73 protein-coding genes and 2 other annotated features (1 of these 75 cut by a window edge) are annotated in these 56,269 nt (G+C 42.2%); of the genes, 2 read left to right on the forward strand and 71 right to left on the reverse strand.

Annotated features, from left to right (window positions below; all coding sequences use genetic code 11):
• Positions 1-187: 187 nt before the first annotated feature.
• Positions 188-412 carry a hypothetical protein gene (locus AWM68_RS04820; protein WP_231868370.1) on the reverse strand — a complete coding sequence of 75 codons (225 nt, stop codon included), beginning with the start codon at positions 410-412 and terminating at the stop codon, positions 188-190.
• A 151-nt stretch (positions 413-563) separates the two neighbouring features.
• Here AWM68_RS04820 and pdaB point away from each other — a divergent pair, with 151 nt between their 5' ends.
• On the forward strand, positions 564-1,325 hold the full coding sequence (gene pdaB / locus AWM68_RS04825; RefSeq protein WP_066237839.1) for a polysaccharide deacetylase family sporulation protein PdaB: 762 nt from the start codon (positions 564-566) through the stop codon (positions 1,323-1,325).
• Between the two features lie 26 nt (positions 1,326-1,351).
• Here pdaB and AWM68_RS04830 read toward each other — a convergent pair whose 3' ends face one another.
• Positions 1,352-1,969: a KinB-signaling pathway activation protein gene (locus AWM68_RS04830; RefSeq protein WP_066237841.1), complete on the reverse strand. Its 618-nt coding sequence runs from the start codon at positions 1,967-1,969 to the stop codon at positions 1,352-1,354.
• Positions 1,970-2,116: 147 nt separating this feature from the next.
• Between AWM68_RS04830 and gerD the strand changes: the two genes are divergently transcribed.
• On the forward strand, positions 2,117-2,725 hold the full coding sequence (gene gerD / locus AWM68_RS04835) for a spore germination lipoprotein GerD (protein ID WP_066237844.1): 609 nt from the start codon (positions 2,117-2,119) through the stop codon (positions 2,723-2,725).
• A gap of 63 nt (positions 2,726-2,788) precedes the next feature.
• Here the strand turns inward: gerD and AWM68_RS04840 are convergent, their stop codons facing one another.
• The 69 genes from AWM68_RS04840 to clpC all read right to left on the reverse strand — a co-directional run.
• Positions 2,789-3,838: an Mrp/NBP35 family ATP-binding protein gene (locus AWM68_RS04840; RefSeq protein WP_066237849.1), complete on the reverse strand. Its 1,050-nt coding sequence runs from the start codon at positions 3,836-3,838 to the stop codon at positions 2,789-2,791.
• 135 nt (positions 3,839-3,973) lie between these two features.
• The gene (gene cwlD / locus AWM68_RS04845; protein WP_066237852.1) at positions 3,974-4,699 is read right to left on the reverse strand and encodes an N-acetylmuramoyl-L-alanine amidase CwlD; all 726 of its coding nucleotides are present in this window, start codon (positions 4,697-4,699) and stop codon (positions 3,974-3,976) included.
• Between the two features lie 71 nt (positions 4,700-4,770).
• Positions 4,771-5,214, reverse strand: coding sequence for a DUF2521 family protein (locus AWM68_RS04850; protein WP_197468130.1), 444 nt, complete (start codon positions 5,212-5,214; stop codon positions 4,771-4,773).
• Positions 5,215-5,565: 351 nt separating this feature from the next.
• The gene (gene rpsI / locus AWM68_RS04855; protein ID WP_066237857.1) at positions 5,566-5,958 is read right to left on the reverse strand and encodes a 30S ribosomal protein S9; all 393 of its coding nucleotides are present in this window, start codon (positions 5,956-5,958) and stop codon (positions 5,566-5,568) included.
• A 17-nt stretch (positions 5,959-5,975) separates the two neighbouring features.
• Positions 5,976-6,413, reverse strand: a complete 438-nt coding sequence (gene rplM, locus AWM68_RS04860; RefSeq protein ID WP_066237860.1) for a 50S ribosomal protein L13 — start codon at positions 6,411-6,413, stop codon at positions 5,976-5,978.
• A 150-nt stretch (positions 6,414-6,563) separates the two neighbouring features.
• A complete protein-coding gene (gene truA, locus AWM68_RS04865) occupies positions 6,564-7,316 on the reverse strand; it encodes a tRNA pseudouridine(38-40) synthase TruA (RefSeq protein ID WP_066237863.1) in 753 nt (250 codons plus the stop codon).
• A gap of 13 nt (positions 7,317-7,329) precedes the next feature.
• Positions 7,330-8,127, reverse strand: a complete 798-nt coding sequence (locus AWM68_RS04870) for an energy-coupling factor transporter transmembrane component T family protein (RefSeq protein WP_066237868.1) — start codon at positions 8,125-8,127, stop codon at positions 7,330-7,332.
• A 1-nt stretch (position 8,128) separates the two neighbouring features.
• Positions 8,129-8,995 carry an energy-coupling factor ABC transporter ATP-binding protein gene (locus AWM68_RS04875; RefSeq protein ID WP_066237869.1) on the reverse strand — a complete coding sequence of 289 codons (867 nt, stop codon included), beginning with the start codon at positions 8,993-8,995 and terminating at the stop codon, positions 8,129-8,131.
• Positions 8,980-9,810, reverse strand: a complete 831-nt coding sequence (locus AWM68_RS04880; protein WP_066237873.1) for an energy-coupling factor ABC transporter ATP-binding protein — start codon at positions 9,808-9,810, stop codon at positions 8,980-8,982. The genes AWM68_RS04875 and AWM68_RS04880 overlap by 16 nt, the downstream gene beginning before the upstream one ends.
• 452 nt (positions 9,811-10,262) lie before the next feature.
• The gene (rplQ, locus tag AWM68_RS04885) at positions 10,263-10,625 is read right to left on the reverse strand and encodes a 50S ribosomal protein L17 (protein ID WP_066237878.1); all 363 of its coding nucleotides are present in this window, start codon (positions 10,623-10,625) and stop codon (positions 10,263-10,265) included.
• Positions 10,626-10,683: 58 nt separating this feature from the next.
• Complete coding sequence (locus AWM68_RS04890) at positions 10,684-11,628, reverse strand: DNA-directed RNA polymerase subunit alpha (RefSeq protein WP_066237880.1); 945 nt, start codon at positions 11,626-11,628, stop codon at positions 10,684-10,686.
• Between the two features lie 143 nt (positions 11,629-11,771).
• Positions 11,772-12,167: a 30S ribosomal protein S11 gene (rpsK, locus tag AWM68_RS04895; RefSeq protein ID WP_066237883.1), complete on the reverse strand. Its 396-nt coding sequence runs from the start codon at positions 12,165-12,167 to the stop codon at positions 11,772-11,774.
• A gap of 20 nt (positions 12,168-12,187) precedes the next feature.
• Positions 12,188-12,553, reverse strand: a complete 366-nt coding sequence (gene rpsM / locus AWM68_RS04900; protein WP_066237886.1) for a 30S ribosomal protein S13 — start codon at positions 12,551-12,553, stop codon at positions 12,188-12,190.
• A gap of 21 nt (positions 12,554-12,574) precedes the next feature.
• On the reverse strand, positions 12,575-12,688 hold the full coding sequence (gene rpmJ / locus AWM68_RS04905) for a 50S ribosomal protein L36 (protein WP_007203526.1): 114 nt from the start codon (positions 12,686-12,688) through the stop codon (positions 12,575-12,577).
• 35 nt (positions 12,689-12,723) lie between these two features.
• The gene (gene infA / locus AWM68_RS04910) at positions 12,724-12,942 is read right to left on the reverse strand and encodes a translation initiation factor IF-1 (protein WP_066237890.1); all 219 of its coding nucleotides are present in this window, start codon (positions 12,940-12,942) and stop codon (positions 12,724-12,726) included.
• Positions 12,935-13,258, reverse strand: a complete 324-nt coding sequence (locus AWM68_RS04915; protein WP_066237893.1) for a KOW domain-containing RNA-binding protein — start codon at positions 13,256-13,258, stop codon at positions 12,935-12,937. The genes infA and AWM68_RS04915 overlap by 8 nt, the downstream gene beginning before the upstream one ends.
• A gap of 14 nt (positions 13,259-13,272) precedes the next feature.
• Positions 13,273-14,019, reverse strand: coding sequence for a type I methionyl aminopeptidase (gene map, locus AWM68_RS04920; RefSeq protein WP_066237897.1), 747 nt, complete (start codon positions 14,017-14,019; stop codon positions 13,273-13,275).
• Entirely contained in the window at positions 14,016-14,669 is a 654-nt protein-coding gene (locus tag AWM68_RS04925) for an adenylate kinase (RefSeq protein WP_066237901.1), read from the reverse strand. Before AWM68_RS04925 ends, map begins: the two co-directional genes overlap by 4 nt.
• Positions 14,670-14,736: 67 nt before the next feature.
• Positions 14,737-16,038 carry a preprotein translocase subunit SecY gene (gene secY, locus AWM68_RS04930; RefSeq protein ID WP_066237904.1) on the reverse strand — a complete coding sequence of 434 codons (1,302 nt, stop codon included), beginning with the start codon at positions 16,036-16,038 and terminating at the stop codon, positions 14,737-14,739.
• Positions 16,038-16,478 (reverse strand): 50S ribosomal protein L15, encoded by a 441-nt coding sequence (rplO, locus tag AWM68_RS04935; protein ID WP_066237907.1) that lies wholly within the window; start codon positions 16,476-16,478, stop codon positions 16,038-16,040. The genes secY and rplO overlap by 1 nt, the downstream gene beginning before the upstream one ends.
• A gap of 31 nt (positions 16,479-16,509) precedes the next feature.
• Complete coding sequence (gene rpmD, locus AWM68_RS04940; RefSeq protein WP_066237910.1) at positions 16,510-16,698, reverse strand: 50S ribosomal protein L30; 189 nt, start codon at positions 16,696-16,698, stop codon at positions 16,510-16,512.
• 14 nt (positions 16,699-16,712) lie between these two features.
• Entirely contained in the window at positions 16,713-17,213 is a 501-nt protein-coding gene (gene rpsE / locus AWM68_RS04945; RefSeq protein WP_066237913.1) for a 30S ribosomal protein S5, read from the reverse strand.
• A gap of 14 nt (positions 17,214-17,227) precedes the next feature.
• Positions 17,228-17,590, reverse strand: coding sequence for a 50S ribosomal protein L18 (gene rplR, locus AWM68_RS04950; protein WP_066237916.1), 363 nt, complete (start codon positions 17,588-17,590; stop codon positions 17,228-17,230).
• A gap of 31 nt (positions 17,591-17,621) precedes the next feature.
• Complete coding sequence (gene rplF, locus AWM68_RS04955) at positions 17,622-18,161, reverse strand: 50S ribosomal protein L6 (RefSeq protein WP_066237919.1); 540 nt, start codon at positions 18,159-18,161, stop codon at positions 17,622-17,624.
• A gap of 24 nt (positions 18,162-18,185) precedes the next feature.
• On the reverse strand, positions 18,186-18,584 hold the full coding sequence (rpsH, locus tag AWM68_RS04960) for a 30S ribosomal protein S8 (protein WP_066237923.1): 399 nt from the start codon (positions 18,582-18,584) through the stop codon (positions 18,186-18,188).
• A gap of 32 nt (positions 18,585-18,616) precedes the next feature.
• On the reverse strand, positions 18,617-18,802 hold the full coding sequence (gene rpsN / locus AWM68_RS04965; protein ID WP_066237928.1) for a 30S ribosomal protein S14: 186 nt from the start codon (positions 18,800-18,802) through the stop codon (positions 18,617-18,619).
• Positions 18,803-18,826: 24 nt separating this feature from the next.
• Positions 18,827-19,366 carry a 50S ribosomal protein L5 gene (gene rplE, locus AWM68_RS04970; RefSeq protein WP_066237931.1) on the reverse strand — a complete coding sequence of 180 codons (540 nt, stop codon included), beginning with the start codon at positions 19,364-19,366 and terminating at the stop codon, positions 18,827-18,829.
• 26 nt (positions 19,367-19,392) lie between these two features.
• A complete protein-coding gene (gene rplX, locus AWM68_RS04975) occupies positions 19,393-19,704 on the reverse strand; it encodes a 50S ribosomal protein L24 (RefSeq protein WP_066238070.1) in 312 nt (103 codons plus the stop codon).
• Positions 19,705-19,761: 57 nt separating this feature from the next.
• Positions 19,762-20,130, reverse strand: coding sequence for a 50S ribosomal protein L14 (gene rplN / locus AWM68_RS04980; protein WP_066237936.1), 369 nt, complete (start codon positions 20,128-20,130; stop codon positions 19,762-19,764).
• A 45-nt stretch (positions 20,131-20,175) separates the two neighbouring features.
• Positions 20,176-20,439 (reverse strand): 30S ribosomal protein S17, encoded by a 264-nt coding sequence (gene rpsQ, locus AWM68_RS04985; RefSeq protein ID WP_066237938.1) that lies wholly within the window; start codon positions 20,437-20,439, stop codon positions 20,176-20,178.
• Between the two features lie 22 nt (positions 20,440-20,461).
• Positions 20,462-20,665 carry a 50S ribosomal protein L29 gene (rpmC, locus tag AWM68_RS04990; RefSeq protein WP_066237940.1) on the reverse strand — a complete coding sequence of 68 codons (204 nt, stop codon included), beginning with the start codon at positions 20,663-20,665 and terminating at the stop codon, positions 20,462-20,464.
• Positions 20,655-21,089 (reverse strand): 50S ribosomal protein L16, encoded by a 435-nt coding sequence (gene rplP / locus AWM68_RS04995; RefSeq protein WP_066237943.1) that lies wholly within the window; start codon positions 21,087-21,089, stop codon positions 20,655-20,657. The genes rpmC and rplP overlap by 11 nt, the downstream gene beginning before the upstream one ends.
• A gap of 2 nt (positions 21,090-21,091) precedes the next feature.
• The gene (gene rpsC / locus AWM68_RS05000; protein WP_066237945.1) at positions 21,092-21,751 is read right to left on the reverse strand and encodes a 30S ribosomal protein S3; all 660 of its coding nucleotides are present in this window, start codon (positions 21,749-21,751) and stop codon (positions 21,092-21,094) included.
• A 3-nt stretch (positions 21,752-21,754) separates the two neighbouring features.
• Positions 21,755-22,096, reverse strand: coding sequence for a 50S ribosomal protein L22 (rplV, locus tag AWM68_RS05005; protein ID WP_066237948.1), 342 nt, complete (start codon positions 22,094-22,096; stop codon positions 21,755-21,757).
• A gap of 19 nt (positions 22,097-22,115) precedes the next feature.
• Complete coding sequence (gene rpsS / locus AWM68_RS05010; protein ID WP_066237951.1) at positions 22,116-22,394, reverse strand: 30S ribosomal protein S19; 279 nt, start codon at positions 22,392-22,394, stop codon at positions 22,116-22,118.
• Between the two features lie 57 nt (positions 22,395-22,451).
• Positions 22,452-23,282, reverse strand: coding sequence for a 50S ribosomal protein L2 (gene rplB, locus AWM68_RS05015; RefSeq protein WP_066237956.1), 831 nt, complete (start codon positions 23,280-23,282; stop codon positions 22,452-22,454).
• A 28-nt stretch (positions 23,283-23,310) separates the two neighbouring features.
• Positions 23,311-23,598 (reverse strand): 50S ribosomal protein L23, encoded by a 288-nt coding sequence (gene rplW / locus AWM68_RS05020; RefSeq protein WP_066237959.1) that lies wholly within the window; start codon positions 23,596-23,598, stop codon positions 23,311-23,313.
• On the reverse strand, positions 23,598-24,221 hold the full coding sequence (rplD, locus tag AWM68_RS05025) for a 50S ribosomal protein L4 (protein WP_066237962.1): 624 nt from the start codon (positions 24,219-24,221) through the stop codon (positions 23,598-23,600). Before rplD ends, rplW begins: the two co-directional genes overlap by 1 nt.
• Before the next feature lie 17 nt (positions 24,222-24,238).
• Complete coding sequence (rplC, locus tag AWM68_RS05030; RefSeq protein WP_066237965.1) at positions 24,239-24,877, reverse strand: 50S ribosomal protein L3; 639 nt, start codon at positions 24,875-24,877, stop codon at positions 24,239-24,241.
• 49 nt (positions 24,878-24,926) lie between these two features.
• Positions 24,927-25,235 (reverse strand): 30S ribosomal protein S10, encoded by a 309-nt coding sequence (gene rpsJ / locus AWM68_RS05035; protein WP_007203552.1) that lies wholly within the window; start codon positions 25,233-25,235, stop codon positions 24,927-24,929.
• A 369-nt stretch (positions 25,236-25,604) separates the two neighbouring features.
• A complete protein-coding gene (locus AWM68_RS21265; protein WP_156488307.1) occupies positions 25,605-25,883 on the reverse strand; it encodes a hypothetical protein in 279 nt (92 codons plus the stop codon).
• A 295-nt stretch (positions 25,884-26,178) separates the two neighbouring features.
• On the reverse strand, positions 26,179-27,369 hold the full coding sequence (tuf, locus tag AWM68_RS05040; RefSeq protein WP_066237968.1) for an elongation factor Tu: 1,191 nt from the start codon (positions 27,367-27,369) through the stop codon (positions 26,179-26,181).
• A 115-nt stretch (positions 27,370-27,484) separates the two neighbouring features.
• Positions 27,485-29,563, reverse strand: a complete 2,079-nt coding sequence (gene fusA, locus AWM68_RS05045) for an elongation factor G (protein ID WP_066237971.1) — start codon at positions 29,561-29,563, stop codon at positions 27,485-27,487.
• A 74-nt stretch (positions 29,564-29,637) separates the two neighbouring features.
• On the reverse strand, positions 29,638-30,108 hold the full coding sequence (gene rpsG, locus AWM68_RS05050; RefSeq protein ID WP_066237973.1) for a 30S ribosomal protein S7: 471 nt from the start codon (positions 30,106-30,108) through the stop codon (positions 29,638-29,640).
• Positions 30,109-30,150: 42 nt separating this feature from the next.
• Complete coding sequence (gene rpsL / locus AWM68_RS05055) at positions 30,151-30,573, reverse strand: 30S ribosomal protein S12 (RefSeq protein ID WP_066237979.1); 423 nt, start codon at positions 30,571-30,573, stop codon at positions 30,151-30,153.
• Positions 30,574-30,689: 116 nt separating this feature from the next.
• Positions 30,690-30,938, reverse strand: coding sequence for a 50S ribosomal protein L7ae-like protein (locus AWM68_RS05060; RefSeq protein ID WP_066237983.1), 249 nt, complete (start codon positions 30,936-30,938; stop codon positions 30,690-30,692).
• A gap of 85 nt (positions 30,939-31,023) precedes the next feature.
• Entirely contained in the window at positions 31,024-34,647 is a 3,624-nt protein-coding gene (rpoC, locus tag AWM68_RS05065) for a DNA-directed RNA polymerase subunit beta' (protein ID WP_066237986.1), read from the reverse strand.
• Between the two features lie 29 nt (positions 34,648-34,676).
• A complete protein-coding gene (gene rpoB, locus AWM68_RS05070) occupies positions 34,677-38,219 on the reverse strand; it encodes a DNA-directed RNA polymerase subunit beta (protein WP_066237989.1) in 3,543 nt (1,180 codons plus the stop codon).
• A gap of 313 nt (positions 38,220-38,532) precedes the next feature.
• The gene (locus AWM68_RS05075) at positions 38,533-39,135 is read right to left on the reverse strand and encodes a class I SAM-dependent methyltransferase (protein ID WP_066237992.1); all 603 of its coding nucleotides are present in this window, start codon (positions 39,133-39,135) and stop codon (positions 38,533-38,535) included.
• Between the two features lie 350 nt (positions 39,136-39,485).
• Entirely contained in the window at positions 39,486-39,851 is a 366-nt protein-coding gene (gene rplL / locus AWM68_RS05080) for a 50S ribosomal protein L7/L12 (protein WP_066237995.1), read from the reverse strand.
• A gap of 50 nt (positions 39,852-39,901) precedes the next feature.
• Positions 39,902-40,399, reverse strand: a complete 498-nt coding sequence (rplJ, locus tag AWM68_RS05085; RefSeq protein ID WP_066237998.1) for a 50S ribosomal protein L10 — start codon at positions 40,397-40,399, stop codon at positions 39,902-39,904.
• A gap of 39 nt (positions 40,400-40,438) precedes the next feature.
• Positions 40,439-40,590: a sequence feature (ribosomal protein L10 leader region), on the reverse strand.
• 45 nt (positions 40,591-40,635) lie between these two features.
• The gene (rplA, locus tag AWM68_RS05090; RefSeq protein WP_066238001.1) at positions 40,636-41,337 is read right to left on the reverse strand and encodes a 50S ribosomal protein L1; all 702 of its coding nucleotides are present in this window, start codon (positions 41,335-41,337) and stop codon (positions 40,636-40,638) included.
• Between the two features lie 160 nt (positions 41,338-41,497).
• Positions 41,498-41,923 carry a 50S ribosomal protein L11 gene (gene rplK, locus AWM68_RS05095; RefSeq protein WP_066238005.1) on the reverse strand — a complete coding sequence of 142 codons (426 nt, stop codon included), beginning with the start codon at positions 41,921-41,923 and terminating at the stop codon, positions 41,498-41,500.
• Positions 41,924-42,081: 158 nt separating this feature from the next.
• Positions 42,082-42,615 (reverse strand): transcription termination/antitermination protein NusG, encoded by a 534-nt coding sequence (gene nusG, locus AWM68_RS05100; protein ID WP_066238007.1) that lies wholly within the window; start codon positions 42,613-42,615, stop codon positions 42,082-42,084.
• Between the two features lie 75 nt (positions 42,616-42,690).
• Positions 42,691-42,897: a preprotein translocase subunit SecE gene (gene secE, locus AWM68_RS05105; RefSeq protein ID WP_066238009.1), complete on the reverse strand. Its 207-nt coding sequence runs from the start codon at positions 42,895-42,897 to the stop codon at positions 42,691-42,693.
• A 58-nt stretch (positions 42,898-42,955) separates the two neighbouring features.
• Positions 42,956-43,105: a 50S ribosomal protein L33 gene (rpmG, locus tag AWM68_RS20980; RefSeq protein WP_077365486.1), complete on the reverse strand. Its 150-nt coding sequence runs from the start codon at positions 43,103-43,105 to the stop codon at positions 42,956-42,958.
• A gap of 467 nt (positions 43,106-43,572) precedes the next feature.
• Complete coding sequence (gene sigH / locus AWM68_RS05110; RefSeq protein WP_066238011.1) at positions 43,573-44,223, reverse strand: RNA polymerase sporulation sigma factor SigH; 651 nt, start codon at positions 44,221-44,223, stop codon at positions 43,573-43,575.
• A gap of 79 nt (positions 44,224-44,302) precedes the next feature.
• Positions 44,303-44,821, reverse strand: a complete 519-nt coding sequence (locus tag AWM68_RS05115; RefSeq protein ID WP_066238014.1) for an NYN domain-containing protein — start codon at positions 44,819-44,821, stop codon at positions 44,303-44,305.
• On the reverse strand, positions 44,818-45,582 hold the full coding sequence (rlmB, locus tag AWM68_RS05120; protein WP_066238018.1) for a 23S rRNA (guanosine(2251)-2'-O)-methyltransferase RlmB: 765 nt from the start codon (positions 45,580-45,582) through the stop codon (positions 44,818-44,820). Before rlmB ends, AWM68_RS05115 begins: the two co-directional genes overlap by 4 nt.
• Position 45,583: 1 nt before the next feature.
• Entirely contained in the window at positions 45,584-45,994 is a 411-nt protein-coding gene (locus tag AWM68_RS05125) for a Mini-ribonuclease 3 (RefSeq protein ID WP_066238020.1), read from the reverse strand.
• The gene (cysS, locus tag AWM68_RS05130) at positions 45,995-47,398 is read right to left on the reverse strand and encodes a cysteine--tRNA ligase (protein WP_066238023.1); all 1,404 of its coding nucleotides are present in this window, start codon (positions 47,396-47,398) and stop codon (positions 45,995-45,997) included. It lies immediately after the preceding gene.
• On the reverse strand, positions 47,395-48,045 hold the full coding sequence (gene cysE / locus AWM68_RS05135) for a serine O-acetyltransferase (RefSeq protein ID WP_066238026.1): 651 nt from the start codon (positions 48,043-48,045) through the stop codon (positions 47,395-47,397). The genes cysS and cysE overlap by 4 nt, the downstream gene beginning before the upstream one ends.
• Before the next feature lie 270 nt (positions 48,046-48,315).
• Positions 48,316-48,542, reverse strand: a binding site (T-box leader).
• Positions 48,543-48,597: 55 nt separating this feature from the next.
• The gene (gltX, locus tag AWM68_RS05140; RefSeq protein WP_066238030.1) at positions 48,598-50,067 is read right to left on the reverse strand and encodes a glutamate--tRNA ligase; all 1,470 of its coding nucleotides are present in this window, start codon (positions 50,065-50,067) and stop codon (positions 48,598-48,600) included.
• 222 nt (positions 50,068-50,289) lie between these two features.
• The gene (gene ispF, locus AWM68_RS05145) at positions 50,290-50,769 is read right to left on the reverse strand and encodes a 2-C-methyl-D-erythritol 2,4-cyclodiphosphate synthase (RefSeq protein WP_066238032.1); all 480 of its coding nucleotides are present in this window, start codon (positions 50,767-50,769) and stop codon (positions 50,290-50,292) included.
• Entirely contained in the window at positions 50,744-51,460 is a 717-nt protein-coding gene (gene ispD / locus AWM68_RS05150) for a 2-C-methyl-D-erythritol 4-phosphate cytidylyltransferase (protein WP_066238036.1), read from the reverse strand. Before ispD ends, ispF begins: the two co-directional genes overlap by 26 nt.
• Before the next feature lie 18 nt (positions 51,461-51,478).
• Positions 51,479-52,570 carry a PIN/TRAM domain-containing protein gene (locus AWM68_RS05155; protein ID WP_066238039.1) on the reverse strand — a complete coding sequence of 364 codons (1,092 nt, stop codon included), beginning with the start codon at positions 52,568-52,570 and terminating at the stop codon, positions 51,479-51,481.
• Between the two features lie 82 nt (positions 52,571-52,652).
• On the reverse strand, positions 52,653-53,726 hold the full coding sequence (disA, locus tag AWM68_RS05160; RefSeq protein WP_066238042.1) for a DNA integrity scanning diadenylate cyclase DisA: 1,074 nt from the start codon (positions 53,724-53,726) through the stop codon (positions 52,653-52,655).
• A gap of 8 nt (positions 53,727-53,734) precedes the next feature.
• Positions 53,735-55,111: a DNA repair protein RadA gene (radA, locus tag AWM68_RS05165; protein ID WP_066238044.1), complete on the reverse strand. Its 1,377-nt coding sequence runs from the start codon at positions 55,109-55,111 to the stop codon at positions 53,735-53,737.
• A gap of 490 nt (positions 55,112-55,601) precedes the next feature.
• Positions 55,602-56,269: the 3' end of an ATP-dependent protease ATP-binding subunit ClpC gene (clpC, locus tag AWM68_RS05170; protein WP_066238047.1), read on the reverse strand. The gene runs 1,753 nt beyond the window's last position; 668 of the gene's 2,421 nt are visible here — the last part of the coding sequence; its start codon lies beyond the right edge, outside the window; its stop codon occupies positions 55,602-55,604.

Raw genomic sequence — 56,269 nt, forward strand, 5'->3', positions numbered from 1 at the left:
AAGAACTTTTTGTTAGCCGCTCGTTTTGGCGACTTTTATAAGATACCACCGTTGGCTAGTTGATGTCAACTGCTTTTTTTAAGTGATTCTTAATTTGTTTGTTTCGTTTGTTTCAGCCGCTGTAAAAGCGACAAGAAGTAATATACCACCTACAGGATATATCGGTCAATAGTTTTTATAAAAAAAGTTAATTTCTTTGTTTTTGCCGTAAGTATCTTCTGCAATCACAAGGCTTAGCAAAACGGCAGAATAATCGGTAGATGATTTGATACCTTTCTTCTAACACCGATTTTACAATAGCATCAATCCTATGGTCTTCCAGATCAAACCTGAGTTCTTCCATCTCTTTTTTTAGCACATATTCAAACTCGTGAAGTTCTTGATGATTCAAAAGCATTCCTACTAAAGACAATAGACGACACCCCGCTTGTTTTTTTCTTTTAACATTATTGCCATGAAAATGACGAGTTATTATTTTTTAGATTTTCTAAATAACCGTCATATCTTGTGGGGACAATCATAGATATTTTGTAAGGATGATGGACAAGGGGGTAAATGAGGATATGAAATTTTTCTTTGTCATAAACGGTAAAAAGGTGAAACAATACATGGTTGTTGTTTTCGCAGCTTTCTTTGCCGCTTCAATTGCTTTTGTAGGACAACAGCAATTATCTGTTTTTTCATCTAAAGAAGGTCCCCGTGCAATCTACAAAGGAGAAGATCAAGGAAACAAGGTCTCACTCACATTTGATATCAGCTGGGGAGATAAGAGGGTTACGCCGATCCTTGATGTCTTGAAAGAAAAAGGCGTTAAAAACTGTACGTTCTTTATATCTGCTGCTTGGGCAGAACGCCATCCGGAAATTGTGGAACGTATCGTAAAAGATGGTCACGAGGTGGCAAGTCTTGGCTATCAATACAAAAGCTATACGGAATGGGAAGATAAACAAATTAAACGAGACATTCTCTTAGCTCAGGAAAAGATCAAAAAAGTATCAGGGAAGATGACTTCGCTTCTTCGTCCGCCAAACGGTAATTTTGATGAGCGTGTTCTAAATATCTCTGAAGATCTGCATCATACGGTGGTTCATTGGAGCATTGACACGAAGGATTGGAAGAACCCTGGGGTAGATCAAATTGTTACTACCGCTACAGATAAAACAAAAGCTGGAGATATCATCTTACTTCATGCTTCTGACTCTGTTAAGCAAACTCATAAAGCACTCCCAACTATCATTGATAAATTGCGGGGAGATGGTTTTAAATTTGTAAGTGTGGGTGAAATGATCGCTAATACAGAAGCAAAAAGCAAAGAAGTAAATTGATACACGTTAAAAGGCCCCTGCCTAATTTAGGCAGAGGGCTTTGTTTGTTTTGATTGTTGTTTTTGATTGGACTGCAGCAATCGGTGCAGCATTAAAATTTGATATGTGTTGCAAAGCATCAGTGGAACAAACCCCATCCAAAGCGAAAGTGTGTTGTTTTCTTTTAAAACAGGCACCCACTCTAGGATGGTTACTACCGTAATAAAGAAAAGCGTTGGAATAAATGCTACATTTGACGTTTGTTTTACTTTTAAGTAGGCGATGATTAGTCCGTATACTAAGATGGCAAACGGTATCAAAATATAATTCACAATACTGTCGCCGTCTTTATGAAAGGAAGTATATCGTAAATAGAATAAATCAAATAATACAACAGCAATCAGAACAAGCTGTACACCGTTCCATAATCGGTGACTCTTAAATATACCTAATCCAAAGCGATGTACGGTTAAATAAGCAAAGAAGCCCATCTGGCTAAATACACTGAACAACGCACCGAAACCGATTAATCCGAAGATGTATAATAACACCTCAAAAAGGCTGCTGTTCTCAGGAAACTTTAATATAAGACCCACTGTGATTGCACTGATAATTCCAATTAACAGTGTGGTAATGAATAAATAGAGCCAGCTTTTAATTTTCACCCGCGTTTTCCCCCTCTAACATGTTCCGTAACGATTGTACCAATGTCCTTTTTAAATTGCCAGTTTTCCTTTAAATAACCAGTATAAATACGTGCTAAAAATCAATCCTATAAGTATCGAGCACATTTTGAAAGGAGGAGGAATTCGGTGAAAAAAATATACATTTTCCTCTTTTGTATTTCGCTCGCTGCGCTATCTGGCTGTGCACAAGAAGCTCAAGGCAGTTCGCAGGTTGATTATGAAGCAACAAAAAAGATGCTCGTCGATTTATTGAAGACGGATGAGGGAAAAAAGGCAATTAAAGAAGTTCTATCTGATAAAGAAATTCAGCAAGATATCTTAATCGATCAACAAGTAATCAAACAGACGATCGAACAGCAGCTTCTTTCAGAAAAAGGACAAAAATTCTGGCAGACACTTTTTAAAGACCCGAAGTTTTCAGTAGCTTTTGCAAAAAGCATGCGTAAAGAACACGAAAAGCTGATGAAGGATTTAATAAAGGATCCACAATACCAGGCAGAAGTAATGAAGATCATGCAGAACCCTCAAATGGCACAAAAGTTATTAGGACTTGTTGATACTCAGCCTGTTAGAAAAGAAATGAAAAGAGTAATGCTTGAAACCTTTGATAGTCCGATCGTTCAAGCTCAAATTCAAGAAATGTTGAAAAAAGCAGCTCATGAAGAGATTGATCAATCTATTTCCAATAAGGAAAAAGAGGCTACAGGCGGTCAAGAGTCAAAAAGTCCACAATAGAAGAGGCTGTCCGAAGAGTAAGGAAAACTTACATTCGGCAGCCCTTTTTTTATGGAGCTATAATCAGTTTTTTGTTTTATCAATAATGGTTTTAGCCATTTGAATGTAGTGTTCGCCGATTGGATGTGTTTGCTCGTACACACTCGGTGCAAAGTCATCTTCTTTGATTTCAGGCTGGCCGAGCGGAATTTGTCCAAGCAAAGGAACATTCAGCTCCTCAGCTAATCGCTTTCCACCGTCTTTACCGAATACATATTCTTTTTCACCCGTAGATTCACTTTGGAAATACGCCATGTTTTCAACGATCCCAAGAACTTCATGGTTTGTTTTAATCGCCATCGTACCTGCTCGTGCTGCAACGAAAGCCGCTGTTGCATGAGGAGTTGTTACAATGACTTCTTTACATTTAGGAAGCATCTTGTGAACATCAAGGGCAACGTCTCCCGTTCCAGGCGGTAAGTCGAGAAGAACGTAATCGAGATCTCCCCACTCAACTTCGCTAAAGAAGTTCATGAGCATCTTCCCTAACATCGGCCCGCGCCAGATAACAGGTGCATTATCTTCCACGAAGAAAGCCATTGAGATTACTTTTACGCCGAACCGTTCAACAGGAAAGATGCGATCGCCTTTAACTTTTGGTCGTTCTGTGATTCCCATCATGTCTGGCACACTGAATCCGTAAATATCGGCATCAATCAAACCGACTTTTTTCCCTAGTCTTGCAAGCGCAACTGCTAAGTTAACGGAAACCGTAGACTTTCCTACGCCGCCTTTCCCGCTTGCAATCGCAATAAATCCCGTTTTGCTGTTTTCAGAAAGAAGAGTAGTTGGTGCACCTTGTTGAGCTGTACTTGGATCTGCAGCAGTAACATCGTCTCTTTTTTCGAAACGAAGTCCAACTGATTCCACTCCTGCATTCTTCAACACTTGAACGATCTGTTGCTGAAGCTGCATTTGCTCTGGAGTACTCGTATGAGCCAGCCCAATCTTAAGCCCGACATAGCCTTCTTTTATCTTTATCTCACGGATACTGCCGGAGTCCACCATACTTTTATGTAAATAAGGGTCTTGAATAGGACCTAACAGCTCGATGACTTTTTCTTCTGTAAGCACATAGACACATCCTTTACCTGTAAAATTCCTTTTCAGTATATCACAACCTCATTGGACAAGCATGTAAGCGGTTTTTTGAAACTGCTTTATTCTCAGCTTTAAACAAGCAACAACTTAACTAAATAAAAATCCCCTCTAATCAAGAGGAGATTTTGGTGGTGTTTCATTTGTATAAAACCGAAGCATTCCTTGATAGATCGATGCAGCGATACTTTTTTGATACGATTCTGTTTTCAGCAGTTCCCGTTCTGTCGGATTGGATAAAAAGCCCACTTCAACCAATGCTCCTGGTACTTCAGCAGTCCGAAGCAGATAAAGGCCTTCAATGGATTTTGCAAACCGGTTTGTATTTTGTAGGTTGTGTCTAATTTCATCTTGAATAAATTTAGAAACGTTTTCTCCATCCTCTTTTCCTGGATGATAAAAAACTTGCGCCCCTCTCCATCTGGAGGAAGGCAATGAATTTAAATGAATCGAGATAAATAAGTCCGCATGATTTTCGTTGATGATTCTTCTTCTTTCTTTAAGATCTTCCCACTTGCGGTGCCTTAATTTTTTTGTGCCTTCATTCGCAAGATCTGTATCGGTTTCTCGCGTCATGATCACAAGTGCTCCCGCTTCTTGCAAATAATCTCGAAGCAAAACCGAAATGTTTAAAGCAATTTCTTTTTCCAGCACTTCTCCATCCCCAACAGCACCACCATCAGCACCGCCATGACCTGGGTCTATGACAATGATTTTTCCAGACAGCGGCAGGTTCCATGACCGCCATGAGTCATCGTCTAAAAAATGATAGGTGAAAATAAAGAAAAGGACTGCGCATCCTAATGCAAATGCGGCTCCCTTCACCCACTTCTTCATGTTTCGTCCCCCTATACAAGCCATATAATACTATGTATATGGGACAAGACAAAATTTATAACTGCTTGAGTTTATTGAAGTTTCATTCGATATCGTTTTTCACCGTTTTTGTAGCCTTCCATCCACCATATATGCACATACGCTTCACAGCACAGATGAAGGGACTCCATCATCATCTCGGTTCCCCAGCACCAAAACTGCCAATATTCAAAAAGCCCATCAGCTATTGCTTTTTGTTTTTCGTACGCTCTATCCTTAATCTTTTCTAAAGTTTCACCATGATAAGCAAAACGGCTGTAGCTCGCTCCTAATAGATAAGCATCTATCGCCATATCAATGCATGCATCTTCAATGTCATTTTGATAAAGAAGCGAGTATTGAAAAAATGGCTGAAACAACCGCTGAAATTCTTTTTTGATCGTAGCAAGCGACAAATCCCGAAGCACTTTGCGCTCAAATGTTTCTTTTTTAAATCGTTGTTTCTCCTTAAAATTGTTTAAAACAATGGCCATCATTACCTCCCCTTTCATCGTGCTCGTTGAATGTCACGAATTTGTTTTTTCCATACTTTTATTTTCTCCAGGGGAGGAAAGACGACACTGCGTAAAAGATGGGAAAAAACCCATTATCCAATCAGCAAAGGGGAATCATTTTGGAACAGACTCAATAATCGTAGAACAGACTCAATAATTTTAAATTAGACTCAATAATCTTGAAACAGACCCAATAATTTCGAATTAGACTCTTAAATTCCGAAACAGACTCAATAACTTTGATTCAGACTCAATAATCGTGCGCAGGTCACAAATACATAAAAAAACCCCGCTCTCCAAAGAGAACAGGGTTTTTTATAAACGTAATAAAGATTAACGTTTTGAGAACTGTGGTGCACGACGAGCGCCTTTAAGTCCGTACTTCTTACGCTCTTTCATACGAGCGTCACGAGTAAGGAATCCAGCTGCTTTAAGAGATCCGCGGTACTCAGGATCTGCTTCTAGAAGCGCACGAGAGATACCGTGACGGATAGCTCCTGCTTGTCCAGTGTATCCACCGCCATGAACAGTTACTAATACGTCATACTTGTCAGTTGTTTCAGTTGTGTTAAGTGGTTGTTTAACGATAAGCTTTAATGTTTCTAATCCGAAAAATTCGTCAATGTCACGTCCGTTGATTACGATACGGCCTTCACCAGGAACTAATCGTACACGCGCTACGGAGTGCTTACGACGTCCAGTGCCATAATATTGTACTTGTGCCACGTAAATACCCTCCTTTTTTATCCGCGTAACTCGTAGTTTTCAGGTTTTTGTGCTTGATTGTTGTGCTCAGCTCCAGCATATACGTGAAGCTTTTTGAACATTTGGCGACCAAGGCTGTTCTTTGGAAGCATACCTTTGATTGCTAGTTCAAGCATTTGGACTGGACGAGTTGTACGCATTTCTAATGCAGTTCTCGTACGAAGTCCACCTGGGTGACCAGTGTGGCGGTAATAAATTTTGTCTGTTAATTTCTTACCTGTTAATTCGATCTTTTCAGCGTTGATGATGATCACGTGATCACCAGTGTCAACGTGTGGTGTATAAATAGGCTTATGCTTACCGCGAAGGATAGAAGCAACTTCACTGGATAGACGTCCAAGAGTCTTGCCTTCAGCGTCGATCACAAACCATTTACGTTCTACTTCAGAAGCTTTCGCCATGAAAGTCGTACGCATGTGTTTTCCCTCCTGTATCTTCAATCAATTTCAATTATATTTAATGTGAACATTTCCCAAAATATCTCCGGGGCATGTGGACGATATCTTTAGAAATACCAAATAATATCTTATAATATATAAACAACGATGTCAAGCGTATCCTAAATATTATTCCGTTTTCTCTTCGTAATTTACCTGATATAAATAGAGACCATGAGCAGGAGCTGTTTTGCCAGCTAGCGACCTGTCTTTCCCCTCTAAAATCGTTACGATCTCTTCAGGTTTTCTCTTCCCTTGCCCAACTTCTAGAAGCGTGCCTATGATGATGCGGACCATGTTATACAAAAAGCCGCTGCCTCTGATCTTAAAAGTGAGTGTGTTATCCTCTTCCATAACATTCAATCCAAAAATCGTACGAACTTTGTCCTCCACTTCTGACTTAGCAGAAGAAAAGGACGTAAAATCATGTGTGCCTAAAAATAACTCTGCCGCACGTTTTATGTCTGCAACGTTTAAAGAGTAAGGATAATGAAACATGTGGTTACGTTTGAACACATCTGGTTGTTTATTCAAGAGCAGCTTGTAGTGATATTCTTTGCTGCATGCTGAAAATCGAGAATGGAACGAATTTTCGACCCGCTCTGCTTTCTTGATTAAAATATCGTTTGGAAGCATCGCGTTTAAGGCTTTGCTCCAGGCTTCAGCCGGTATTTGGAGATCTGTGTCAAAATGAAACACTTGACCGACAGCGTGTACTCCGGCATCTGTTCGTCCTGAAGCAGAAATGCTCACAGATTCTCCCTTATGAATCTTTTGCAGCACGGCTTGGATGGTTCCTTGCACCGTTCTGCCGCTAGGCTGTATTTGGTACCCGGCAAAATCCGTACCGTCATAAGCTACGGTTACTTTCATACGAGCCATCCTAAATCTCCTTTTAACTGCGTAATAATAACAACGATGCTGTCAGCAACAATAAAAGCAGAAGTGCAAACGTGTCTCGCTTATGCCACTCTAATGCTCTTAGGCGTGTTCTTCCTTCTCCACCTCGGTATCCTCTAGCTTCCATCGCAAGTGCCAGCTCTTCCGCTCGTTTGAACGAGGAAACGAATAAAGGAACTAAGAGTGGTACAAATGCCTTTGCTCTTTCTTTTATCGGACCGCTAGTGAAGTCAGCTCCACGAGCCATCTGTGCCTTCATGATCTTTTCCGTTTCCTGAAGAAGTGTCGGAATAAACCTTAAAGAGATCGACATCATGAGGGCAAACTCATGAACAGGAAGCTTCCATTTTTTAAGTGGTCCTAAGAGATGTTCCAAGCCATCCGTGATATCAATTGGTGTCGTTGTTAATGTTAATAAGGATGTCATCAAAACGAGAAGGAGAAGCCTCATCGCGATAAAGACCCCTTGGATGATTCCACCTTCATAAATTTCAAGAAAGCCTGCTTTATACAGCAGTTCCCCTTCTTTTGTTAAGAACACATGCAGAAGCATCGTAAACACAACAAGAATAAGGATGGGTTTTAATCCTTTATACAAAAAGCGCAACGGCACTTTAGACAACGTAATCGTTACTGCAGTAAACGCAACTAGCAGCCCATAAGTTACCCAGCTGTTTGCTAGAAAGACTATAAACAAATAAAAGAACGCTGCAATAAGCTTCGACCGTGAATCCATCCGATGCAATGGTGAAGATGCAGGGTAATACTGCCCGATGATTACATTTTGCAGCATATTAGTTCCCCCTCTTCTTAAGGGAAAGACTCACAAGTTTCGCAAGCTCCTCAATCGTAAAACTGGATAGTGAAAGATTTTGCCCAGATACCTCATTCCATTTGTTTAAAAATTGAACGGTCTCTGGAACATCTAGTCCCGCTTGATTCAGCAGTTCTCGCTGATTAAAGATATCGCTAGGTTTTCCATGCAGATACAGTTCACCTTTATGCATTACCGCGATTTCGTCAGCATACTTCGACGCATCTTCCATGCTGTGAGTAACAAGGATCGTTGTTAACTTATTCTTTTCATGAAGGTTGTAAAACAACTCCATGATCTCGACTCTGCCTGAAGGGTCTAATCCTGCTGTAGGCTCATCTAAAATCAGAACTTCCGGATTCATTGCCAGGACTCCTGCAATCGCAACCCTGCGCATCTGTCCTCCACTTAAGTCAAAAGGTGACTTTGTGAGAACAGATTGTGGAAGGCCTACCATCTCAATGACTTTTGAAGCTGTCTTCTTTGCTTCCTCTTCAGACACGCCAAAATTTCGCGGGCCAAACATGATATCTTTTTCTACCGTTTCTTCAAACAGCTGATGCTCTGGGTATTGAAATACAATTCCCGCTTTTTTTCGAAGCGGTTTTAAATCTTGCTTTTTACCGCCAGCTTTAAGCTCAGTGCTGCCCATTTTTATAGAACCGTCAGAAGGCTTTAACAGCCCATTGAAGTGTTGGATCAGCGTCGATTTCCCTGAACCGGTATGACCGATCAAAGCCAGAAACGTTCCGTCACCAATATCCAGCGTAATGTCGTGAAGCGCACGTCTCTCAAAGGGAGTGCCTTGCATGTAGCGATGTTCCAGGCGGTTTATGCTAATTTCCATAATGCATTCACCAGCTCTTCCTGTGTTAAATAGCTTTTATCAAGCTCCACACCTTGTTGGCGGAGAGCTTCACTTAACTTTAGTGAAAACGGTAAATCCAGACCTGCCGATTTCAACAATTCACGCTGTTGAAAGATGTCTTCGGGTATTCCCTCAGCTGCCTTTTCTCCCATTTTCATGACGACAACTCTGTCTGCACTTAGCGCTTCCTCTAAATCATGTGTAATGGAAATGACAGTGATGCCTTCTTTTTGATTCAGTTCCCGAACCGTCTCGATGACTTCGATTCGTCCGATCGGATCAAGCATCGATGTTGCCTCATCCAGTACGATAACAGATGGCTTCTGTGCCAAGATTCCTGCAATAGCCACCCTTTGTTTCTGACCGCCGGATAACTGATGAGGTTCTTGGTTTAAGAAAGCTTCCATTCCTACACGCTCTACACTTTCACTGATGCGCTTTACCATCTCATCACGAGGAACACCGAAATTTTCAAGGCCAAACGCAATATCATCTTGCACACTTGTCCCAACAAACTGATTATCAGGATTTTGAAAGACCATACCCACTTGTCTTCTTACTTCCCATATGTCGTCGGGGCGTTCTGTTGTGTAGCTTGAAACATAAACCGCACCTTCGTTCGGCAATAACAATCCGTTTAACATTTTCGCCAACGTGGACTTACCAGAGCCGTTGTGGCCAACGATGGAAAGCCATTCCCCTTTGTGTACATCTAACGTTACACCTTTAAGTGTAGGTATCTCTTCTCCCGGATAAAAAAAGGTCACATCTTTAACGGTAATGATGTTTTCCATGTGACATCCTCCTCTTAGCTGCTGCTCATTCTAAGCTGCTCTCTGCTCGGTTAGTAAATTTAGCTTTGTAACTGATAAAATTAGAATATAAAAAAGTGGATCCTGCGTCATCTCACTGATGCAAGAGCTTATTTCATCTCCACATATATACTAGGAAGGGTATTAATACACTTAATTTGTAATAATCCTAAGTTAATTTGACGAGTTTAGTTTATATTTTGACAAGTTACAGTGTTAATTTCCCCAGTTTTAAGTGTATATCGACGAGCCGACATATTTCTACAAATCCAAACCATTATAAACCCCTCAACGCCAGCAAACATGCAACTTTCTGGTAGCAAGTTTTATTTTTCAATAGCCATTCTTCAACTGACTTTGTAAGGAGTTTTCAAAAAAATAAAAAAGGGCAAGATTGTCATTGAAGACTTGATCCCGCCCTTTCATACGTTTTATTAAACTAATTCAATGATAACCATTGGTGCACCATCACCACGGCGAGGGCCGATTTTTGCGATGCGAGTGTAACCACCGTTACGCTCTGCATAGCGAGGTGCAAGATCACTGAAAAGTTTTTGAAGAGATCTTTGTCCAGACTCAGCGTCTGCTACTTCGTTACGAAGGAACGATGCAGCCTGACGGCGAGCATGAAGGTCTCCACGCTTACCAAGCGTAATCATTTTTTCAGCAAATTTACGAACTTCTTTTGCACGTGCTTCTGTAGTTTCAATACGCTCGTTGATGATTAAATCAGTAGCTAAATCACGAAGCATTGCTTTACGAACCGCAGATACACGACCTAACTTTTGGTATCCCATGCTTGTATTCCCTCCTCTGCGCGTTTCTCTCTCGTCTTGAAAAAGCGCGTATTACGAATTAATCGTCAGCGCGTAATGAAAGACCTAGCTCTTCAAGTTTCTCTTGAACTTCTTCAAGAGATTTCTTTCCAAGGTTGCGCACTTTCATCATGTCTTCTTCAGACTTATTCGCAAGTTCTTGAACTGTATTAATGCCAGCACGCTTTAGGCAGTTATAAGAACGAACAGAAAGATCTAGTTCCTCGATCGTCATCTCAAGTACTTTTTCTTTTTGGTCTTCCTCTTTTTCTACCATAATCTCAGCGTTCTGAGCTTGATCTGTTAAGCCAACAAAAATGTTTAAATGTTCGCTAATGATCTTCGCACCAAGAGAAACTGCTTCCTCTGGACGAATGCTCCCATCTGTCCATACATCAAGCGTTAGCTTATCATAGTTTGTTACTTGTCCTACACGAGTGTTTTCCACTTGATAGTTTACACGAGAAATAGGTGTGTAAATGGAATCAACAGGAATAACTCCGATCGGCAGGTCTTCGCGTTTATTGCCTTCTGCCTGTACATAACCACGACCACGTTTAGCATGAAGCTTCATTTGGAAATGAGCGCCTTTTGCTAGTGTTGCGATATGAAGATCCGGGTTAAGGATTTCAACGTCGCTGTCATGAGTGATGTCGCCAGCTGTTACAACACCGTCACCTTGTACATCGATTTCAAGTGTCTTCTCTTCATCAGAGTAAATCTTCATTGCAAGTTTCTTTAAGTTTAAGATGATGGTTGTAACATCTTCAACTACACCTTCTACTGTAGAGAACTCATGCAATACGCCATTGATCTGAATAGATGTAACTGCTGCACCAGGTAGTGAGGACAACAGGATACGACGCAAGGAGTTGCCTAGTGTAGTCCCGTATCCACGTTCAAGTGGTTCAACAACAAACTTTCCGTATGTGGCATCGTCGCTGATTTCAACCGTCTCAATTCTTGGCTTTTCGATTTCGATCATTCAACTGAACCCTCCTTCAAACGTCGAATCTCGGCTGGAAATCTCCAGCCGAAATTCCCCATAGGCATTCCGACTTATCAATTACCAAAACTTTTACTATAACCATTATAGACAAGTTATAGAAATATATACCGTGTATATCGTTACACGCGACGGCGTTTTGGTGGGCGGCAACCGTTGTGAGGTACAGGAGTAACGTCACGAATAGCTGTTACTTCTAAGCCTACCGCTTGAAGGGCACGGATTGCTGCTTCACGTCCAGCACCAGGTCCTTTAACGGATACTTCCAACGTTTTCATACCATGTTCCATTGCAGTTTTACCAGCTGTTTCAGCTGCCATTTGTGCTGCGAACGGAGTAGACTTACGAGAACCTTTAAATCCTAGGTGACCAGCAGTCGCCCAAGAGATTGCGTTCCCGTGCGTGTCAGTAATCGTGATGATCGTGTTGTTGAATGTAGAACGGATATGTGCTACGCCGACTTCAACATTCTTTTTGACACGACGTTTACGTGTATTAGTCTTACGTGCTTTTGCCATTTAGAGTTTACCTCCTTTACTTACTTTTTCTTATTCGCTACTGTACGACGAGGTCCTTTACGAGTACGGGAGTTGTTCTTCGTGTTTTGACCACGTACTGGTAATCCACGACGATGACGAACACCACGATATGCTCCGATCTCGATTAGACGCTTGATGTTTAGTGATACTTCACGACGAAGGTCACCTTCCACTTTATGTCCATCGATGACTTCGCGGATTTTATTTAATTCATCTTCAGTAAGATCACGAACGCGTGTATCTTCAGAAACTCCAGCTGCAGCAAGAATTTGCTGTGCTTTTGTTTTACCGATACCGAAGATGTATGTTAAAGAGATTACTACTCGCTTATCACGAGGAATATCTACACCTGCAACACGTGCCATAATTTTTGCACCTCCTGTATATTAACCTTGTTTTTGTTTATGTTTCGGATTTTCACAGATCACCATTACAGTGCCTCTGCGGCGAATCACTTTACATTTTTCACATATTGGCTTGACTGATGGTCTTACCTTCATTGTTTATAACCTCCTTATGTCACGGAGTACATTGATTATTTAAAACGATACGTTATACGACCACGTGATAAGTCATACGGAGACAATTCTACGGTTACTTTATCCCCTGGAAGAATTCGAATGTAGTGCATACGAATCTTTCCAGAAACGTGCGCTAGAACTTTGTGTCCGTTTTCTAGTTCAACACGAAACATGGCGTTCGGAAGAGGCTCAATAACTGTACCTTCTACCTCAATAACATCATCTTTAGCCATCGACTTGATCTCCCTTCTTCAGAGCAATGACTTTCTCGTCGGAAAACTTCGCTACTGCATAACGCAATTTGCCATTGGTTACACGACCTGTTTCAAGAATGCTTTTAACAACTTCCGGAGAAGTAAAATCTAGCAGTTCTAAGTGGCTAAGGTTCTTGCGCTTGGCTCGATCAAACTTACGCTTGTCACCATCTGCGACGAGGACGAAACGCCCATCGAGAATACCGACAATAACACCTAACCGATCTGCGTCTCTTCCTTTTAGTATCCGAACCAGTTGTCCTATGTTCGGTACCGAATCAGATTCGCTTACCATTTCATCACCTTCACTTAGATCTTTGTTAAGATTTCAAAGCCTTCTTCCGTAATGACAACTGTGTGTTCAAAATGAGCACACCATTTGCCATCCGTTGTGACAACCGTCCAGTTATCGGATAATGTTCGAACATAGCGAGTTCCCGCATTAATCATAGGTTCTATTGCTAAAACCATGCCCTTTTTCAGTACCGGTCCTTTACCAGGCGGTCCATAATGAGGAATTTGCGGGTCCTCATGTAAGTCCTGGCCAATTCCGTGTCCGACGTATTCGCGAACAACAGAAAACCCTTCATCCTCAGCATACTTTTGTATCTCATGAGAAATGTCAGTTAACCGGGCACCGGCTTTTGCTTTTTCGAGTCCTTTATACAAAGACTCTTCGGTTACATCCAGAAGTTTTTGAGCTTCTTCCGAAATCTCGCCAACTCCATACGTCCAAGCGGAGTCACCGTGGTATCCGTTGTACTTCGCCCCAATATCTATAGAGATAATGTCGCCATGGTTGAGTACGCGTTTACCTGGAATTCCGTGCACAAGTTCTTCATTTACAGAAGCACAGATACTTCCACTAAAACCATTATAGTTTTTAAATGAAGGAATTGCACCTTGGCTGCGGATAAACGTATCAGCAATTTTGTCCAGTTCCTTAGTAGTTATGCCAGGCTTAATGTGTTTTTTTAACTCTTGATGAGTTAAGGCAACAATGCGACCTGCCTCCCGCATGATTTCAATCTCTCGCGGTGTTTTGCAGATTATCATTTCGCCAATCCCCCAATAAGTTGGTCAATGTCTTGAAAGACTTTGTCGATATCCTGATCACCATTAACGTTTTTCAGGTAACCTTTTTCACCATAAAAATCAAGCAGTGGTTTAGCCTGCTTCATGTTTACATCTAAACGGTTTCGAACGGTCTCTTCATTATCATCTTGACGTTGGATAAGCGTACCGCCGTCTTTATCACATACTCCTTCAACCTTTGGCGGGTTGAATATTACATGATACGTGCTTCCGCATGTTTGGCAAATCCGACGACCTGTTAATCGCTGCATAAGCTGATCGGAATCTACTGAAATGTTTAACACATAATCAATCGTTCTTCCTAGCTCTTTTGTGATTTCTTCCAGGGCTTCCGCTTGGGCAACTGTCCGAGGGAATCCATCTAGTAAAAATCCTTTTTCGCAGTCCTTTTTAGAAAGTCGGTCACGTACGATACCGATTGTAACTTCGTCAGGAACGAGGTTACCCGCATCCATGTACGATTTTGCCTCAAGTCCAAGAGGAGTCTCCTCTTTAATTGCTGCTCGGAACATATCTCCAGTAGAGATATGAGGTATTCCGTATTTCTCAACAATTCTTTCTGCTTGAGTACCCTTACCTGCTCCGGGCAATCCCATTAAGACTAGATACATCTAATCCCTCCATAAATCACAATCGTCTTATTTAAGAGCTGCTGGGAAGATCGCTCTTCCCTCGCCCTTATTTAATGAAGCCTTTGTAGTGCCGCTTGATCAGCTGGCTCTCAATCTGCTTCATGGTGTCTAATGCCACACCTACAACAATCAGCAAGCTTGTTCCACCAATTTGAATGGCTGGCGGAAGGTTCAAACCTGGAATTGCTGTAAAGACAACTGGCAGGACTGCAATTGCAGCCAGGAAAAGAGATCCAACAAATGTTAATCGATACAGAATTCTTGTTATATAAGTTTGAGTGTTAGCTCCTGGACGAATGCCAGGAATGTATCCACCCTGCTTCTTTAAGTTTTCCGCCATTTGCTCCGGATTTACCTGGATAAACGTATAGAAATACGAGAACCCGATAATAAGGAGCGCATATATAATCATTCCGACTGGCTTCGTGTAGTCAAACGTGTTGATAATCCAAGTCGTAACATCATTCTGTCCGAAGAAGCCAGCAACAGTTCTTGGCGTGATGATCAAGGAAATCGCGAAGATAACCGGGATAACACCTGCTGCATTAACTTTGATCGGAAGATGAGTAGACTGGCCGCCAACAGGCTTTGTTCCAACGACTCGTTTTGCATACTGAATCGGGATTTTCCGAACACCTTGTTGAATAAAGATAACACCCATAATAATGAGTACAATCGCAAGAGCAAGCAGTACAACCGTTACGATATGCATGAATAACTGATCGCTACCGCCTTCAAATTGCGTTGTGAAAAGCTGGTTAACTGCTGTAGGAATAGCTGCGGCAATCCCCGCAAAAATCAGAACTGAAATTCCGTTTCCAATCCCCTTAAGGGTAATCTGCTCACCTAACCACATTAAGAATGCAGTACCTGCAGTTAAAACTAACGCTATAAATAGATACGTAGTCATGCTAGGGTTTTGAATAAGTCCTGGGAAAAGATTGTTAAAACCGATAGACATACCGATAGCCTGGATAAAACCAAGAACAATAGTTCCATAGCGAGTGAACTGAGCTAATTTCTTACGCCCAACTTCACCTTGCTTACTCCACTCCGTAAATTTAGGAACAACGTCCATCTGCAAAAGTTGCACGATGATCGATGCTGTAATATACGGCATGATACCCATAGCGAAAATGGAGAAGTTTTGTAACGCTCCACCGCCAAACGTATTTAAAAAACCAAATATGTTAGCACTGTCGCCAGTACTGAATTTCAGTACGTCGCGATTTACACCAGGTACTGGGATGAATGTTCCAAGACGGAACACCACCAGCATAGCAAGTGTAAACAATATCTTGTTTCTCAGATCACCCACACGCATAATGTTGGAGATTGTCTGGAACATTAGATCACCTCAGTAGTTCCGCCCGCTGCTTCAATTGCTTCTTTAGCAGAAACAGAGAATTTGTGCGCCTTAACTGTAAGCTTAACTTCTAACTTGCCATTACCTAGAACTTTGATACCGTTTTTAAGACTGCTAACTACTCCAGTTTCAATAAGAAGTTCAGGAGTAACCTCTGTGCCCTCTTCAAAACGTACAAGTTTCTCAAGATTTACTACTGCATACTCTTTACGAGTAGGGTTTGTGAATCCGCGTTTCGGTAAACGACGTGCTAGTGGATTTTGTCCACCTTCGAATCCAGGTCTAACACCACCGCCTGAACGAGAGTTTTGACCTTTGTGACCACGACCACTTGTTTTACCATTACCTGATCCGATACCGCGACCTACACGGTTGCGAACTTTACGGGATCCTTCTGATGGCTTCAACTCATGAAGTTTCATCTGAGCACCTCCTCATGATTTATTTATCTTTTTAAGCTTCTAATTCTTTCACTGTTAAAAGGTGAGACACCTTGTTAACCATACCGCGGATAGCCGCGTTATCTTCGTGCACAACTGTCTGGTGCATTTTGCGTAAACCAAGTGTCTTAACAACGATACGTTGGTTTTCCGGACGGCCGATTACACTGCGAGTGAGGGTGATTTCTAATTTCTTAGCCATCTAAAGTTCCCTCCTTAACCTAAAAGCTCTTGTACTGACTTACCGCGAAGTTTCGCAACATCTTCAGCACGCTTTAAATTTTTCAATCCTTCAATTGTTGCACGAACCATGTTGATTGGGTTGTTAGATCCAAGTGACTTAGAAAGGATGTCACCTACACCAGCAAGCTCCAATACCGCACGTACAGGTCCACCAGCAATTACCCCAGTACCTTCAGATGCAGGCTTAAGAAGTACGTTACCTGCTCCAAAACGTCCAATTACTTGGTGAGGAATTGTTGTTTTTACGATCGGTACAGTTACTAAGTTTTTCTTAGCATCTTCAATCGCCTTACGGATCGCTTCTGGTACCTCTTGGGCTTTACCAGTACCGAATCCAACGTGACCGTTTTTGTCACCTACTACAACTACTGCAGCAAAGCGGAAACGACGTCCACCTTTTACTACTTTAGCTACACGGTTAACGGTAACGACGCGTTCTTCAAGTTCAAGTTTGTTAGGGTCGATACGCATCAGGTTCCCTCCTTCGATTAAAATTCTAACCCAGCTTCACGAGCTGCGTCTGCTAATGCTTTAATACGTCCGTGATATAAATATCCGCCTCGGTCAAATACTACCGATTTGATTCCTTTTTCAACTGCGCGCTTAGCGATTTCTTGACCAATCGCTTTAGCAGCATCTACGTTTCCACCGTTTTCTACACTTACACCTTTATCAAGGGAAGATGCAGATACAATTGTTACACCTGCTTGATCATCGATCAATTGAGCATAGATGTGCTTTGTAGAACGGAATACGTTCAAACGAGGACGTTGTGCTGTTCCGCTTACAACGCGGCGAACACGAGCATGTCTTTTCTTACGAGCGACATTCTTATCTGCTTTCGTGATCATCCTTTGCACTCCTTTCCGCTACCTAACGGCTTTATTTACCAGTCTTACCTTCTTTACGGCGAACGAATTCACCTTCGTAACGAATACCTTTACCTTTGTAAGGCTCAGGTGAACGAACTGAACGGATGTTTGCAGCAACTTCACCTACACGTTGCTTGTCAATACCCTTAACAATAACCTTCGTGTTAGAAGGTACTTCGATGTCGATTCCTTGCTCAGGAACGATTTCAACAGGGTGAGAGTAACCTACGTTAAGTACAAGCTTGTTACCAGCTTTGGAAGCACGATATCCAACCCCGATAATTTCAAGAGCTCTTTCATAACCGTTTGTTACACCGATTACCATGTTGTTTAATACGCTGCGAGTTGTACCATGCAGTGCACGGTGCTCTTTGTGGTCGCTCGGGCGTTCCACAGTAATTTCGTTATCTTGAACATTAATTTTAATGTCAGCATTGAATTTGCGAGAAAGTTCACCTTTAGGGCCTTTTACAGAAACCGTGTTGTCATTAGCAACATCGATCGTAACGCCACCTGGAACTTCAATCGGTTTGTTACCTACGCGAGACATGTTGACACCTCCATTCGCTATTTATTACCAAACGTACGCTAGAACTTCGCCACCCATTTGTGATTGGCGAGCTTCTTTATCAGTCATAATGCCTTTAGATGTAGATACGATCGCAATACCAAGTCCTCCAAGAACACGTGGAAGTTCAGTTGATTTTGCGTAAACACGTAAACCAGGCTTAGAAATACGCTTAAGACCTGAGATTACACGCTCGTTGTTAGAACCGTACTTAAGGAAGATGCGAATCATTCCTTGTTTGCTATCCTCTACATACTCCACATCGCGAACAAAACCTTCACGCTTAAGGATTTCAGCTATTTCTTTTTTCATATTAGAAGCAGGAAGCTCCAATTTATCGTGACGAACAGTGTTTGCGTTGCGGATGCGAGTAAGCATATCTGCAATTGGATCTGTCATAACCATTACTAGTTACCTCCTTCCCTTTTTTCAGGGTATTACCAGCTGGCTTTTTTAACGCCAGGAATTTGACCTTTGTAAGCAAGTTCTCTGAAACAAATACGGCACAATTTGAACTTGCGGATTACTGAATGAGGACGCCCGCAACGTTCACAGCGCGTATATTCTTGCACTTGGAACTTTTGCTTGCGTTGTTGCTTAGCAATCATGGATTTCTTTGCCACGGGTAAACCTCCTTTGGCTAAAGGTTATTTTTGGAATGGCATTCCGACTTGTGTAAGAAGCTCACGTGCTTCTTCGTCAGTGTTCGCAGTCGTTACGATAACGATGTCCATTCCGCGAACTTTGTTTACTTTATCATAGTCGATCTCCGGGAAGATCAATTGTTCTTTAACACCTAGCGTGTAGTTACCGCGGCCGTCGAAAGACTTCTTGGAAACCCCGCGGAAGTCACGTACACGTGGAAGGGAAACGCTGATTAACTTATCAAGGAAGTCATACATGCGCTCTCCGCGAAGTGTAACTTTTGATCCGATCGGCATACCTTCACGAAGTTTGAATCCAGCGATAGATTTCTTAGCGCGTGTGATCACAGGCTTTTGACCAGCGATTGCTGTAAGTTCCTCTACTGCTGTATCTAACACTTTAGAGTTGGATACTGCTTCACCAACACCCATGTTGATAACGATTTTTTCAATCTTTGGTGCTTGCATTACTGAAGTGTAATTAAACTTTTCCATTAGAGATGGTAAGATCTCTGATTTATATCGCTCTTGTAGACGGTTCATTATGTGTCCTCCTTTCACTCTGAGACTTATTTATCTAGGGTTTCACCAGATTTTTTGGCCACACGAACTTTTTTCCCATCAACTACATTGTAGCCTACACGAGTAGGAGCACCAGTTTTAGGGTCAAGAGGCATTACGTTAGAAGCATGAATTGGTGCTTCTTGGCTAAGGATTCCACCTTGTGGGTTAGCTTGAGAAGGTTTAGCGTGTTTCTTAACAACGTTCACGCCTTCAACAAGCACTTTGTTCAGCTTCGGAAAAGCTTCAAGGATCACACCTTGTTTGCCTTTATCCTTGCCGGAAATAACTTGTACTTTATCGCCTTTTTTCACATGCAATGGCATTGTGATGTTGCACCTCCTTACAAGACAATAAGCGCCTTGCTAGTAAATATATTAAAGAACTTCTGGAGCAAGAGATACGATTTTCATAAATTGCTTGTCACGAAGTTCACGTGCTACTGGTCCGAAGATACGAGTTCCTCGAGGACCTTTATCATCCTTAACGATTACAGCCGCGTTCTCATCAAAGCGGATGTAAGATCCGTCGTTACGGCGCATACCACGCTTAGAGCGTACCACTACCGCTTTAACAACGTCACCTTTCTTAACAACGCCACCTGGTGTTGCGGACTTAACCGAACAAACGATGATGTCACCAACGTTAGCGTACTTACGACCAGAACCACCAAGAACTTTAATGCAAAGTAACTCTTTCGCACCGGAGTTATCAGCTACTCTTAAACGGGATTCTTGTTGAATCATGCGAATGGACCTCCTTTCGGATATGAGTATAATCCGAACAATTTATTAAATAATTACTGCTTCTTCTACTACTTCAACCAAACGGAATCGCTTGTCTTTAGAAAGCGGACGCGTTTCCATAACCTTTACGATATCGCCAATCTTAGCAGTGTTGTTTTCATCATGCGCTTTTAACTTTTTAGAGTATTTAACGCGTTTGTTATATAAAGTGTGATTCTTGTATGTTTCAACAAGCACTGTAATCGTTTTGTCCATCTTGTCGGAAACAACACGACCAGTATACACCTTGCGCTGGTTACGTTCACTCATTGTGCGAACCTCCTCTCAAGATTTAACCGTTAGTAATCCCAAGCTCTCTTTCGCGTAAAACCGTTTTTGCACGGGCAATTGCTTTACGAACTTCACGAATGCGGGCCGGGTTTTCAAGTTGACCTGTCGCTAGTTGGAAACGAAGGTTAAAAAGCTCTTCTTTAAGTGCTTTTGCTTTTTGTTCAACTTCTGCAGTGGTCAGGTTACGAATATCATTAGCCTTCATTTGTGTCACCACCCACTTCTTCGCGTTTAACAAACTTACATTTTACAGGAAGTTTGTGTGCTGCAAGACGCAACGCTTCGCGTGCCACTTCTTCAGAGACACCTGCGATTTCAAACATAACTTTTCCTGGCTTAACTACTGCTACCCATCCTTCAGGAGCACCTTTACCAGATCCCATTCGGACTTCTAGAGGCTTTGCAGTGTAAGGCTTTGACGGGAAAATCTTAATCCATACTTTACCGCCACGCTTCATATAACGAGTCATCGCAATACGAGCTGCTTCGATCTGACGGTTAGTAATCCAGCTAGCTTCAAGAGCTTGCAAACCGAATTCTCCGAAATGAACTTCAGTACCGCCTTTTGCGTTCCCACGCATTTTACCGCGGTGTTCACGACGATATTTAACACGTTTTGGCAATAACATAATTATTTGCCTCCTTCCTCTTTTTTCGTTCCTCTTGTTGGAAGGACCTCACCACGATAAATCCAGATTTTAACTCCAAGCTTACCGTAAGTTGTGTCTGCTTCAGCAGTACCGTAATCGATGTCTGCACGAAGTGTGTGAAGAGGAACTGTACCTTCACTATAATGTTCAGCACGAGCGATATCAGCTCCGCCAAGACGGCCTGACACTTGTGTTTTGATACCTTTCGCACCCATACGCATTGCACGTTGGATCGCCTGCTTCATAGCACGACGGAAAGATACACGGTTTTCAAGTTGACGAGCGATGTTTTCAGCAACTAGCTTCGCATCAACGTCAGCTTGCTTGATTTCAAAGATGTTTACATGAACTCGCTTGCCAGTGATGTCGTTAAGGGCTTTACGAAGTGCTTCAACTTCAGATCCACCTTTACCGATTACCATTCCTGGTTTAGCAGTTTTGATTGTGATATTCACACGATTAGCTGCACGTTCGATTTCAACACCGGATACAGCCGCGTCTTTTAAACGCTTTTCAATATATGAACGGATCTTAAGGTCTTCATGTAAAAGATTAGCGTAATCCTTTTCAGCGTACCACTTTGAATCCCAGTCACGGATGACGCCAATACGTAGACCTATTGGATTTACTTTTTGACCCACGTCTTAACCCTCCTTCTTTTCAGAAACAACGATTGTGATGTGGCTAGTACGTTTGTTGATACGGCTTGCGCGACCCATCGCACGAGGACGGAAACGCTTAAGAGTAATACCTTCATCAACGAACGCTTGCTTAATCACTAAGTTGTTCGGTTCCATTTCATAGTTGTGTTCTGCGTTTGCGATAGCAGACTTAAGCACCTTTTCAATTACAGGAGAAGCTGCTTTAGGCGTCAAACGTAGAATCGCAAGTGCCTCACCTACTTGCTTACCTCGAATCAAGTCGATTACGATGCGAGCTTTACGAGGAGCAATACGCACTTGTTTAGCAATTGCTTTTGCTTCCATTTTGTGTACCTCCCCTCAATTAACGTCTTGTTTTCTTATCATCGGCTGCGTGACCTTTGTAAGTACGCGTTGGAGCGAATTCACCCAACTTGTGACCGACCATATCTTCTGTACAATATACCGGCACATGCTTACGACCATCATAAACAGCGATTGTGTGACCGATGAAGTCAGGGAAAATCGTAGAACGACGAGACCAAGTTTTAACTACTTTCTTGTCGTTAGATTCATTAAGTGCCTCGACCTTTTTCATCAAGTGGTCATCTACAAAAGGCCCTTTTTTCAAACTGCGACCCATTTGAGAACCTCCCTTTGTGTTTGCGCTACGGCTCGATTGAACCGTAGGACAATCACATTATTTTTTGCGACGACGTACAATGTACTTGTCAGTTTGGCTATTTTTCTTACGAGTTTTATATCCAAGAGTTGGTTTACCCCATGGAGACATTGGTGATTTACGTCCGATTGGAGCGCGTCCTTCACCACCACCGTGTGGGTGATCGTTAGGGTTCATTACAGAACCACGAACTGTTGGGCGGATACCCTTCCAACGAGAACGACCTGCTTTACCAACGTTCACAAGTTCGTGCTCTAAGTTTCCAACTTGACCGATTGTTGCACGGCAAGTAAGAAGGATCATACGAACTTCACCAGAACCTAGACGAACTAGCGCATACTTTTCTTCTTTACCAAGAAGTTGAGCTTCAGCACCAGCTGAACGAGCCAATTGTCCACCTTTACCAGGCTTAAGTTCGATGTTGTGAATTGTAGAACCTACAGGAATGTTAGCTAATGGAAGTGAGTTACCCACTTTAATATCAGCTTCAGGTCCAGACATGATCTGTTGACCTACAGTGATTCCTTTTGGAGCTAGGATGTAACGCTTCTCACCATCTGCATAGTGGATAAGCGCGATGTTAGCAGTACGGTTCGGATCGTACTCGATTGTAGCAACGCGACCTGGTATTCCATCTTTGTTACGTTTGAAATCGATGATACGATACTTACGCTTGTGTCCACCACCTTGGTGACGAACAGTTAGTTTACCTTGGTTGTTACGTCCAGCTTTTTTGCTAAGAGGAGCAAGCAAGGATTTTTCTGGTTGGTCAGTTGTAATTTCAGCAAAGTCAAGCTGAGACATGTTACGACGACCGTTAGTTGTCGGTTTAAACTTTTTGATACCCATTGTAATTTCCCTCCTTTACGAGTTCTTTTTAAACTCCTTCAAAAAAGTCGAGTTCTTTGCTTTCTGGAGTTAGTGTAACTACAGCTTTTTTACGTTTAGAAGTGTAACCAGTATGACGGCCTACACGCTTAAACTTACCTTTGTAGTTAGCAGTGTTAACAGTTTGTACTTTCACGCCAAAGATTTCTTCAAGTGCACCTTTGATTTGAGTCTTAGTAGCACGAGGGTTAACTTCGAACGTGTATTTTTTGTCAGCCATTATTTCAGTAGAACGCTCTGTAATAACGGGGCGCTTAATCACATCACGAGCTTCCATTATGCGAGCACCTCCCCTACTTTTTCCACAGCGTCTTTAGTCATAAGAAGCTTGTCGTGGTTTAACACGTCAAGAACACTAACGCCGTTAGCCGTAACAACTGTTACGCCAGGGATGTTACGTGCAGACAATGCAACAGCGTCATTGTAATCAGCAGTTACAACTAATGCTTTACGATCTGCGGATAGATTTGAAAGAACTTGCTTCATTTCCTTTGTTTTAGGAGCTTCGAATGCAAGTGCTTCTAAAACGATCAAGTCGTTATCTAGAACCTTAGAAGATAGCGCTGATTTAATAGCTAAGCGACGAACCTTCTTAGGTAATTTGTAAGAATAGCTTCTTGGTGTTGGTCCGAAAACCACTCCACCGCCAACCCATTGTGGAGAACGGATAGATCCTTGACGAGCACGTCCAGTACCTTTCTGTTTCCAAGGCTTGCGTCCACCACCAGCAACTTCGGAACGGTTCTTAACATCATGAGTTCCTTGGCGCTGTGATGCTTGCTGCATAATAACAGCGTCGAAAAGCACGCTTTTATTTGGTTCAATACCGAAAACGGAATCGTTTAATTCGATATCGCCAGCTTGAGTACCATCTTGTTTAAATAATGCTACTTTTGGCATCAGATTGTCCTCCTTCCTTATTTAGCATCCTTTGCTTTAACAGCAGAGTTAATTGTAACGTAGCTCTTTTTCGCTCCAGGTACGTTACCTTTGATTAGTAGAAGATTACGTTCTGCATCAACCCTAACAACTTCTAGGTTTTGTACAGTTACTGTATCTCCGCCAGTACGTCCAGGTAGTGCTTTTCCTTTGAAAACACGGTTAGGGTCAACAGCACCCATTGAACCAGGACGACGGTGGTAACGGGAACCGTGGCTCATTGGCCCGCGTGATTGCCCGTGACGCTTGATAACACCTTGGAATCCTTTTCCTTTAGATGTACCAGTAACGTCTACAGCGTCACCTTCTGCAAAAATGTCAGCTTTGACTTCCTGACCAACTTCGTATCCCGCAACATCAACATTACGGAATTCTTTAACGTAGCGCTTAGGGCTCGTGCTAGCTTTTGCAGCATGTCCTGCTTGCGGCTTGTTAGTACGAGAGTCTTTTTTATCATCAAATCCAAGTTGGATAGCTTCGTAGCCATCATTCTCAACGGATTTCTTTTGAAGAACAACGTTAGGAGTTACTTCTACTACAGTAACTGGAATTAAATCTCCGTTTTCTGCGAAAACTTGAGTCATACCAATTTTTCTACCTAAGATTCCTTTGGTCATTCGTCACACCTCCTATTAATAAGTAAAATATTTATTAGCAAACGTGAAATTATAGTTTAATTTCGATGTCTACACCAGACGGTAGATCCAAACGCATTAACGAATCAACTGTTTGTGGTGTTGGCTCGATAATATCGATCAAGCGCTTATGAGTACGCATTTCGAACTGCTCACGAGAGTCCTTGTACTTATGAACCGCACGAAGGATCGTGTAGACTGCCTTCTCAGTAGGTAGTGGGATAGGACCAGATACCTTTGCTCCTGAACGCTTAGCAGTTTCTACGATTTTTTCAGCTGATTGATCAAGAATTCTGTGATCATACGCCTTTAAACGGATACGAATCTTTTGCTTTGCCATTTTTTTCCCTCCTTTATTCGCCTATTTTGATAAACAGACATTGCTCCGCGGAAATTCAACCTGATGTCACCAGCCATGGCAAAGGGGCCTAGTGTGTCAGCAACCTTCCGGATCATCGCAGTGAATGACCAACATTACTTATTATAGAGAATAGCAACGCCTAATGCAAGTTTTATTTGCAATTATTTATTGCTAATCGCACTTTTTCTATTATAGAGAGTTTATTGCTTGAATTCAACTTCCTTTTTCTTCTTTTGCACATTTGTTTTCATGTACTTTGATGTGTTTCTTCTATATAAATAGTTGAGGGTGATAATGCTACTTGGGTATTTTACTGTCGGTTGTAGGTTGTGACTTTCCAGTTTCAAGCTAATTGTGGGTGAGTAGTAACATATATTTATTAATTCGTGGGTTGGCAACGGACTTTCGTGGATTGAATCCTAAAACTTGTGGATTGGGCAGTAAAACTTTTGGATTGAATCCTAAAACTTGTGGATTAGACAGTAAAACTTTTGGATTGAAGACCATAACTCGTGGATTGGGTAGTAAAACTTTTGGATTGAATCCTAAAACTTGTGGATTAGACAGTAAAACTTTTGGATTGAAGACCATAACTCGTGGATTGGGCAGTAAAACTTTTGGATTCAATACCTAATCTCGTGGATTAACTAATTATTCATGTCACTCGATGGTTTTATTTGCTGAGATCAGTATCATATTTAGCTTTCATTGTATCGCGATCATGGGTAGAGAGGCTGTTTCCACTGATATGTACATCTTTTCTTCGATACATAAGCAATTTCCACCGATATAACTCGCTCTTCCACCGATAAAAGTGAAATTCCCACCCGTAAATTCAGCACACTTATTAAAAATGCTTCAATCATATAAAAGAGCACCCTCCGAATGGAGAGTGCTCTTTATATAGAAGTAATCAAAAAGATTACTCAGTGATTGTTGCAACTACGCCTGCACCAACTGTACGTCCACCTTCACGAATAGAGAACTTAGTTCCTTCTTCGATAGCGATTGGAGCGATTAGTTCTACAGTCATCTCAACGTTATCTCCAGGCATAACCATTTCTACGCCTTCAGGAAGTTGGATGATACCAGTTACGTCAGTTGTACGGAAGTAGAACTGAGGACGGTAGTTAGAGAAGAATGGAGTGTGACGTCCACCCTCTTCTTTTGAAAGAACATAAACTTCTGATTTGAACTTAGTGTGAGCTTTAACAGTACCTGGCTTAGCAAGAACTTGTCCACGCTCAACATCGTCACGGGAAACCCCACGAAGAAGTGCACCAATGTTGTCACCAGCTTCAGCATAGTCAAGAAGCTTACGGAACATTTCAACACCTGTTACAGTTGTTGATTTTGGCTCTTCAGTAAGACCAAGGATCTCAACTACGTCACCAACTTTTACTACTCCACGCTCAACACGTCCAGTAGCAACTGTACCACGACCAGTGATTGAGAATACATCCTCAACTGGCATCATGAATGGCTTTTCAGTGTCACGAGGAGGTGTTGGGATATAAGAATCTACAGCATCCATTAGCTCATAGATTTTAGCTTCCCATTCAGCGTCTCCTTCAAGAGCTTTAAGAGCAGAACCTTTGATTACAGGAATGTCGTCTCCTGGGAAGTCATACTCAGAAAGAAGGTCACGAACTTCCATTTCAACTAGCTCAAGAAGTTCTTCGTCGTCTACCATGTCACACTTGTTCATGAATACAACAAGGTAAGGTACACCTACTTGACGAGAAAGAAGGATGTGCTCACGAGTTTGTGGCATTGGGCCGTCAGCAGCAGATACTACTAGGATCCCACCATCCATTTGTGCTGCACCAGTGATCATGTTCTTAACATAGTCAGCATGTCCTGGGCAGTCTACGTGTGCATAGTGACGAGAATCAGTTTCGTACTCAACGTGTGCAGTTGAGATCGTGATTCCACGCTCGCGCTCTTCTGGAGCACCGTCGATTTGGTCATAAGCCATTGCTACACCCTTACCGTTTTTCTTAGCAAGAACAGTAGTGATAGCAGCTGTTAAAGTTGTTTTACCATGGTCAACGTGACCAATAGTACCAATGTTAGCATGCGTTTTGGAACGATCAAATTTCTCTTTACCCATGAGAAAGATTCCTCCTTAAATATGGTTACATATAGTAGATTTTTTATTTAAAACAGACAGGTTATACTGCCCATTTTAGATTACATGAAAATGTTGTTTCTTACAACCGAAGAGATTAAGCTCCAGTTGCTTTTTTGATGATTTCTTCAGAAATTGACTTAGGTACTTCTTCGTAGTGATCGAAGTGCATTGAGTAAGTACCGCGGCCTTGTGTACGAGAACGCAAGCTAGTCGCATAACCGAACATCTCTGCAAGTGGAACCATCGCTTTAACGATTTGTGCATTACCACGAGCTTCCATACCTTCAACACGTCCACGACGGGAAGTTACGTCACCCATGATGTCTCCCATGTACTCTTCAGGAACCGTTACTTCAACTTTCATAATCGGCTCTAAGATTGCAGGGTCACACTTTGATTTAGCGTTCTTAAGTGCCATTGAACCGGCAATCTTAAACGCCATTTCGTTGGAGTCAACATCATGGTAAGATCCGTCAACGATACGAGCTTTAAGGTCAAGTAATGGGAAACCAGCAAGCATACCGTTTTTCATTGACTCTTCAATACCAGCTTGAACAGCAGGGATGTATTCACGAGGAACTGCCCCACCAACGATTTTGTTTTCAAATACGAATCCAGATCCTTCATCACCTGGCTCGAATTCAATCCAAACGTGACCGTATTGTCCACGACCACCAGACTGACGAACGAATTTACCTTCAACTTTAGCTGCTTGGCGAATTGTTTCACGGTAAGCAACCTGAGGAGCACCCACGTTTGCTTCTACCTTGAATTCGCGACGCATACGGTCAACTAGGATATCAAGGTGAAGTTCACCCATACCTGCGATGATCGTTTGTCCAGTTTCTTCGTTTGTTTCAGTACGGAATGTCGGATCTTCTTCAGCAAGCTTAGCAAGCGCCATACCCATCTTGTCTTGGTCTGCTTTAGACTTCGGCTCGATAGATAGTGAGATAACTGGCTCTGGGAATACCATGGATTCTAAGATAACAAGGTTCTTTTCATCACATAGTGTATCACCAGTTGTAGTATCTTTAAGACCTACAGCAGCTGCGATATCTCCAGCGTATACAACAGAGATCTCTTCACGGGAGTTTGCGTGCATTTGAAGGATACGTCCAACACGCTCGCGCTTTCCTTTTGTAGAGTTCTGTACGTATGAACCAGAGTTTAAAGTACCAGAGTATACACGGAAGAATGTTAACTTACCAACATAAGGGTCAGTCATAACTTTAAATGCAAGTGCTGAGAATGGTGCTTCGTCACTTGATTCACGAGTTACTTCTTCTTCTGAGTCAGGAAGAACACCTTTGATAGCTGGTACATCAACCGGCGATGGAAGGTAATCAAGAACAGCGTCAAGCATAAGCTGAACACCTTTGTTCTTAAATGCAGATCCACACATTACTGGGTAGAACTCAACGTTACAAGTTCCTTGACGGATACCTGCTTTAAGTTCTTCGTTCGTAATCTCTTCGCCTTCTAAGTACTTCATCATCATTTCTTCATCTAGCTCAGCAACCGCTTCGATAAGTTTTCCACGGTATTCTTCAGCTAAAGGCATGTGCTCTTCCGGAATGTCACGAACTTCGATATCAGTACCGAGGTCGTTACCGTAGAATACAGCTTTCATTTCGATAAGGTCGATGATAGCTTCGAATTGGTCTTCAGCACCGATCGGTAATTGGATCGGGTGAGCATTTGCACCAAGACGATCATGGATAGTTTTTACGGAATATAAGAAGTCCGCACCAATCTTGTCCATTTTGTTTACGAATACTACACGAGGTACTCCGTAAGTTGTAGCCTGACGCCATACTGTTTCTGTTTGTGGTTCTACACCTGATTGAGCATCAAGTAAAGCAACCGCTCCGTCTAATACACGTAATGAACGTTCTACTTCAACTGTAAAGTCTACGTGTCCTGGTGTGTCAATAATGTTGACACGGTGACCTTTCCATTGAGCAGTTGTAGCAGCGGAAGTAATCGTGATTCCACGCTCTTGTTCCTGCTCCATCCAGTCCATTTGTGAAGCTCCTTCATGAGTTTCACCAATTTTGTGGATACGGCCAGTATAGTAAAGTACACGTTCTGTAGTCGTTGTTTTACCAGCATCGATGTGAGCCATGATCCCGATATTACGAGTATTTTTTAAGGAGAATTCTCTAGCCATGAATTTCTCTCCTTCCTTATGCAAAGGAATTTTTATAGTGTTTTAGAGACAGTCCGAAAACTGTCTCTATGATTTTACCAGCGGTAGTGAGCAAACGCTTTGTTTGCTTCTGCCATTTTGTGCATATCTTCGCGCTTCTTAACAGAAGCACCAGTGTTATTAGCAGCATCCATGATCTCATACGCAAGACGTTCTTCCATTGTCTTTTCTCCGCGTAGACGAGAGTAGTTCGTTAGGTAACGAAGTCCTAGTGTTGTACGACGCTCTGGGCGAACTTCAACTGGTACTTGGTAGTTAGCTCCACCAACACGGCGAGCACGAACTTCAAGAACTGGCATGATATTTTTAAGAGCTTGTTCAAACACTTCCATAGGATCTTGGTTTGTACGTTCTTTAATAAGATCAAACGCATTGTACAAGATTGTTTGAGCTACCCCTCTCTTACCGTCAATCATAATTTTATTGATTAGACGAGTTACAAGCTTAGACTTGTAAATTGGATCAGGTAACACATCACGACGAGCAACAGGTCCTTTACGTGGCATGTGGTCCCCTCCTTTCTGATAGTTGTTTAATTTATTTTAAAATTATTTCTTAGCTTCCTTTGGACGCTTCGTTCCGTACTTAGAACGACCTTGCATACGGTTAGTAACACCAGCCGTATCAAGAGCACCACGAACGATGTGGTAACGTACCCCCGGTAAGTCTTTTACACGTCCTCCACGGATAAGAACAACACTGTGCTCTTGAAGGTTGTGTCCGATACCAGGAATGTAAGCTGTAACTTCGATTCCGTTTGTTAGACGAACACGGGCATACTTACGAAGCGCCGAGTTCGGCTTCTTAGGAGTCATAGTACCAACACGTGTACAAACTCCACGCTTTTGCGGAGATGAAACGTTAGTTTGGGACTTCTTGAAGCTGTTGTAACCTTTGTTTAACGCAGGAGAGTCAGATTTCTTTGTTTTAGAAACACGACCTTTGCGAACTAATTGGTTAATTGTAGGCATTTTGTATTTCCTCCTCTCTTGTTTTGTAATACCACCGACCCAGGTGGTTCATTTTAGGACAAAAGAAAGTTTTTGCGAGCGGAGCGATCTTACTACTCATCGCAAAAACGTTTATTTTATCCTTTTATCGCAACAGTTGCGGCCCCGACATCTATACCGCATGCTTTTCCAAGCTTTTTCATGGAATCAACCTTTACGATCGGTACGTGCTTTTCTTCGGCAATCTGCAATACTTTGCTCGTCACTCGAAAATCAGCGTCTTCCGCAACGACCAGCTCTTTGACCTCGCCGTTCTGTAAAGCTTTGATTGTTTGCTTAGTACCTACGATAATTTCAGAAGCCTGTGTCACTTTTTCATAAGACATACAAATATCCTCCAAAGCAACATTTCTTTAGGAGCACATCCGTAATCATATCACTGATGCGCTCCAAATGTCAACATGTCATTTATTAATCTTGAGAAACAAGTTCAGTTGGCAATTCAGCCTCTTCACTGTTCTCTTCTTCAACTACTGGTGAGTTGATTCCGATGTTTCTGTAACGGTTCATACCTGTTCCAGCTGGAATCAGCTTACCGATAATAACGTTTTCCTTAAGTCCGAGAAGCTCGTCACGCTTACCTTTGATAGCAGCGTCCGTAAGAACTCGAGTTGTTTCCTGGAACGATGCAGCAGACAAGAACGATTCTGTTTCAAGAGATGCTTTTGTAATACCAAGAAGCACCGGACGTCCTGTAGCAGGAGTTCCACCTTCAAGAAGCACACTACGGTTAACATCCGTAAAGTTATGAATGTCCATAAGAGCTCCAGGAAGTACTTGAGAATCACCAGAGTCGATGATACGCACTTTACGAAGCATTTGGCGAACCATTACTTCAACGTGCTTATCTCCGATTTCTACCCCTTGCATACGGTAAACTTTCTGAACCTCACGCAATAGGTATTCTTGTACGCCTTCAGCACCGCGTACTTTGATTAGTTCCTTAGGATCGATTGAACCTTCTGTCAATACTTGACCGGCAGTTACCTTATCTCCTTCAACCGCCTTAATACGGGCACCGAAAGGAATCGTGTATGATCTCGATTCAATTTCACCTTGGACAACAACTTCACGCTTATCTTTATTGTCGTTCACGCCAACAACCGTACCTTCAAGCTCTGAAATAACAGCTTGACCTTTCGGGTTACGCGCTTCAAACAATTCTTGGATACGCGGAAGACCTTGTGTGATATCGTCTCCTGCTACCCCACCTGTATGGAAGGTACGCATTGTAAGCTGTGTACCTGGCTCACCGATGGATTGAGCAGCGATAATTCCAACAGCTTCCCCAACTTCAACGTCAGAGCCTGTTGCAAGGTTGCGTCCGTAACATTTCTTACAAACACCATGACGAGTGTCACATGTAAATACAGAACGGATGGTTACTGCCTTCACGCCTACTTCTTCAATATGAGCGGCCATGTCTTCAGTAATCAGCTGATTAACGTCTGCAAGAATTTCTTTTGTTTCTGGGTGGTATACCTTTTTATAAGCAGTACGACCGATTAAGCGCTCATGAAGCGGCTCGATCACTTCGTTGCCTTCTTTAATAGCAGCAACTTCTAAACCACGGTCTGTTCCACAATCATCTTCACGTACGATTACGTCTTGAGCAACGTCAACCAAACGACGAGTAAGGTAACCAGAGTCAGCTGTTTTAAGGGCTGTATCGGCAAGACCTTTACGCGCTCCGTGAGTAGAAATAAAGTACTCGAGTACTGTTAGCCCTTCACGGAAACTTGATTTGATTGGAAGCTCGATGATTTTACCAGCCGGGTTGGCCATCAGACCACGCATACCAGCTAGCTGCGTAAAGTTCGATGCGTTACCACGGGCACCGGAGTCACTCATCATGAAGATTGGGTTTCGCTTATCAAGTGTTCCCATCAATTTATTTTGGATTTCGTCTTTCGCCAAACTCCAAATATTAATTACACGCTCATAGCGCTCTTCTTCTGTGATCAAACCACGTCTGAATTGCTTTGTAACGTTAACTACTTTTTCTTCCGCAACAGCAAGGATTTCTTGCTTTTCTGGTAATACCACGATATCGGATACACCGATCGTAATACCAGCGCGTGTAGAATATTTAAATCCTAAGTCCTTCATGCGATCAAGCATTTTAGACGTTTCAGTAATCTTAAAGCGTTTAAATACTTCCGCGATAACCTTACCAAGGATTCCTTTCTTGAAAGGAACAATTTCTTCATGCTTCTGAATTTCTTCCTTGACATTAGCAGCCGGATCTAAGAAGTACTTTTCAGGTGTTTCCACTTGAAGGTTCGTCGTAGTCGGCTCGTTAATATACGGGAATGACGGAGGCAGGATTTCGTTGAATAACAACTTACCTACTGTAGTCATCAGAAGTTTAGATTGCTGTTCTTCCGTGAAAGTTTCTTTATTTAAGCTGGATACAGGCACCGCAATACGTGTATGCAAGTGTACATATCCATTTTCATAAGCGATGATCGCTTCATTGATATCTTTAAATACTGACCCTTCACCAATAGCTCCTGCACGCTCAAGTGTTAAGTAATAGTTACCTAATACCATATCCTGTGAAGGTGTTACTACCGGCTTACCATCTTTCGGGTTCAAGATATTTTGGGCAGCAAGCATTAAAATACGAGCCTCTGCTTGAGCTTCAGCTGATAAAGGTACGTGGACCGCCATTTGGTCACCATCGAAGTCAGCGTTATATGCTGTACATACGAGCGGGTGAAGACGGATAGCACGGCCTTCAACAAGCGTTGGTTCAAATGCTTGGATACCAAGTCTGTGAAGTGTAGGTGCACGGTTAAGAAGTACTGGGTGCTCGCGAATAACTTCTTCTAAAACATCCCAAACTTCAGGCTGAACGCGCTCTACTTTGCGTTTTGCACTCTTAATGTTGTGTGCAAGACCTTTTGATACTAATTCTTTCATAACAAACGGTTTAAACAGTTCCAGTGCCATCTCTTTAGGCAGACCACATTGGTACATCTTTAAGTTCGGACCTACAACGATAACCGAACGACCAGAGTAGTCAACACGTTTACCTAGCAAGTTTTGACGGAAACGTCCTTGTTTCCCTTTCAGCATGTGTGAAAGTGATTTTAATGGACGATTTCCTGGCCCTGTAACCGGACGGCCACGACGGCCATTATCGATTAATGCATCGACTGCTTCTTGAAGCATACGTTTTTCATTTTGAACGATAATGTTAGGAGCACCTAGGTCTAATAGACGCTTCAAACGGTTGTTACGGTTGATAACACGACGGTAAAGGTCGTTAAGATCAGAAGTGGCGAAACGGCCGCCATCAAGCTGAACCATCGGACGCAATTCCGGTGGGATAACCGGAAGTACTTCTAGAATCATCCAGTCGGCATGGTTGCCAGAGTGACGGAATGCTTCTAGTACTTCTAAACGCTTAATCGCACGAGTACGGCGTTGCCCTTGTGCTGTTTTAAGCTCTTCTTTCAGCATCTCTACTTCTTTTTCAGCATCGATGTCTTCTAGAAGTCGTTTGATCGCTTCTGCACCCATTTGTGCAGTAAAGCCTTTGCCATACTTTTCACGGTATGTGCGGTATTCCTTTTCTGAAAGCAGCTGTTTCTTCTCAAGAGGAGTATCTCCTGTTTCAGTAACAACGTAAGAAGCAAAGTAGATGACTTCTTCTAAAGCTCTTGGAGACATATCCAAAACAAGACCCATACGGCTTGGGATACCTTTGAAGTACCAAATGTGTGATACAGGAGCAGCAAGCTCGATGTGACCCATACGGTCACGTCGAACTTTAGCTCTTGTTACTTCAACACCACAACGGTCACAAACCACGCCTTTATAACGGACGCGCTTATACTTTCCGCAATGACATTCCCAGTCTTTTGTCGGACCGAAAATTCTTTCACAGAACAAGCCGTCTTTTTCAGGCTTAAGTGTACGGTAGTTGATTGTTTCAGGTTTCTTTACTTCCCCTCTTGACCACGACCGGATTTTGTCCGGTGAAGCAAGACCAATTTTCATATATTCAAAATTATTTACGTCTATCAAGGAGCGTACCTCCCTTTTGATATCCTGTTTTAGTCATTCGAAGTGTAAGACTCAAGATTTAGATTTAATTTCTCGCTTGCCTGATCGTCTTCATCATCAAGCTCTCTCATTTCAATTTCCTGGTCATCTCCAGAACAGATCTTAACGTCCATTCCAAGAGATTGAAGTTCTTTGATCAATACTTTAAATGATTCCGGAACACCTGGCTCAGGAACGTTTTCACCTTTAACGATGGCTTCATACGTTTTCACACGGCCGACAACATCATCGGATTTAACCGTAAGAATTTCCTGAAGTGTGTATGCAGCGCCATATGCTTCAAGCGCCCATACTTCCATCTCACCGAAACGCTGACCTCCAAATTGTGCTTTACCACCAAGAGGCTGCTGTGTAACAAGTGAGTATGGTCCAGTTGAACGAGCATGCAGCTTATCGTCAACCATGTGAGCCAGTTTGATCATATACATAACCCCAACTGATACACGGTTATCGAACGCAGCACCTGTACGTCCATCATAAAGTACTGTTTTACCATCGCGAGCCATTCCAGCTTCTTCGATCGTTGACCAAACATCTTCCTCACGCGCTCCATCGAATACCGGTGTAGCAACATGAATGCCTAGCTGACGAGCAGCCATTCCAAGGTGAAGCTCCAATACCTGACCAATATTCATACGGGAAGGTACCCCTAACGGGTTTAACATGATGTCAACTGGTGTTCCATCTGGAAGATATGGCATGTCTTCTTCAGGCATAATCTTAGAGATTACACCTTTGTTTCCGTGACGGCCGGCCATTTTATCTCCTTCGTGAATCTTACGTTTTTGCACGATATATGCACGAACGAGCTGATTCACACCTGGAGGAAGTTCATCGCCGTCTTCACGGTTAAATACTTTAACGTCAAGGATGATTCCGTCTCCACCGTGAGGTACACGCAATGAAGTATCACGCACTTCACGAGCTTTTTCTCCAAAGATCGCATGCAATAAGCGCTCTTCAGCAGTAAGTTCAGTTACACCCTTAGGCGTTACTTTACCAACTAGAATGTCACCATCTTTAACTTCTGCACCAACACGGATGATTCCGCGTTCGTCCAGGTTGCGCAATGCATCTTCTCCGACGTTCGGAATATCACGAGTGATTTCTTCTGGTCCAAGCTTTGTATCACGCGCTTCTGACTCATATTCTTCAATATGAATAGAAGTATAAACATCATCTTTTACGAGGCGTTCGCTCATGATGACAGCATCCTCGTAGTTGTAACCTTCCCATGTCATGAAGGCAACAAGAACGTTACGACCTAAAGCAAGTTCACCTTTTTCCATTGAAGGACCATCCGCTAAGATTTCCCCTTTAGTTACTCGGTCACCCGTGCTTACGATCGGACGCTGGTTATAGCACGTTCCTTGGTTGGAACGAATAAACTTCAGCATGTTGTAAGTGTCAAGGTCGCCTCTGACTTCCTTGCCATCTACTTCTTTAATGCGGCGTACTTGAACTTGTTTCGCTGTAACACGTTCTACGATTCCTTCGTGCTTACAGATTACTGCAGCTCCAGAGTCTTTTGCAGATACGTGCTCCATTCCTGTACCAACGATCGGTGATTCAGGAACAAGCAAAGGTACAGCCTGACGTTGCATGTTCGCTCCCATTAGGGCACGGTTGGAGTCATCATTTTCTAAGAACGGAATACAAGCTGTCGCAGCGGATACAACCTGTTTTGGCGATACATCCATATAGTCGATGCGTTCGCGTTTAACAACAGTGTTGTCACCACGGAAACGTGCGATTACGTCTTCGTTCATGAACTCTCCGTTTTCACCTAAAATGGAGTTCGCTTGTGCAACTACGTATAAATCTTCTTCGTCAGCAGTCAAGTAATCGATACGGCTCGTTACACGACCTGTTTCAGGGTCAACCCGACGGTATGGTGTTTCGATAAATCCGTATTGGTTCACTTTCGCATAGGAAGAAAGCGAGTTGATCAACCCGATGTTCGGACCCTCTGGCGTCTCAATCGGACACATACGGCCGTAGTGAGAGTAGTGAACGTCACGAACTTCAAAGCCTGCACGTTCACGTGTAAGACCACCTGGCCCTAGTGCAGATAGACGACGCTTATGCGTCAACTCTGCTAACGGGTTCGTTTGATCCATGAACTGTGAAAGCTGTGAGCTTCCGAAGAACTCTTTAATAGAAGCAATAACAGGACGGATATTGATAAGCGCCTGTGGTGTGATCGCATTTGTGTCTTGAATAGACATACGCTCACGAACAACACGCTCCATTCTGGAAAGTCCAATTCTGAATTGGTTTTGAAGAAGTTCACCAACAGAACGTAAACGACGGTTTCCAAGATGGTCAATATCATCTGTCGTTCCTACTTGATGCAATAGATTGAAGAAGTAGTTAATAGAAGCAATAATGTCTGAAACCGTAATGTTTTTAATTTCTTTGTCAACAAGACCGTTTCCGATAACATTAATGATTCTTTCGCCTTCTTGATCGTCAGGCGCATAGATTTTAATAGATTGAAGAGCAATATCTTGATCTTCTGCTACTCCTCCTGCAGGTGTTACGGTTTTGAAACCTACACCACTTTCAAGAGCAGGAATAATCTTATCTAGCGTTCTGCGGTCAAGCAGCGTACCTTCTTCAGCAATCACTTCACCAGTTTCAGCATCAACAAGTGTTTCAGCTAGCTTCTGGTTGAATAGACGGTTCTTTATATGAAGCTTTTTATTGATTTTGTAACGTCCAACGTTAGCCAAGTCATAGCGTTTCGGGTCAAAGAACCTTGAATCTAATAAACTTTTGGCATTATCTACTGTTGGAGGCTCTCCCGGACGAAGACGTTCATAGATTTCCAGAAGGGCTTTTTCCGTTCCTTCTGTATTATCCTTATCCAGCGTGTTGCGAAGATACTCGTCTTCTCCAAGCAAATCAATGATTTCTTGATCAGACCCAAACCCTAAAGCACGAAGCAATACGGTAATAGGGATTTTTCTTGTACGGTCGATACGCACATAAACTACGTCCTTAGCATCTGTTTCAAACTCTAGCCAAGCACCGCGGTTTGGAATGACAGTAGCGGTAAAACCTTTTTTACCGTTTTTGTCGATTTTCTCACTATAGTAAACACTTGGTGAACGAACGAGCTGTGATACAATTACACGCTCTGCCCCGTTGATCACAAAGGTTCCCGTATCTGTCATTAACGGGAAATCTCCCATAAATACTTCCTGCTCTTTTACTTCGCCCGTCTCTTTATTGATCAGACGCACTTTCACACGAAGCGGAGCAGCGTAAGTAACATCGCGCTCTTTTGATTCATCTACAGGATACTTCGGCTCACCTAAGTTATAATCAATAAACTCTAAAACGAGGTTCCCTGTAAAATCTTCAATCGGCGAAATGTCTCGGAACATTTCACGTAACCCCTCATCAAGAAACCATTGATAGGAAGCGGTTTGAATTTCAATTAAGTTTGGTAATTCAAGCACTTCGCTAATTCTTGCATAACTTCTTCGTTGGCGGTGGCGTCCAAACTGAACTAGTTGACCTGTCAACTGCTTCACCCCTCAAATCCAGCGTTTTTTTCGTGTTTCTTATTTCTATCTAACATTCTAGTAAGAACATTAGAAAACAAAAAGAAAAAGGGTTTCATATTTTTAAAACCGCAGTTTTCCTATTTTGATAAAAGCTATTATATAATTTTGTCCAACTTTTTCCCATTCTATACGTTTAAACCAAATATTTAATACGTCTAAACATGAGTAAAAAACGTTGATATATCAACGTTTTTTCGCTTACCACGAAAAATAAGCAGGAAAATGCGAATCCATTGGCATTTTATAATACTAACATACGGGATTTATCAAGTCAAACTTTTATTGCGCGTAAAATATAGTAGCCTTTTTTCTTTGCAACAGTTTCAACTTCCCCGAATAATTCTTGCATTTTATCCATTGCAGATGGTGCACCTTGTTTCTTTTGAATAACGACCCACAACTCGCCACCAACGCAAAGTTTATGGTACGCTTCTTCAAAAATTTGGTGTACAACTGATTTCCCTGCACGGATCGGCGGATTTGTAATAACGGCGGCGAACTCATTAGCTTTCACTTCAGCAAATAGATAACTTTTAAAAATTTTTACGTTATCGATCTTGTTCTTCTCAGCATTGACCTTTGAAAGCTCAATCGCTCGTTCATTAATGTCCACCATTTGAATCGTGCGATCAGGTTCTGCTTTTGCAAGCGAAAGTCCGATCGGTCCGTAACCGCATCCCACATCTATATAATCACCAGGTACTTCTGGCGGAACAAAAGACTCTATTAAAACACGGCTGCCAAAATCTACTTCTTTCTTTGAAAAAACACCAGCATCCGTCGTGAAGCGAAACTTTTCACCATTTAATATAAAATCCCATGTTTCTCTTTTGCTTTCCGTACCAGGCGTTTCAGAGTAATAATGGTTCTTCATCGCTTTAAACTCTCCTTACCTTCTGATAAAGACAGTATTCCCGTTTCATATTTCTTTAACAGCCTATCTGCAAAGATGCTTTTACAATGTCGCCTTTGAAAGTAGTTGATTTCCGTTTCAGGTGCTCGCTTTCCGCAGGGCAGCCGGTGAGCCACATTTGTACGTTTCACTCTTAAGTGTCTCACCTGCCCACCTGTCCCGCAGGAGTCTCCCACCTTACACTCCAATCAACTGTTCAAGAAGAAAACAAAAAAAGATTAAAAGCAGAAAGGTTTAAGAATAATTCATTCTAAAAAGATAAAGTGAAACAAGCAAAAAGGTCCGCCATCGGGCGAACCTTTTCTTTTGAATTACTTAACTTCAACAGAAGCTCCAACTTCTTCAAGCTTAGCTTTGATTTCTTCAGCTTCGTCTTTAGATACGCCTTCTTTAACTGGCTTTGGAGCACCGTCAACAAGTTCTTTCGCTTCTTTAAGGCCAAGACCTGTAAGTTCACGAACAACTTTGATAACTTTAATTTTTGAAGCTCCACCGCTTGCAAGAATTACGTCGAATTCAGTTTGTTCAGCAGCAGCGTCTCCACCAGCAGCTCCACCAGCTACAGCTACAGGAGCAGCAGCAGTTACACCAAACTCTTCTTCGATTGCTTTTACTAGGTCGTTAAGCTCTAAAACAGTCATTGTTTTTAAGCTTTCGATGATTTGCTCTTTAGACATTATAATTTCCTCCTTATGGAATGTAAGTTATTATTGGTTGAAGAATGGGCTTACGCGCCTTGTTCTTCTTTTTGTTCTGCAACGGCTTTAGTAGCCAACGCAAAGTTGCGGATAGGTGCTTGAAGCACGCTGAGTACCATAGAAAGAAGACCTTCTCTTGATGGAAGTTCAGCAAGAGCTTTCACTTCTTCTAGAGACGCGATACGTCCTTCGATTACACCAGCTTTGATTTCAAGCGCTTCGTGTTTCTTAGCGAAGTCGTTAAGAATCTTAGCAGGAGCTACAACATCTTCATTTGAGAATGCGATCGCTGTAGGACCAGTTAAGTGTTCTGATAAGTTAAGGTCATTCTCTTCAGCAGCGCGGACTACCATTGAGTTTTTGTAAACTTTAAACTCGATGCCAGCATCACGTAATGACTTACGAAGTTCAGTAACCTCTGCAACAGTAAGACCACGGTAGTCAACAAGGATCGTTGATTGGCTATTTTTGATTTTTTCAGAAATAGTGGATACTAACTGCTTTTTTGTTTCTAAAATGCTGCTCATTATTACACCTCCTGTAAAATGATTGCATCACCGCAGGTTTTGTCCAAAAACAAAGCCTCCATGTCGAGACATGGAGGCGTGAGTATCTAAAGTCATAAGTAAAGAACTAATGAGCTTATCGATGCTTCACCTCGGCAGGAAGATTTAAGCCAGTTGGCTCCTGCTGTCTACGGCATTCATCTGATGCGTTTGTGTTTAACAGTATATAATATAACGGGTCTAAACCCGTTTGTCAACTATCGTTTTACAGTGAAAGAAGATGGATTAACTTTGATCCCAGGTCCCATAGTAGAAGAAACTGCTACGTTCTTCATGTAAGTTCCCTTAGCTGCAGCAGGTTTTACCTTTAGCAACGTTTCGATAATCGTGTTTAAGTTTTCTTCAAGCTTGTTAGCTTCAAAAGATACTTTACCGATTGGAACGTGTACGTTACCAGTCTTGTCGACACGGTATTCTACTTTACCAGCTTTGATTTCGTTAATCGCTTTTTCAACTTCAAATGTAACTGTTCCAGTTTTAGGGTTAGGCATTAAACCTTTAGGTCCTAGAACACGTCCAAGTTTACCAACTTCAGCCATCATGTCAGGAGTTGCAACGATTACGTCGAACTCGAACCAGCCTTGTTGGATTTTGTTGATGTAGTCAGAATCTCCAACGTGATCTGCTCCAGCAGCTTCAGCTTCTTTTGCTTTTTCACCTTTAGCGAAAACTAATACACGTTGAGTTTTACCAGTTCCGTTTGGAAGCACTACAGCTCCACGAACTTGTTGGTCAGCTTTCTTTGTGTCTACACCTAGACGAACTGCTACTTCTACAGACTCGTCAAACTTTGCAGGAGCAGCTTTTTTAACAAGCTCGATCGCCTCTGCAGCGTCATATGCTTTTGTGCGGTCTACTAATTTAGCCGCTTCTTGGTACTTCTTACCTTTGTTTGCCATTTGTTTTGTCCTCCTTATGTGGTTTAGCGGATATTCCTCCCACTTATTGCGCTTAACTTTAAACGCAATCGAACGCATTGCATGAATAAAGGTTGCGAACCGTTTGAAGGGCAGGATCTCAATCCTTTTACTCGCAACCTAATATACATGACACACGGAATTAGTCTTCGATAACAATTCCCATGCTGCGTGCTGTACCTTCAACCATACGCATTGCAGCTTCTACGCTAGCAGCGTTTAGGTCAGGCATTTTTGTTTCTGCAATTTCGCGAACTTTATCACGCTTTACAGTCGCAACTTTTTTCTTGTTTGGCTCACCAGAACCTGACTCGATTCCCGCAGCTTTCTTTAGAAGAACAGCAGCCGGAGGAGTTTTAGTGATGAATGTAAATGAACGGTCTTCGAAAACCGTGATTTCTACCGGAATGATTAAACCAGCTTGATCAGCAGTACGAGCGTTGAATTCTTTACAGAATCCCATGATGTTTACCCCAGCTTGTCCTAGTGCAGGTCCAACTGGCGGTGCCGGGTTTGCTTTACCAGCAGGGATTTGCAATTTCACCATTTTAATAACCTTTTTAGCCACGCGACACACCTCCTTAAGTCCGTGATGTGGTATTAGGGCCTAAACCCTCCCACTCAAAAATACGCTTCCCCTCCTTAAAAGAGAAGAAGCAGTTGATTAGTAATATCAAACATAAAAAATTCTATCACCTTTTCGAAGTGATTACAAGTCTTTTTCCATTATAACTTGCTAACTTGGTTAAACTCGAGTTCAACAGGTGTCTCACGGCCAAACATGTTGACGTGAACTTTCAGCTTGCGTTTTGTTGCATCGATCTCTTCAATCGTACCTACGAAGTCAGCAAAAGGACCTTCTTTTACTTTTACAGATTCCTTAATTTCGAAATCAACTTCGACACGCGGCGCTTCAATACCCATACCTTTAAGAATATGATCTACTTCCTCAGGCAAAAGTGCCGTTGGCTTTGAGCCCGCACCAGCAGAACCGACAAATCCAGTTACCCCAGGTGTATTACGCACAACGTACCATGAATCATCTGTCATGATCATTTCCGTTAATACATAACCAGGGAAAACTTTCTTCATACTTGTTTTTGTCTTGCCGTTCTTTGTTTCGGTCTCTTCTTCTACAGGTACAAGTACACGGAAAATTTTATCTGTCATCCCCATAGATTCCAAACGCTTTTCCAAGTTTGCTTTTACTTTGTTTTCATAACCTGAATAGGTATGAACTACGTACCAATTTTTTTCCATACGATGGGACCCGTGTCCTTTCCCTCCTAAAATGGATATACTCTAGCATTCTATCCAAAAGAAGCTGTATCTAATCTACCCTAAAATAAGCTCAACTAATTGTGAAATACCTAAATCCACAACCCAGAAGAACAAAGCCATTACCACTACAGTTGACAGTACAATCCCTGTATAGCGAAATAATTCTTTTCGCGAAGGCCAGCTTACGCGCTTCATTTCCTTATTTACATCAGAAAGAAACTTCGCTGGTGATTTTTTTGTCTTTTCTGCAACATCCGCCATCTTCATAAACCCCCATGCTTTTCATTTCATTTAACATTTATAAAAAAAGCTACTTCGCTTACTTCGTTTCCTGGTGAATGGTATGAGCATTGCAGTAGCTGCAAAACTTTTTAACCTCGACTCGTTCAGGATTGTTTTGTTGGTTCTTCATCGTTGTATAATTTCTTTTTGAGCATTGTTTACAGGCTAAAAAAACTTTTTTTCTCATGCTAAATAAACACCTTTCGTGCGACAAACCCACTCATCCACGTTACAATGTTACTTTTAAAACATTAACATAGGGGTATAAGCTTGTCAATAAAGGGAAAATCGTGTTTAGCGAGCTAAATGTGCTGGAAGTGTGAGTGGATAATTATCGATTTTAGATGCTTCGCCTTGCTCGTGACGCAACTAGGTCTCATAAGGCCTTTTTAAGGGTGAGTATTTGCATCCCAACCTATACCCGTCCCGGTATATACAACATTAATCCGCGATATTCCAGCGTTAATCCTAGAAATTATTGCCTTAATTCCGCGAGTATCGGCTATAATCCCGCGAGTTTTGCACATATATCGGCGAGTTGACAAAATTCGACTGTAATCAGCCTGTCCAATACCCCCCACCCATGCAATTTAGCGTACTAGTTCACCATTCGCTAGAACCCAAAAGAAAAAGAGCAGGATCACTCCCCTGCTCTTAAGATGATATTTCCCTTAGTTCTAAATAGCGCTCTAATTTACGTTTCACTCGCTGAAGCGCGTTATCGATCGACTTCACGTGTCTGTCGAGATCCACTGAAATTTCCTGGTATGATCTTCCGTCTAGGTACAGCATGAGAACTTTTCGTTCCAAGTCACTTAATATTTCCCCCATCTTCACTTCAATGTCATCAAATTCTTCTTGATTGATGATCAGCTCTTCAGGGTCAGTGACTTTTGTACCGCAAATAACATCCATCAGTGTACGGTCAGATTCTTCATCATAGATGGGCTTGTCCAACGACACATAAGAATTTAACGGAATGTGTTTTTGTCTAGTTGCCGTTTTGATAGCGGTAATCATTTGCCTCGTAATACATAGTTCGGCAAAAGCTTTAAAGGATGACAGCTTGTCCTCTTTAAAATCACGAATCGCTTTATAAAGCCCGATCATGCCTTCTTGAATAATATCTTCACGGTCTGCACCGATCAAAAAGTATGATCTTGCTTTCGCACGAACAAAATTCTTATACTTGTTAATCAAATATTCAAGTGCTGCGCTGTCCCCCTCATGAACCAGTTCCACAAGGCTTTCATCTTCCATGAGCTCGTAATCGCTTACTGACAGTTCCTTGAGATCTATGTTCACGACAAATCCCCCCACCAGGTTTTTACCGGCAAAATATAGCAATATTATAGCTCATAATTCACAAAAGCGTCAACATTCCTTATTTTTGACCTCTTCTCCATCTTTCAAATATTTCGGCAATTTCATCTGAAAGAAGGATAGATGATGAGTTTTGTTTCCTTTTCCGCTCGCCGACCGACAAATGAATGTGCTTTTCGATCTCATCCATTTCGTTCTTTAATTCTCGCGCGGATTTTCGAAGTGCACCCTTACCAAAGATCTGCCACTGTTCTGTTGAATCCGATGTTGCTACGTAAATTCGCGTATCAATCGATTTTAATTCTCCGACCAGCCGTTCGATCCGTTCATCCGCTGTCTCATTCTCTCGTGTGAATATCACTTCCACACGATGATTATTTATCTTTTTCTCTGTACCGGGAGAAAGATGGGCATCAAATACAACAATTACTTGATACCCCGTTGTTCCTTGGTACTCTGCCATATACTCGATCAGCATGTCTCTTGCTTTAGCAAAGTCTGATGTTTTTAAGCTCCGGAGTTCGGGCCATGCGCCAATGATGTTGTAGCCATCAACAATCAAATAGTGGCGGGTTTTCATTTTCGCGCTTCTAGCGGATTGCGGTTTCGGTATACTTCATACATCAAAAGGCTGGCAGCGACTGAAGCATTAAGTGAAGTTACTTTACCCTTCATTGGAAGCTGGACTAGGAAATCGCATGTTTCTGAAACAAGTCTTCCCATTCCTTTTCCTTCACTTCCGATCACAAGACCGAGTGGCATGTCCCATTTTGCTTGTCGGTAATCTTCTTTCCCCTTCATATCAGCCCCAGCAAACCACATGCCGCGATCTCTTAAATCTTTCATCGTCTGAACGAGGTTGGTTACACGAGCAACCGGAATGTATTCGATCGCCCCAGTTGAAGCTTTTGCTACGGTTGCCGTCAGACCGACAGAACGTCTTTTCGGAATGATGATGCCATGTGCTCCAACTGCATCAGCAGTACGCATGATCGAACCTAAATTATGAGGATCTTCCAGCTCGTCCAACAAAATAAAGAACGGCTCTTCACCGCGTTCTTCAGCAATTTTAAACAAATCATCGATCTCTGCGTAAGAGTATGCTGCAACCCCTGCGATAACCCCTTGGTGGTTGCCTCCGCCGCTCAATGAATCCAGTTTCTGTTTTGGTACATATTGCACAAGCACGTTTTGCTTTTTAGCCATTGAAACGATCGTGCTTACAGGGCCTTTTTGAGAGCCTTCACCTACAAAAATTTTATTTATATCACGACCGGAGCGCAGTACCTCCATAACCGGATTTCGCCCAATAATCAGTTCTTGTTCTTTTCCTTCACTCATCTTAAGACCTCCCCTTTGCAAAATTATCTGTTAACACATGTTCCATCATGTTTCGAAGACGGTCATGCTGATTCAGCAAATAGAAATAACCAATAATCGCCTCAAAACTTGTCGCATGCCTATACGTCTGAACATCCGTGTTTTTGGGGACGGTTCCTTGATTCGCATTGCGCCCTCGTTTAATAACAGCAATCTCTTCATCTGTAAAATAGTTTTCTTCAAGCAATTGAACGACCATGCTTGCCTGAGCTTTTGCCGAAACAAATTTAGTAGCTGATACATGAAGTTTGTTCGGCTTCACCTGACCGTTTCGGATCAAATGTTCACGTACGAATTGCTCCATTACTGCATCACCCATGTAAGCAAGCGTGGTTCCGTTCAATTGTTTTATATCTGCATCACGTATTTTCATTTACTTATCTCTTTTCCATCGTACACCTTGTGCGGTATCTTCCAAAATGATGTTCTGTTCTTTTAAAAGATCACGTATTTCATCAGCACGAGCAAAGTTCTTTTCTTTACGCGCCTCGTTTCGTTCTTGAATCAGGGCATCGATCTGCTCATCCAATAATTCCTCTTCTTTGTGAAGTGTAAGTCCAAGCACACCAGCAAGCTCATCAAACAACGCAATAAATTCTGTGATAACCGCTTTAGATGTATTTTTCTCTTGAAGATACACATTCGCTTCTCTTGAGAAATCAAAAAGATTAGAGATGGCATTTGCTGTGTTGAAATCATCATCCATATCAGCGATAAATTTCTCTCTTGTTTCTTTAACGAACTGACTCCATTTTTCTGTATCAAGAGAAAGATCTGCCGAAACCGTCAGGCGGTGTTTCAAGTTGCCGTATGACGTGCGAATTCGGTTCAGTCCAGATTCAGCCGCTTCCAATAACTCCTGACTGAAGTTGATCGGGTTGCGGTAATGGACAGCCAGCATAAAGAATCGGATAACCTGCGGATCTTGCTGCTTTACAAGATCATGAACGAGCACAAAGTTTCCAAGTGATTTGGACATTTTTTCGTTGTCGATATTAATATACCCATTATGCATCCAATATTTAGCCATTGGTGCTTCATTTAATGCTTCAGATTGTGCAATTTCATTTTCGTGGTGCGGAAAGGCTAAGTCTTGCCCGCCTCCATGAATATCAATTGAGTCACCTAAGTATTTTTTCGCCATTGCCGAGCACTCGATGTGCCAGCCAGGACGGCCTTTGCCCCACGGGCTCTCCCAATAGATTTCGCCTTCTTTGGCCGCTTTCCATAATGCAAAGTCAAGCGGATCTTCTTTCTTCTCGCCTACTTCAATTCGTGCTCCTGACTTTAAATCATCGATCGATTGGTGAGACAACTTTCCATACCCATTAAACGAGCGCGTTTTAAAATAAACATCCCCCGCTGCTTCATAAGCAAAACCTTTCTTAATCAAGTTCTCGATAAACTCGATGATCTCAGGCATCGTTTCCGTTACCCGAGGGTGTGCATCTGCTTTTTGAACACCTAATGCGCATGTATCTTCATGATAAGCATTGATAAACTTTTCAGCGATCGTCGGAACATCACTGCCCATTTCATTCGCTGCTTTAATGAGCTTGTCATCAACATCTGTGAAATTAGAGATAAATTGCACATCAAAGCCTCTATATTCCAGATATCTTCTAACGGTGTCAAAGACGATGGCTGGTCGGGCATTACCGATATGAATATAGTTGTATACGGTAGGTCCGCACACATACATTTTTACTTTACCTTCTTCTAAAGGTACAAACAGTTCCTTTTGACGAGTCATCGTATTATAAATTTTAATGCTCATATAGAATCACTCCCTCTTTTCATTCTTTCCAGTTCTTCATATAACTTTTTCATTTCTTGCTGCATCTCTCTAAACTTATCCGCTACCGGGTCAGGAAGATCACGATGGTCCAGTTCGCATCCGACTTTTATGCCGTTTTTAATAACCACCCTTCCAGGAATCCCTACAACGGTTGCATCAGGCGGTACGTTTTGTAAAACGACTGATCCTGCTCCGACCTTTGAATTTTTCCCGATCGTGATGTTGCCAAGTACCTTTGCCCCTGTGGCGACGAGCACATGGTCCTCAAGTGTGGGATGCCTTTTTCCTTTTTCTTTACCTGTACCGCCAAGCGTAACCCCTTGGTACAGCGTCACATCATTACCGATGATACATGTTTCGCCGATAACGACTCCCATTCCATGATCGATAAAGAAACGCCTTCCGATCTGTGCACCTGGGTGTATTTCAATTCCTGTAAAAAAGCGGCTGATCTGAGAGATTAGCCGTGCTAAGAACAGCCAATTTCGTTTGAATAATTTATGTGCCAGTCTATGAGCCCATACCGCATGAAGTCCGGAGTATGTTAAGAATACTTCGAATGAGCTTCTTGCAGCGGGGTCTTTTTCAAAAACAACCCGAATGTCTTCTTTTATGGCTGAAAACATGCTTCTCAACCTCCTTGCATTTTAAAATAAGCACTTCCGTAAGCCCTTGTCATAGGGTCTGTTTATTTTCTACATTCATAGGTTGGTTGGAGTGTAAGGTGCGAGACTCTCGGCTAGGACAGGCGGGCAGTTGAGACACTTAAGAGTGAAACGTTAAGAATGTGGCTCAACGCCTGCCCCGCGGAAAGCGAAGCACCTGAAACGGAAATCAACTACTTTCAAGAACACCAAAGAAAGTACAAAATAAAAACGCCCCTGTGCCAAAACTGACACAGAGACGTACTGTTAGACGCGGTTCCACTCTGTTTAACAGGCAGTTAGACCTCACCTGTTCCCTTAAGCTCCGTAACGGGGAGTTGCCGCCCAAACCTACTCAACTTTCGGCAAGGGACTCCGAGGGGCATTTCAGCAAGCATTTCCATGAACCACTTTCAGCCGGTGGTGGTTCTCTCTACTATGAAAAAGGGCTAGCCTACTTTCCTCATCTGCGTTTTACATGTAAAAATAAGTTTCTTTTACTATATTATAATCTCTGCAAAATGTGTACTTTTATTATTTATTAATTTGAGTCAGCACAGCATGAAGACGTTTCACGATAACCGTTTTGCCTAGCAAAGAAACAGCAGCAGGCAAATCTGGACCATGCGTTTGTCCTGTTGTTGCAACACGGATCGGCATGAACAAGTTCTTTCCTTTTTGACCGGTTTCCTTTTGAACAGCCTTCATCATTGCTTTAATGTCTTCCGCTTCAAACGATTCGCTGTTTTCAACTTGACTTAAGAATGATTCCATAACAGAAGGAACACCTTCACCCTGTAAAACTTCGAGTGCTTCACCTTCATATTCGATCTCTTCTTTAAAGAACAGCTCTGTTAAGTCTACGATTTCAGCACCATAGCTCATTTTTTCCTGATGAAGAGCGACAAGTTTCGTTACCCATTCTTGATCCGCTGCACTTGGATTTTCAGAGATTCTTCCCGCTTTAATAAGATGAGGCATGCAAAGTTCAACGATGCGGTCTACATCTTGCTGTTTCATGTATTGGTTGTTAAGCCACTCCAGCTTCTGAGTATCAAACACAGCAGGTGCTTTAGACAGACGGTTTGGATCAAAGATTTCAATAAACTGCTCACGGCTGAAGATCTCTTCTTCTCCACCTGGTGACCAGCCTAATAGTGCGATAAAATTGAACAGCGCTTCAGGAAGATAGCCTAAATCTTTGTACTGCTCAATAAACTGAACGATAGACTCATCACGTTTACTTAATTTCTTTCTGTTTTCATTGACGATCAATGTGGTATGACCGAATTTTGGCTGCTCAAAACCAAGTGCATCATAGATCAGAAGCTGCTTAGGTGTGTTTGAGATATGATCATCGCCTCGTAAAACGTGAGAGATAGCCATCTCATGATCATCAATGACAACTGCGTAATTGTACGTTGGGATTCCGTCTTTTTTTACGATAACAAAATCACCAAATCCGCTTGATTCGAACGAAACTTCACCTTTAACCATATCGTCAAAAGTAATCGTACGGTCTTGAGGCACTAAGAAGCGAATGCTAGGACGTCTTCCTTCTTCTTCAAGCTTTGCTTTTTCTTCCACGGATAAGTTACGGCAGCGCCCGTCATATACAGGTGTATCACCTTTAGCCATCTGCTCTTCACGAGAGGCTTCAAGCTCTTCTTCCGTACAATAACATGTATACGCAAGACCTTTGGAAAGAAGCTCATCTGTATACTTTTCGTATAGATCCAATCGCTCCATTTGGCGATATGGGCCGTAATCGCCCCCGATATCCACACTTTCATCCCAATCCATACCGAGCCATTTTAAATGATTTAACTGGCTCTCTTCTCCGCCTTGAATGTTACGCTTTTGATCCGTATCTTCAATGCGGATAATAAACTTTCCGCCAGTGTGGCGTGCATATAAATAATTAAATAGAGCTGCACGTGCATTCCCTATATGTAAGTGTCCAGTAGGACTTGGTGCATAACGCACTCGAACTTCATTTGCCATCTTGTTTCACCTCTATAAGTTTTTTTCACTGTGTCTCACGTTGCTTTTGAAAGTAGTTAATCTCCGTTCCAGGTTGCTCGCTTTCCGCGGGGCGGGCGGTGAGCCTCTTAGCGCTTTGCGCTATTAAGAGTCTCACCTGTCCCACTCGTCCCGCAGGAGTCTCGCACCTTGCACTCCAATTAACTGGTCAAAGAAGATATGTTTAATCCCTCTAGCAACAATTTATAGACTCTTTTCAATCAACACAACCGCTTGAGCTGCGATTCCCTCTTCTCTCCCGGGGAAGCCCAGCTTTTCAGTCGTTGTTGCCTTTACGTTAATTCTATCTACATCAACATCAAAGATCCCTGCAATCACACTGCGCATTTCTTCAATGTGCGGAAGCATCTTTGGTTTTTGTGCAATAATCGTACAATCAATATTACCTAAAGCGTAGCCTTTTTTCTGAACGAGTTTCCAAGAATCAAACAGTAGCTTTTTTGAGTCTGCATCTTTATAGGCAGGATCTGTATCAGGGAAATGCTTACCGATATCCCCTTCACCTGCTGCTCCAAGCAATGCATCAGTGATCGCATGCAATAGAACGTCTGCATCAGAATGACCTAAAAGTCCCTTTTCATAAGGAATCGTTACCCCGCCAATGATTAAAGGACGCCCTTCGCAAAAGGCATGTACATCAAAACCTTGTCCGATGCGCATTATGCTTTTCCCCCTGTCTGTCTAACAAAATGGCTTGTCCAAACAACAAGTCATCAGACGTAGTTAATTTTATATTATGATAGTCTCCCATTACAATAGCGACTGTTTCTCCAATTCGTTCCACTAAGCTCGCATCATCCGTTCCAACATACCCTTCTTTATCCGCTTTCTCATGAGCTTTCATTACGATAGAAAGACGAAAAGCTTGCGGGGTTTGAACAGCCCACAAGCTGGAACGGTCGATCGTTTCTTCCACATGATCTTGAACAACTTTCTTTACCGTATCTTTTACCGGTACAGCTAACACGGCAGAACCAGAGTCTGCTGCTCTTGCAACAAGTTGTTGAATAGAATCATGCGTGATAAAAGGACGTGCTGCATCATGGATGAGAACAAGGTCCGCGTCTTTCGTAACCTTTTTTAAGCCCTCATATACACTTTGCTGACGTTCTTTTCCGCCTGGAACGATTTGGTGCACTTTTGTATATTGGAACGTTTGTACGAATTGCTGCATCTGTTTCAATTCCTGTTTGCTTCCTACAAGAATGACACCCTCACACAAAGGATCTTTTTCAAACACATCAAGTGTATGTGCAAGAACGGGTTTTCCTAAAAGCTCAATCCATTGTTTAGAGATTCCGGCATTCATTCGTTTTCCTTGTCCAGCAGCAGGAATGACTGTCCAATAGTTCACGCGCTTCCCCACCGTTCGTTACAATGCTTTTTCTAATAATTTCTTTTTGGCAAAAATCATTCGGCCAGCTGATGTTTGAAGAACTGAAGTTACAACGACATCGATCGTTTTTCCGACATAGTCTCGCCCATCTTCTACAACAATCATCGTACCATCATCCAGATAGCCTACACCTTGATTCTGCTCTTTCCCATCTTTGATCACTTGGACAACCAGTTCTTCGCCAGGAAGTACAACTGGTTTTACCGCATTCGCCAAATCGTTGATATTAAGTACCGCAACATTTTGCAGTTCGCAAACTTTATTAAGATTAAAGTCATTCGTTACAACGACCCCGGTTAATAACTGAGCCAATTTTACAAGCTTGCTGTCAACTTCTGTTACCTCTTCGAAGTCGCCTTCATAGATTTCAACTTTCATAGACAGCTCTTTTTGGATCCGATTTAGAATATCCAGTCCACGGCGTCCTCTATTACGCTTTAATACATCTGAAGAATCAGCAATATACTGAAGCTCTTCTAGAACAAAACGAGGAATAATAAGCGGGCCTTCTAGAAAACCAGTTTGACAGATATCTGCCACTCTTCCGTCGATAATAACGCTCGTATCAAGAATCTTATACTTGCCATGAGGTTTCTCAATCTCAGTTTCTTTTTTCCGCTCTTTTCCTTGGCGGTTTAAAGAGAACAGTTGAATTAATTCATCTCTCTTTTTAAAACCGACTTGAAAGCCTAGATAACCGAGCAGAAACGTAATCGCAATCGGCAGAATCGAGCTGACTACCACAATGTCCATAGAACTAAGCGGCGACTGAATTAAGAATGCCACGATCAATCCGATAATAAGTCCCATCGTTCCTGATAAAAGATCAGTTGCAGGGGCTTTTACAACCGTTTCCTCTGCCCAGCGTATTAATCCTACTACGTAATCTGACAGCCAAAATGTAGATAAAAATAGTATAAGTGCACCAATTACTGCCCCGACATATGGGGATGTTACTTGATTCGGCAAGTCACCAAAATTAAGTACACGAATGAGATCTGGTATATAAAGATAGCCTAGCATGCCCCCTATTACGATAAAAAATAGTTGAACAATTCTTTTTAGCATGCCTGATTCACCTCCCCTAATCATTATTTACAAAATGACCGTATTAAAAACGTGCAAAAAACAGAATTTTTTACTTAAAAGATTAGATATGACGATCCACAAAAAGCTGTTCTTGAATTCGTTTTAAACCTTCTTTTACTTTCCTTGCACGAATTTCACCGATTCCTTCAACCTCGTCCAACTCATCAATAGAAGCACGCAGAATCTGCGGAAGGTTACTGAATGCATCCGTTAAGTTTTCAATAATGACAGCTGGCAGTCTTGGAATCTTGGCAAGAATGCGGTACCCGCGCGGATGAATGGTTTCATCCTGCATATTCATACCGGCTGAGAAGCCTAAAAGTTTCATAATTACCGATTCATCAAACAATTCTTCAGAAGATAGTTTATTCAACTGGCGAAGAATTGCATACGGATCACTTTCTCGATCCTTCATATAGTCCTTAATTAAGAGGAGTGCTTCTTCTTCAATGTTAGAAACGAGTTCCTCCATCTGAATTCGAATAAGCCTTCCTTCAACTCCAAGTTCATTAACATATTTAATAATCTCATTTTTTATGCGTAAAACCATCTCAATTCTGTGAATAACTTGTGTAACTTCCTGGAAAGTCACCAATTCTTCAAATTCCAGCGCACCGAGATTTGTAACACTTTGATCAAAAACCACTTTATATTTCTCAAGCGTTTGAATGGCTTGATTGGCTTTCGTCAAAATAACGCCGATCTCTTTTAATGAATAACGGATCATCCCTTGATAAAGGGTGATAACATTCCGACGCTGAGAGATGGAGATGACTAGGTTCCCCGTCTGACGCGCTACACGTTCTGCCGTTCTGTGACGAATTCCCGTTTCCGTTGATGGGATAACCGTATCCGGAATCAGCTGTGTGTTCGCATATAGAATTTTAGCTGCATCTTCATTTAAAATGATTGCTCCATCCATCTTTGCAAGCTCGTATAATGATGCAGGTGAGTACTTGCAGTTGATAGAGAAACCACCATCAACAATTTCTTTTACTTTATCGTTATATCCAACGACGATCAATCCACCTGTGTTCGCTCGCAAAACATTGTCTATTCCTTCCCGAAGCGGGGTCCCGGGAGCAACAAGCTGTAGCATTTGGCTTATGATTGCTTCTTTAATCGCATGGTCCATAATTTACTTTACCCTCCTAACGCTGCTTGTAATGCCTCATAAACAGTAGATACACCAACGACCTCGATCCCTTTTGGAACCGTCCAGCCGCCAATATTTTTATCAGGTATAATAGCACGCGTAAAACCTAACTTTGCAGCTTCATGTACGCGCTGCTCGATACGGGAAACTCGCCGAACTTCTCCCGTCAATCCTATTTCACCAATCATAACATCTGTAGGCTTTGTGGGTGAATCACGAAAGCTTGATGCAATGCTGATCGCTACAGCTAGATCTATCGCCGGTTCATCCAGTCTGACGCCGCCTGCTACATTTAGATAAGCATCTTGATTCTGAAGCAGCAGCCCCACCCGCTTTTCTAATACGGCCATAAGCAGTGAAACACGGTTATGATCGATTCCGGTAGCCATTCTTCTAGGGTTACCAAAGCTTGTAGGTGATATTAAGGCCTGAAGCTCTACGAGCATAGGACGTGTACCTTCCAAGGAAGCTACAACCGTTGAACCCGCTGCCCCTTTTGAACGTTCTTCTAAAAAGATTTCAGAAGGATTGAGTACTTCTTCAAGCCCCTCTTCTTTCATTTCAAAAACACCGATCTCATTTGTAGAACCAAAGCGATTCTTTACAGCTCTTAAAATACGGAACGTGTGATGTCTTTCTCCTTCAAAATACAGTACGGCATCCACCATATGTTCTAGCAAACGCGGTCCCGCGATATTACCTTCTTTTGTAACATGTCCAACGATAAATACAGCAATACCTTTTGTTTTCGCCATTCTCATCAAATGCGAGGTACACTCTCGTACTTGCGAAACACTCCCTGGTGCTGATGTGACCTCAGACCGATAAACGGTTTGGATGGAGTCAATAATCATAACGGATGGCATCACATCTGCCATGGCTTGCTCAATAAGCTCTAAATCTGTTTCTGCTAAAACAAACAGATCTTTCGCATCGATCTCAAGACGGTCTGCTCGCAATTTTGTTTGTTTAACAGATTCCTCACCAGATATGTAAAGAACACGCTCTCCCTTATGAGCGAGCTGAGCTGATGTTTGCAGAAGAAGGGTCGATTTCCCGATTCCAGGGTCTCCACCTACTAAAACAAGTGATCCAGGAACGATTCCTCCGCCCAATACACGGTTGAACTCTTGATAGTTAGTAGGAATGCGAGGTTCCTGCTCACTTTTCACTTCCGCAATCGACTGAGGTTTATGCTTTACTTTCGTATCTCCGCCAGAACTCAAGCCCCTTACAGCCTTTTCAGGACGAATGGTCTCTTCCACCATCGTATTCCAAGCATGACATCCCGGACATTTCCCCATCCATTTTGGAGACTCATAACCGCAATCTTGGCAAAGAAAGATTGATTTAACTTTAGCCATCTAAAAAACTCCTCTTTCAAACTTAAAACTAAAAATTTATCTATTTACTTAAGTTTATTTTTGTATTCTGTTTAATCCTTGATTTCATTTGCATTTGTATTTATATAGGCTCTTTTGTTTGTTTCTCTTCTTAGATTTGTTGATTGGAGTGGAAGGTGCGAGACTCCTGCGGGACAGGCCGGCAGGTGAGACACTTATATGTGAAACGTACGAATGTGGCTCACCGCCTGCCCCGCGGAAAGCGAAGCACCTGAAACGGAAATCAACCACTTCCAAGAGCATCTAAGTATAAGAAAACAGCTTTTATTTTAAAAAGTTAAATGCTGAAAATATAAAGAAATATTCACTATTATCATAACATAAAACCTAACAACTACTTCCATTTAGCCTACGCAAAAAAGGGCGAAACGTAAGAATTATTTCGACAAAAACCCGGAGGACATGACTGCCTTCCGGGTTTTTTGTAGGATATCCTCATATATTCAGATCGTTACACCGTTTGAACGACAAAATCGTTCTCTTCCACATCGATCTTAACGGTTTGCCCTTTGTTGATATTTCCTTTAAGAAGCTCTTCAGATAAGCGGTCTTCAATCTTACGCTGTAGGGCACGGCGCAACGGACGTGCTCCGTAGTCTGGATCGTAGCCTTCATCTGTAATCTTTTCAAGAGCGGCTTGTGTCAACTCGATATCAATCCCTTGATCACTTAAGCGTTTCTTGAGTGACTCCGCCATTAGCGTCACGATTCTGAGCAAGTGCTCTTTTTCAAGAGAATGGAACACGATAATCTCATCAATACGGTTTAAGAACTCAGGACGGAAGGCACGCTTTAGTTCATCCATTACTTTAGACTTCATATCGTTGTATTTTTGACCCTCGTTGTGAACCGCAAAACCTAGTGAACGGTTACGTTTAAGCGTGCTCGCTCCAACGTTTGAAGTCATGATAACAACCGTGTTTCGGAAATCGACTGTACGGCCCTTTGAATCTGTTAGACGGCCATCTTCTAGCACTTGAAGCAAGATGTTAAATACTTCAGGGTGTGCCTTTTCAATCTCATCCAGCAAGATAACGGAGTATGGCTTCCTTCTAACTTTTTCAGTTAACTGGCCGCCTTCTTCGTGTCCAACATATCCTGGAGGCGAACCAACAAGAC

The organism is Fictibacillus phosphorivorans, assembly GCF_001619875.1.
In the GTDB taxonomy this organism is placed as follows: domain Bacteria; phylum Bacillota; class Bacilli; order Bacillales; family Fictibacillaceae; genus Fictibacillus; species Fictibacillus phosphorivorans_B.

Coding starts and splice junctions, on each gene's coding strand:
- cysS (WP_066238023.1), bottom strand. CDS start 47,398: ATGAGCATTAAAATTTATAATACGATGACTCGTCAAAAGGAACTGTTT.
- secE (WP_066238009.1), bottom strand. CDS start 42,897: ATGGCGGATGTTGCAGAAAAGACAAAAAAATCACCAGCGAAGTTTCTT.
- AWM68_RS04870 (WP_066237868.1), bottom strand. CDS start 8,127: ATGCTGCAAAATGTAATCATCGGGCAGTATTACCCTGCATCTTCACCA.
- secY (WP_066237904.1), bottom strand. CDS start 16,038: ATGTTCCAGACAATCTCCAACATTATGCGTGTGGGTGATCTGAGAAAC.
- rpmJ (WP_007203526.1), bottom strand. CDS start 12,688: ATGAAGGTAAGACCATCAGTCAAGCCAATATGTGAAAAATGTAAAGTG.
- rplA (WP_066238001.1), bottom strand. CDS start 41,337: ATGGCAAACAAAGGTAAGAAGTACCAAGAAGCGGCTAAATTAGTAGAC.
- cwlD (WP_066237852.1), bottom strand. CDS start 4,699: ATGAAGAAGTGGGTGAAGGGAGCCGCATTTGCATTAGGATGCGCAGTC.
- AWM68_RS04915 (WP_066237893.1), bottom strand. CDS start 13,258: ATGGTAAGCGAATCTGATTCGGTACCGAACATAGGACAACTGGTTCGG.
- rplQ (WP_066237878.1), bottom strand. CDS start 10,625: ATGGGATACCAAAAGTTAGGTCGTGTATCTGCGGTTCGTAAAGCAATG.
- AWM68_RS04850 (WP_197468130.1), bottom strand. CDS start 5,214: ATGATGGCCATTGTTTTAAACAATTTTAAGGAGAAACAACGATTTAAA.
- truA (WP_066237863.1), bottom strand. CDS start 7,316: ATGGCTCGTATGAAAGTAACCGTAGCTTATGACGGTACGGATTTTGCC.
- rplR (WP_066237916.1), bottom strand. CDS start 17,590: ATGATCACGAAAGCAGATAAGAATGTCGCTCGTAAGAAAAGACATGCT.
- gltX (WP_066238030.1), bottom strand. CDS start 50,067: ATGGCAAATGAAGTTCGAGTGCGTTATGCACCAAGTCCTACTGGACAC.
- rplL (WP_066237995.1), bottom strand. CDS start 39,851: ATGTCTAAAGAGCAAATCATCGAAAGCTTAAAAACAATGACTGTTTTA.
- rplV (WP_066237948.1), bottom strand. CDS start 22,096: ATGGAAGCAAAAGCAATTGCTAAACAAGTGCGTATTGCTCCTCGTAAA.
- pdaB (WP_066237839.1), top strand. CDS start 564: ATGAAATTTTTCTTTGTCATAAACGGTAAAAAGGTGAAACAATACATG.
- rlmB (WP_066238018.1), bottom strand. CDS start 45,582: ATGAGTGAAGGAAAAGAACAAGAACTGATTATTGGGCGAAATCCGGTT.
- rplC (WP_066237965.1), bottom strand. CDS start 24,877: ATGACCAAAGGAATCTTAGGTAGAAAAATTGGTATGACTCAAGTTTTC.
- tuf (WP_066237968.1), bottom strand. CDS start 27,369: ATGGGTAAAGAGAAATTTGATCGTTCCAAAACGCATGCTAACATTGGT.
- rpsJ (WP_007203552.1), bottom strand. CDS start 25,235: ATGGCAAAGCAAAAGATTCGTATCCGTTTAAAGGCGTATGATCACAGA.
- nusG (WP_066238007.1), bottom strand. CDS start 42,615: ATGGAAAAAAATTGGTACGTAGTTCATACCTATTCAGGTTATGAAAAC.
- rpsH (WP_066237923.1), bottom strand. CDS start 18,584: ATGGTTATGACAGATCCAATTGCAGATATGCTTACTCGCATCCGCAAC.
- rplF (WP_066237919.1), bottom strand. CDS start 18,161: ATGTCTCGCGTAGGTAACAAACCGATTGAAGTTCCAGGTGGCGTTACG.
- AWM68_RS04890 (WP_066237880.1), bottom strand. CDS start 11,628: ATGATCGAAATCGAAAAGCCAAGAATTGAGACGGTTGAAATCAGCGAC.
- AWM68_RS05060 (WP_066237983.1), bottom strand. CDS start 30,938: ATGTCTTATGAAAAAGTGACACAGGCTTCTGAAATTATCGTAGGTACT.
- AWM68_RS05155 (WP_066238039.1), bottom strand. CDS start 52,570: ATGCTAAAAAGAATTGTTCAACTATTTTTTATCGTAATAGGGGGCATG.
- rpsG (WP_066237973.1), bottom strand. CDS start 30,108: ATGCCACGTAAAGGACCTGTTGCTCGTCGTGATGTGTTACCTGATCCA.
- rpmG (WP_077365486.1), bottom strand. CDS start 43,105: ATGAGAAAAAAAGTTTTTTTAGCCTGTAAACAATGCTCAAAAAGAAAT.
- AWM68_RS05075 (WP_066237992.1), bottom strand. CDS start 39,135: ATGAAGAACCATTATTACTCTGAAACGCCTGGTACGGAAAGCAAAAGA.
- rplE (WP_066237931.1), bottom strand. CDS start 19,366: ATGAACCGTCTACAAGAGCGATATAAATCAGAGATCTTACCATCTCTA.
- rplB (WP_066237956.1), bottom strand. CDS start 23,282: ATGGGTATCAAAAAGTTTAAACCGACAACTAACGGTCGTCGTAACATG.
- rplM (WP_066237860.1), bottom strand. CDS start 6,413: ATGCGTACGACTTTCATGGCGAAAGCTTCTGAAGTAGAACGTAAATGG.
- rplW (WP_066237959.1), bottom strand. CDS start 23,598: ATGGAAGCTCGTGATGTGATTAAGCGCCCCGTTATTACAGAGCGTTCT.
- AWM68_RS05125 (WP_066238020.1), bottom strand. CDS start 45,994: ATGAAAATACGTGATGCAGATATAAAACAATTGAACGGAACCACGCTT.
- rplD (WP_066237962.1), bottom strand. CDS start 24,221: ATGCCAAAAGTAGCATTATTTAAACAAGATGGTACTCAAGCTGGCGAT.
- AWM68_RS04925 (WP_066237901.1), bottom strand. CDS start 14,669: ATGTATCTAGTCTTAATGGGATTGCCCGGAGCAGGTAAGGGTACTCAA.
- map (WP_066237897.1), bottom strand. CDS start 14,019: ATGATAATCTGCAAAACACCGCGAGAGATTGAAATCATGCGGGAGGCA.
- infA (WP_066237890.1), bottom strand. CDS start 12,942: ATGGCTAAAGATGATGTTATTGAGGTAGAAGGTACAGTTATTGAGCCT.
- rplN (WP_066237936.1), bottom strand. CDS start 20,130: ATGATTCAACAAGAATCCCGTTTAAGAGTAGCTGATAACTCCGGTGCG.
- fusA (WP_066237971.1), bottom strand. CDS start 29,563: ATGGCTAGAGAATTCTCCTTAAAAAATACTCGTAATATCGGGATCATG.
- rpsS (WP_066237951.1), bottom strand. CDS start 22,394: ATGGGTCGCAGTTTGAAAAAAGGGCCTTTTGTAGATGACCACTTGATG.
- rplO (WP_066237907.1), bottom strand. CDS start 16,478: ATGAAACTTCATGAGTTGAAGCCATCAGAAGGATCCCGTAAAGTTCGC.
- AWM68_RS04880 (WP_066237873.1), bottom strand. CDS start 9,810: ATGGAAAACATCATTACCGTTAAAGATGTGACCTTTTTTTATCCGGGA.
- disA (WP_066238042.1), bottom strand. CDS start 53,726: ATGGACCATGCGATTAAAGAAGCAATCATAAGCCAAATGCTACAGCTT.
- rpsQ (WP_066237938.1), bottom strand. CDS start 20,439: ATGAGTGAACGTAACCAGCGCAAGGTGTATACTGGTCGTGTTGTTTCC.
- AWM68_RS05115 (WP_066238014.1), bottom strand. CDS start 44,821: ATGAAAACCCGCCACTATTTGATTGTTGATGGCTACAACATCATTGGC.
- AWM68_RS04875 (WP_066237869.1), bottom strand. CDS start 8,995: ATGGAAATTAGCATAAACCGCCTGGAACATCGCTACATGCAAGGCACT.
- radA (WP_066238044.1), bottom strand. CDS start 55,111: ATGGCTAAAGTTAAATCAATCTTTCTTTGCCAAGATTGCGGTTATGAG.
- rpmD (WP_066237910.1), bottom strand. CDS start 16,698: ATGGCTAAGAAATTAGAAATCACCCTCACTCGCAGTGTAATCGGCCGT.
- rplP (WP_066237943.1), bottom strand. CDS start 21,089: ATGTTATTGCCAAAACGTGTTAAATATCGTCGTGAACACCGCGGTAAA.
- rpsK (WP_066237883.1), bottom strand. CDS start 12,167: ATGGCAAAAGCACGTAAGACTAATACACGTAAACGTCGTGTCAAAAAG.
- cysE (WP_066238026.1), bottom strand. CDS start 48,045: ATGTTTTCAGCCATAAAAGAAGACATTCGGGTTGTTTTTGAAAAAGAC.
- rpsL (WP_066237979.1), bottom strand. CDS start 30,573: ATGCCTACAATTAACCAATTAGTTCGCAAAGGTCGTGTTTCTAAAACA.
- rplJ (WP_066237998.1), bottom strand. CDS start 40,399: ATGAGCAGCATTTTAGAAACAAAAAAGCAGTTAGTATCCACTATTTCT.
- rpsM (WP_066237886.1), bottom strand. CDS start 12,553: ATGGCACGTGTTGCAGGTGTAGATATTCCTCGTGATAAGCGAGTAGTA.
- rpmC (WP_066237940.1), bottom strand. CDS start 20,665: ATGAAGGCTAATGATATTCGTAACCTGACCACTGCAGAAGTTGAACAA.